We start from the raw sequence: 57,671 nt of genomic DNA, 5'->3' as shown, positions 1-57,671 counted from the left end.
TGGGGCCGGCCCTGGTTCTGGACCTACCCGAAGATCCAGACGGTGGCGCGACCGAAAATAAGATCGAAAATTCCGATAAAGACCATCACGGCGAGAATGAAGAGCACCACCGTGGTGAACAGCTGCCCCAGTTCCTCCCGGGAGGGGCGCTGGACGCGCTTCAATTCACCGAAGATTTCGTGGAAGAACTGCGCGAGCCGAGCAAAAAAGCCCTTCTTCTCCGCAGCGCCCTTGGAGGACTTGGATGCTGCAACTTCCTTCACAGTGCGTCCTTTTCCTCGTCGTAACAATGCCCCGTCAGTATTGGCGGGGCAGGAGCAGGGTAGGAGGGACTCGAACCCCCAACCGCCGGTTTTGGAGACCGATGCGCTACCAATTGCGCCACTACCCTAGGTTGGCAACTCCACCATTATGCCTGAAACCGGAGTGCTCCGCGAGCACCGGCCGCCAGGTGGACGTTGGAGTATCACGACCACAAGGCCGTCATACCCGGAATAGCATAGTCGATAACACCCGAGCCGTCCACTTCCACCCCTATCCTTGGAGAAAGGTCACAACCGTACCCGGGACAGTGTTTAATGGGAGGGTGAGTACTACACCGACGTCGAAGACCCCGCGCCGCGTTTCCGCGCGCCTGCAAGCCCTTGCACCCTCCGCCACCCTCGCGGTGGACGCCCGCCAGCGGGAGCTGCGGGCCGCCGGTCACCCCATTATTTCTTTCGGGGCTGGGGAACCGGATTTCCCCACCCCGGATCACATCGTGGCCGCCGCGGCCGCCGCCACCGGCGATATCCGCAATCACAAATACTCCGATCCCAATGGCCTGCCGGAGCTGCGCGAGGCGATTTGCGCCAAAGTCGCTTTCGATGCCGGGGTACGAATTTCCCCGAGCTGCGTCGTCGTTACGAATGGAGCGAAACAGGCGAACTTTGAAGCTTGGGCGGCACTTATCGACCCGGGCGATAACGTGCTCCTCCCCTCCCCCTACTGGGTCACCTACCCGGAAGTTATTAAACTTTTCGGTGGTACCGTCACCGAGGTATACGCACCCCCGACCCAGGGCTTCAAGGTGAGCGTGGAGCAGCTCGAGGCTGCCCGCACCGATAAGACGAAGGCATTGCTGCTGTGCTCGCCCACTAACCCCACCGGAGCGGTCTACAGCGCCGCGGAGGTGCGTGCCATCGGTGCCTGGGCCCTCGAGCACGGTATTTGGCTGGTGGTTGACGAAATTTACGAGCACCTTACCTACGACGGCGTGCGCACCGCCTACCCGCTGGCCGAAGTCCCTGAACTAGCCGCGCAAACCCTCGTTATCGGCGGGGTTTCGAAGTCCTTCGCCATGACGGGATGGCGGGTTGGTTGGCTCTACGGCCCCGCGGACGTCATGGCCGCGGTCAAGCGGGTACATTCGCATCTGACCGGGAACGTCAATAACGTGGCGCAGCGCGCCACCATCGCCGCGCTCACCGGTCCGCGCGACCGCATCGAGGACATGCGTGAGGGGTTCGCGCGGCGCCGCACGCGTATCGTGAGCGAACTGGCCGGTATCGACGGGGTGAAGGTTGCGCCCCCGGATGGCGCTTTCTATGTTTTTGCCGACGTCGCAGGCCTGCTGGGCGGGACGGGCCCCCGCCGCGCCACGAGCTCCCTGGAATTGGCCGATCAGCTCCTGAGCGATATTAATGTGGCCGCGGTGCCCGGGGAAGCTTTCGGGGTGGGCGGCTTCCTGCGCTTCTCCTATGCGCTCTCCGATGCCGAACTGGCCGAAGGCATGGCGCGCCTGCACGATTACTTCGCTTAGCAACCGGATAACTGCTTAGCCAGCTGGCTGGGCTCCGCATAGCTAATCCGGCAGTTTCCTAACACAGGTGGGCCGCGACGTTTCCGCCGCGGCCCACCGTGTTTTACCCGTTATTCAGGCAGCTGAACGCTGGTATTTAGCGCCGTACCGCCGGGGTATCGGTGCCGTTACCGTCCCAGTCACCAACGAAGAGCTCGTCAGCCACACGCCCGTAATGGAGCGTGAGATCGGCCGGGCCCGCAGTGAGGGAGTTCTTCACGAGCAGCGCATTGCCGCGACGCACCGCGAAGGTATCCGCGCCATTACCGTCGAAATCTCCGGTAAATATCTCGTCCTTAGCCTTGCCGTAGGAGAACTCGGTATCGGCGTTCCCCGAGACAATAGCGTTCTTGACGAAGATGACATTGCCGCGACGCACCGCGAAGGTGTCCTTGCCGTCGCCATCCCAGTCACCGACCAGGGGGGTGTCCCCGTAGCGGCCGTAGCTCATGACCTCGTCTGCGTCCCCGCTCTTGAGTGAGTTCGCTACGTAGAAGGTATTCCCGCGCTGGACCGCGAAGGTGTCCTTGCCATCGCCATCCCAGTCACCCACGAGCACGGTGTCACCGGCCTTACCGTAGGAGAATTCGATAGGTGCCTTGCCGCCCCGGAGAGTATCGGAGACGTAGAAGGTGTTCCCGCGGCGCACCGCGAAGCTATCCTTGCCGTCCCCGTTCCAATCGCCTACCAGGACATCATCTCCGGCGCGCCCGAAGCTGAAGACCGCCTGAGCCACGGTCGCGGTCCAGTTATTGGAGACGTAGAAGGTGTTGCCGTTATCGGAAGGCGTGGCCGGCGTGCTGGGATCCGCGGTGGGATCACCGCTCGGGTCCTTACCCGGTTCCGGAGTCGGATTCACACTCGGATCGGCACTCGGATCCACGCTCGGCTCAACGCTCGGATCCGGCTTGGCACCTTCCTTGACGAACTGGTTGACAACCGGCTGCGATTCTTTATCCAGACCGAGTGCATTCGCTACGGTGTAGTGGAGGTCGGTCTGGTCGGTACGCCCGATCACGTTTTCTGCACCGGGGCCCGAAGCCGCGATACGAAGCTGCGCACCGGTATGGCCCTGGCCACCGCGCGCCACCTCATTGGATGCCGCGGTGTTATAGGACATCTGCATATAGTCGCCATCCACCGTCTTGAGGATGGTGTTGACACCCGAGGTGGTGCTTCCCACGCCCACGATCTGCGAGGTGTGGGCGTGATCGGCAGTCACGAGGATAAGGGTGGGCTCACCATTCTCCTTGGCCCAGCGCTGCGCCACCGCAACGGCCTGATCCAAATCATCCAGCTCGCCAATCTGACCGCAGGCATCCGCCCCGTGATCAGCCTTATCAATCGAGGCGGCTTCCACCTGGAGGAAGAACCCGGCGTCGTTCTTGAGCAGATCCATGGACTTCTGGGTCATGGCCGCCAGGGTGGGAACATCCGCGGTCCGGGCTTCGTTAATCGTGCACGTTTCGTAGGTTGTAGGCTTGCCCGGAGTGGGCACCGACTCGTTGAACATGCGCGGCATATTGCCCGGGGTGAAGAGACCGAGAACCGGTTTATCCTGATTGGCTTCGGTCAGGGCAGCCATCTGCTCCGCCGTCGTCACAATCTGGAAATCGTTATCACGCGCGTTTTCCAGCACGGACTTACCGGCCGTCCACCGCGTCGTCTCACCCCAGGTACCGGACACCTGAACTTCGGCGTCGAAGTACTTCGCGCCACCGCCCATCGTCACGTCCGCGCGGGTGTCCACGAGCTGTTCCGAAATGGAACCCATGCCGCCGTTTTCACGCAGATCGGAGCCCTTGGCCGGCTTCGCGTTCCCGGAGGGTGCGTAATGCGAGCGGCTGGTCACGTGGGCACCCATCACCGCCGGGGTGGCATCCTGCACCTCGGAGGTGGTGATATTACCGGTCTTCAGCCCGGCCCGCTTCGCCTTCTCCAGGAGGTTCTCCTGGGGTTTTTGAGCCAGGTCCACACCGATAGCACCGTTGTAGGTCTTCGTGCCGGTGGCCCAGGCGGTACCCGAAGCAGCTGAATCCGTTACGTAGTTAATAGCGCCGTCGCGGTCAATGGAGAAGTGGGTATAAGAACCGGTGTACTCGAGATTATCGATGCCGGGCAGGCGCCCGTTCGCACCGTAGAGATAGTTGCGGGCGGAAGTGATTTCCGAATCACCCATCCCGTCACCGATGAAGAGCACCACGTTCTTGGCCTTAGCATCCGAACGCTGCTCGCCGTCCTTGCCGTACTGGGCGAAGTCACCGGGGGCCGGCACGGTCACCTTGCCGTTTTCGTCCACGGCGATGGCCATCGTGGACCCTCCGGCTACCGGTTTCGCCAGCTTGGCATCGCTGGCGGCGGTGGAGGCTTCGGCGTTGAGGGACAGTGCATTACCGATGGTGTAGAAAAGATCGGTCTGATCGGTTTGACCCAGCACATTTTCTTCACCGGGGCCGTAGGCGGCCACGCGCAGCTGCGCTCCGGTGTGCTGCTGGGAACCGGCATTGGTGCCGTCCTCAGCGACCTTGGTGGTGCCGTAAAGGATGGACATCGGGGATCCATCAGCGGTGGCCAGGCGAGTCACGGGGCCCACGTGGTCGTCGCCGTCGGACACAATCTGCGCGGTATGCGAGTGGTCCGCCGTCACGACAACGAGGGTCTGCCCGTCCTTCTTCGCGAAGTCCAGGGCAACCTTGGTGGCCTGGTCGAGGCGATCAGTTTCCCCAATCTGTCCGCAGGCGTCCGAGGCGTGATCGCGCTTGTCAATGGAAGCCGATTCGATCTGAAGGAAGAAGCCCTTCTCCGCGCTCGGATCATCGAGAAGCTCAATGGCCTTGCGGGTCATATCCACGAGCTCGGGCTGGGTGCCAATATCCTGCTTTTCGCAGGTGAGCGGATCGGCCTTCCCCCCGCCCACCTTTGCCCGGGAGGATTTGTAGGCGGTGGTCATATTTGAAGGCGCAAACAACCCGAGAACCGGGGAATCTTGATTGGCCTTGGTGATTCCCGCGAGTTCATCAGCGGTGGTTACCACCTGGAAAGCATTCGCGCGGGCGTTCTCCAGCACCGACTTATCGGCTTCCCACCGGGTGTTGTACTTGGCCGCGCCCTCGAGGAAGGGGTTGGTGTTCCCGGAGGCCGTGGTCACCATGGCGTCGAAGTACTTCGCGCCGCCGCCCAGAGTCACATCCGCGCGGGTGTCCACAATCTGCTCCGAAATGGAGCCGAGCCCGCCGTTTTCACGCAGGTCCGCGCCCTTGGCCGGCTTCGACTTCCCGGAGGGAGCATAGTAGCTGCGGCTGGTGGAATGCGAACCCATCACGGCCGGGGTGGCATCCTGAATATCGGAGGTGGTCACGTTGCCGGTACGCAGCCCGGCATTCTTGGCCTGCTCGATAAGGTTCTGCACCGGCTTGCCGGCCAGATCCACGCCGATAGCTCCGTTGTACGTCTTCGTACCGGTGGCCCAGGCGGTACCCGAGGCGGCCGAATCGGTCACGTAATTGAAGGAACCATTCTTATTGACTGAATGGTGTGTGTACATACCTTCGGAGGTGAGTTCGTCAATACCTTCGAAACGCCCCGAGGCGCCTTTGAGGTAATTGCGGGCCGCGGTGATTTCCGACTGGCCCATACCGTCACCAATAATGAGGATGACGTTACGGGCCTTGGCATTGGAACGCCCCTGGCCCGCCTTACCGAATTGCGCGCAATCACCGGGTTTGGGCGGAATAACGTTTCCTTGCGCATCAAAAATAACGCAGTTTTCCGGGCCGTTTGCGGTGCGGTAGGTGGTATTTTCCGCCGAAGCGGCACCTCCCGCGAGCGCTGAGAAGCCGACGGCGGCCACAGCTGCTGCTGCCACCGCGCGCCGGGCAGTGAAATGTGAGGATCCCATTGTCCTTTTATCCCTTCTAACAGAACGTGGGCCCTCTTAGATTCACTTAATTCTTTTACCGGAAGGCAAGCAGAATGTAACGGGCGGGTGAACGATGCGGTTGTACGTGGTGGGTGCGGCATAACAACGGTCCGGAAAATTCGGTGTTTTAACGACGACGACGCCCGCCGACCTTCGGGGAAATCAGGTGCGCATGCTAACCGCGCGAGTACGCATTTCCTCCGTATCCGGCCAGGTAGCGAGCCCGGGAGAGCCAGTGTTCGGCCTCGCGTAGCCGCCCGAGGGCATCGTGTTCCCAGCGGGTGCCGTCGGTGCGCACGGCCCCGGCAACGAGGGAGAGGGTCACTCCGGCAGCGCGCGCGTATACGGGTGCGGCAGGTAAACGCTGTTCAAGTAGCGCGCACCACTGCCCCAGAATGGAACGCAGGTGCGGGTAGGCGGCCGGGGCCAGGTGGGGCAGCACGCTCATATGCCCGAGCAGGCAGGCCCAGTCATCGGCGCGGTAACCCGGGCCGAGCGAATCCACGTCAATAACCCCGGCGATCCACCCCGTGGGGGTAGAGGTGGAGGTAAAGGTGTGCGCGGCTGCGGGCGCGGATGGACCACGCTGCACGAAAATATTGGCTTCGTAGAAGTCTCCGTGCACGGGCACGATGGGTCCGGGATCAAGGCTGGCCATCATCTGCGTCACTCCGCTGGCCACCGCGTGGGCTCGAGCTGCGATACCGGGGAGCGCGACCGCGGCGGCGTGCGCGTAGTGGCCCACCCGATCCGCCCAGGCCGGCCGGTGGGTAAGGTGGACGGCCGCGGCTGGCAGGCTTTCTTGGAGATTCCAGAGGGTATTGAAAAGCGCGACACTGTGCTCCCCCAGCCCGCGCGCCAACCAATTGGCCAGTGGCTCGCCCGGGAGGGTGGAAATAAGAACGAGGCCACTCGGGTCTTCGCGCACCACCCGCGGGGCAAGAACCCCGGATTCCCCTAGCATACGATGGCGTTTAGCCAAGGATTGCGCTGCGGGTGGGCGCAGCACTTTTGCGAAAGCAGTTCCGCCACCCCGGGTAGTAACTTTGACGACGGCGCGCCTGGTGGGCCGGTAGCTCTTGAGTTCGACCGTAACTTTTTCTCCCAAAAATCCAGATATCCGGCTCGGGGTGACGGCCAGCGGCAAGGCGGGAAGCTCCGGGTCATGGGGGTATTCCCACACCCAGACGGCGGTATCCCGGTGGGTCAGACGAACGAGGGTAGGGGTGAAGGCTTGGGAGAGCTGCGCGGTGGAGGCACAAACATATTTTTCTCGCGGACTGCCGGTGGGGCGCCCACCTTCTCCGCGGGCGCGCGCGGTCACGGTGTAGCTCACCGTCACGCCGGCCCCGGGGCGGTGATTGACGCGGTGGACCGCCCAGGATTGGAGCTGCCAAGCTGGAAGTGCGGTGGCGAGCATCGACCCGGCGTCCGGGCCGGTCAGCAGCGCTAAATCAGCGCTTTCCGAAGATGCAGCCATAGAACAATAGTGCCGCATCCACCCCGGTGGCACAATGCGGGCGCGCGGCCCGCCGGCACGCTACCCGCCCGGCGCCACCGATCACGACCAGGCACGACTCGGCACGGCCGGCGCGCGCCACGCTGCGGGTGCCCGCACCTCACGCGTGCCGCCGGCGTGGGAAGATGGAGGGGTGCGTAACCTTGCTGCCCTCCCCAAAGCCCACGTGCATGTGCACTTCACCGGCTCGCTGAGCGTCCCCAGCCTCGTGGATATGGCCCGCTGTGCCGGCGTGCGCCTGCCCGAAAACCTCACCGATAACGTGGCGATGCAGGTGCCCGCGGACCAGCGTGGGTGGTTCCGTTTCCAACGCGCCTACGATGCTGCGCGCGCCGTCGTGCGATCCGAAGAAGCAATGCGGCGTATCGTACGCGAAGCGGCCCGAGCCGACCGTGCCGAAGGCTCCCGCCGCCTGGAAATCCAAATCGACCCGACCTCCTACGCCCCTTACGTTGGTGGTATTACCCCGGCCCTCGAGATTGTTTTAGACGAAGCGAAAGCAGCCACCCGGGAGACCGGTGTTGAGGTGGGGGTCATCGTGGCGGCATCACGCACCCGTCATCCCCTTGATGCCCGCACCCTAGCGCGCCTCGCCGCCCGCTACGCCGGGGACGCTCCCGGTGACGTGGTAGGTTTCGGGCTCTCCAATGATGAGCGGCGCGGGCGCACCGCGGAATTTGAGGCAGCTTTCCGCATCGCCAGGAGGGCCGGCCTGCGTTCCGTCCCCCACGGCGGGGAATTACTCGGCCCTGAGCATCTGCGCGAAGTCATCACGCACCTGAATCCAGACAGACTCGGCCACGGGGTGCGAGCCGCCGAGGATCGCGACCTCGTTGCTGAGATTGTGGAGCGCGGGATCGCGCTGGAGGTCTGCCCCGCCTCGAATGTGTCGCTCGGGGTGTTCCGTGAAAATGAGGACGTTCCCCTGCGCACGCTATTTGATGCTGGGGCGCTCATCGCTCTGGGTGCCGATGACCCGCTACTCTTCCTGGCCCGCCTCAACGACCAGTACGATATCGCGCGCCGCCAGGGTTTTTCCGATTCTGAACTGGCAGAATTGGCCCGCCGCTCCATCCGGGCCTCCTTCGCTTCCGCTTCCTCGAAGCGCGCCTGGCTCGCGGAAGTTGATGCGTGGCTGGAGGCAGACAACTAAGCGTCCAAGCCGCCGAGCACGACCGGTTCGGGATGGAGAACCACCCCGAAAGCTTCTTTCACCCCCGCCTGAATTTCCCGGGCGAGGGCGCGTAGCTGAGCCCCGGTAGCTCCCCCGCCATTGGTGAGCGCCAGGGTGTGCTTGGAGGAGAGCCGAGCCGGACCGTGCCCGTAACCGCGGGTGAACCCGGCATGCTCAATCAACCACGCGGCTGAGGTTTTGACCAGCCCATCAACCACCGGAGCGCCTCCGCTCAGGGTTGCGTGCGCGGCGTCGTGTACCTCGTAACGCGGGGCGTCCTCCGGCAACCGCTGCGCTTGCGCGGTGGTGAGTACCGGGTTGGTGAAGAAAGAACCGCACGAATACGTATCGCGGTCGGCATTATTGAGGACCATGCCTTTGCTACCCCGCAGCTCCAGCACCGCCTCCCGCACCGTTTCTGAGGGCACCCGCGCCCCGAGCTCCACCCCGAGGTGGCGGGCCAGCTGCGCGTAGCCGATGGGATCGGACACATTGGACAGCTTGGTTTGGAAAGTCACCTCAAGGACGATATAACGAGGGCTCGGCCCGTATTCCCCAATGGTTTCCTTGAGGATCGAGGTGCGATACCCCAGGCGCATATCCGCGAGAAACAGGGGGCGGATACGTTCTTCACGCCGGTCATAGACCTTGAGACGCGCGAGGGTCGCGGCAACTTCTTGCCCGTAGGCCCCAATATTTTGCACCGGTGCCGCCCCCACACTCCCAGGAATGCCAGAAAGCGCCTCAAAACCGCCCCAGTCCTGGGAAATCGCGTGGACTACAAGGTCATCCCACGGGGTTCCCGGTAGCACGGAGAAATTCGCGCCTTCGCAACTGCCCAGCGAGTCCAGCACGATTCCGGAGCGCATATCACGCAGCACGATCCCGTCAAAATGACTGTCGGCGGGGAGGATATTTGAGCCGCCCCCAATCATGAGGAGCGGGGTGCCGGCCGCGTCCGCGCGGCGCACGGTATCCACCACTTCGGTTTCGGTGGTGGCTTCCACGAGTTCGGTGAAAGTACCACCCACGCCGATGGTGGTGAGTTCGGCGAGGGTGCTTGCACCGCTGCGAGCCCGGGTGGAGAGGACCGGCGCGCTCACGTGATGCGGTTCGGGAGGTTCGGGAAGAGTACAGCTCATTGTTCTAGCCTACGGCTTTAGCGACGACGGCGCATGCGGTGCGCGCGTTGATGGAACGACGGCGCGACCGGGGCCGCCAGAAAAGCAAAAAGGGAAGCCAGTCAGGCTTCCCTTGAGCTATGCACCCCATCCGGGCTAAACCCGGTGAGATACCACCACGCTACCGCGCTTTAGCGGGTTTCGCGATGGTTCGTGGAGGCGTTGCACCGCGAGCAGTACTTCTTCAGCTGCAGACGATCCGGATCGTTGCGGCGGTTCTTCTTCGTGATGTAATTGCGTTCCTTGCACACCTCGCAGGCGAGGGTGATCTTGGGACGCACGTCAGCAGACTTGCTAGCCATTCCTTTTTCTCCTCAAGGTTGTGCCCTACTGGTAGTCAGTAGCGGGGGCGGGGATTGAACCCGCGACCTCACGATTATGAGTCGTGCGCTCTGACCATCTGAGCTACCCCGCCTCATGTCACCGCATGAGGCGGCAACGGAGCCCCGAAAGAGAATCGAACTCTTGACCTTCTCCTTACCATGGAGACGCTCTGCCGACTGAGCTATCGGGGCGATGCCGATTTCGCAACGAGTACCAAGCTTACTCGATTCACGCTGAAAAACCAAGCGTAAGAGAAATGTGAAACGGATCAACCATTTCGACATTTCGTGGCGGGTGTAGGATTCGAACCTACGAAGCGTAACGCATCTGATTTACAGTCAGGTCCCTTTGGCCGCTCGGGAAACCCGCCAATATGACTTCCGAAGAAGTATTTTTCACCCCGCGGAAGAAAGGCTGAGTCACCGCCCTTCCGTAAGGCACCAGATGAGATTACCCAGGGAGGAAAGTTACTGTCAACTTTTGAGACGGGAACGTGGCCACCACCACTCCTTCGACTGCCCGGCAGGCTCGTGGACCGCTAGCTGCGCCGTCGTACCGGACGTGCACTAGCGCACCACGCACTCGCACTCGCGTGCAGGCACACGCGCCGCAACCGGGCTTTAGGGCAGGCGGTGAATCCATTCGGGCGTTGAGAATTTCGCCTCGTAACGTTCCTGGGCCACGCGCAGGTCTTCCGCGGTGATCTCACCCTGGCTCGCTCCGTACTTCTGGGTGAAAACGTCCTTGAATACCTCGATAATGGCGTCGCGCGCCATCCCGGTCTGGCTCTTCATGGGATCCACGCGTTTGTTCGCGGAGCGGTGCCCGCGATTCTTCTTGCCCGCACTGCCCATATTGAGCACGTCCATCATCTTGTCCGCGTCGATGTCATACGCGAGGGTGACATGGTGCACCATATAGCCGGTAGCGAAGTGTTTCTGGGCCGCTCCGCCGATTTTGCCACGGTCGGAAGCGATGTCGTTGAGAGGCACGTAGTGGGCTTTCACCCCCACCCGCGCGAGGGCCTCGATGACCCAGGCATCGAGGAAAGGATAGGACTCCAGGAAGGACATCCCATCCACGAGCGCGGTGGGCACGACCAGCGAATACGTGATGCAATTACCCGGCTCCATGAACATGGTGCCCCCGCCGGTAATGCGCCGCCCGACCGTGATGCCGTGGCGATCCACCCCGTCCTGGTTGATCTCATTGGAATAGGACTGGTAGGAACCCATAACCACGAGGGGGCGGTCCCATTCCCAGATGCGCAAGAAGGGCTTGTGTTCCCCGCGGGCCACCGCTTCGGGGAGGGTTTCATCCATGGTCATATTGAGAACGGGGTGGATAACCGGGGTGTGGAGAATCTCGAAATCGATATCTTCCCAGGCCAGGGCGTGGCCTACGGCGCGGCGTACCGCCACCGCAACCCCGCGCGGGCTCAGCCCGAAGAGATTATCGGTGGGGAGCACCGCCGCCTCGACCGCCTGGGCAATATCCTCCGCGGAGGCATCGGCCTCCAGCCCTTCAATCGCTTCGGTGATGCGCCACAACGCGCTATCCGGTTCGATGAAGAAATCGCCGGAGAGGCGAACATTCGCGAGTTTGTTATCGACCACATCGAGGTCAACAATCGCCATTTTCTGGCCGAGTTCCTTGTATTCGCCGTGCATGAGCGTTCTTCTTTCTGTCACGGATGGTGAGGGATAAGCGGATGGTTAGAGGAGCGCGCCGTCGTGCGACTCCCCACGCGAAATCGCGGTCATCGTGTCACGATTGACCACCTTGACCCGGGCACGCCCCTGCTGGGCCCCGAGGTTTTCCTCGAAAGCTTCCAGGAGCTCCCACCCTTCCCAGGTGGTCCATTTCACACCACGTTCGGTCAGGAGGTCGAGGAGACCGCGCCCGCCCGAGCCGTCCCCGGTAGCACGCGCGATGCCGGCTTGGGCGTCGGCAACGAGGTGGCGAATGGTTTGGCGCGCATCGGATTTCGTGGAGCCGATCAGGCCGACGGGGCCACGCTTAATCCACCCGGTCACGTAGTAGCCGGGGATAGTCTCCCCCGTGTCGGTGACGATGCGACCTTCCACATTCGGGATAACCCGATGGATAGGATCCCAAGGCAGGCCGTCCAATGGCTCGGAAGCGTAACCGATAGCGCTGTAGACCGCTTCCACCGGGTAATCCACGGTTTCGCCGGTGCCGGTCACGGTACCGTCCCCCTGAAGCTGGGTGCGTTCCATACGGATCCCGGTCACGTGGTCCGTGCCAAGGATTTCTACCGGGGCCTGCATGAGATGGATGTGGATTCGGCGCGGGGCGGTCATCTCATCCGGATCGTTGAAGACCCAGTCAGTGAGGAGATCCACCACCTGACGGGTCATCTTCGAAGAATCAAGAGCCTCTTGGGAGCCGGCATCGTATTGGAAATCTTCGGGATACACCTGGATATCCACCCCGGCGACTTCACTCAGCTCGCGCAGCTCAAGCGGGGTGAACTTCACCTGGGCCGGGCCGCGCCGCCCAAAGATATGCACGTGTTCGACGGGATTGGCGCGCAGCCCGAGCTCCACATTCTCGGGAATATCGGTGTGGGCACGCAGGTCATCCGCGGAGCGCACGAGGATGCGGGAAATATCGAGGGCCACATTCCCCACTCCGATCACCGCGACATTGCGGGCATTGAGGGGCCAGGTGCGCGGTACATCGGGATGGCCGTCGTACCAGGAAACGAAATCCGCGGCCCCGTAGACTTCCGGAAGATCAGCGCCCGGGACGTCCAGCGGTACGGATTGGTCGGCGCCGGTGGCGACGACGACCGCATCGTAAAATTCGTGAATTTCGGACATGTGGACGTCTTCCCCGATTTTCACATTCCCGAGGAAGCGAATATCGCCCCGTTTGAGAATGGCATGGAGGGCTTTGATAATCGAGCCGATGCGCGGGTGGTCAGGCGCAACCCCGTAGCGGACCAAGCCGTAGGGGGTGGGCAGCTTATCGAAAAGGTCAATGCTGACCGGGATATCGGATTTGCTGAGGATATCCGAGGCGTAAATCCCGGCCGGTCCCGCGCCGATGACCGCTACCCGATAGGGGCGTTCCTGGGTGGCTTGCTCGGGTGTGGTTGGCTGTGTGGCCTGCTCGGGCGTGGGTGGCGTGGTTGGCGCCGGCGATTCCTGCTCCGATGCGGACTGCGAGGTGGCGTGCTCCGGGGCGGGGGATGCATGTGTCACGGCTAACTCTCCTTCTGCGTTCACCTCCCCTATCTTAGCGAGCCGTGCGCACGACGGGCAGGGCAGTACCGGAGAACATCTGGCCTTACAGAGTGGTACTGCACGACAGGAAACCGGGCGGTAACTGTAGCTCCAGTACCACTTTGTGATCCGGCCCGGGGCACGTGCCGTGAGTAATCCTCAAGCGTCAAGACTGCAAAACGTGCATTTCCGACTGTTAGGGGCACATAATGTACGCCACGGACATTAAACCGCAGAAAAACTGTCACCCAGGCACATTTTGTTAGCAGGCATGGCCTCTCTGCCCCGAAGTGCACGTTTCGAACCGTGGCCTCCGTCAAGTGCACATTAGAGACACGAATTCGACCCAGAACGGTACTCGCACGCACACTTTGTTTTCGGAGGCAGCTGCGCATGGTCAGTTACGATCCGGGAAATAAGGCGAGGGAGCGGGCATAGGGCGAGGGACCGGGCATGGTGCTCGGTCCCTCGCCTTGGTGTGTATTCGTGGCTTTGGCCCGTTTGATAGTCCGCTACTATGCCACTACTCAGTGCGGGAAGCGCGGCACGGGCCACACCGGGGTGCAGGATTTACTGCACCGTGGTGTCGAGACGAATAATCCCGTAGGTCCAGCCGTGGCGCAGGTAGACCGCGCACGGTTGCTTCGTTTCTTCGTCGATGAAGAGGTAGAAGGGGTGGCCCACCATTTCCATTTCGTAGAGAGCTTGGTCCACGGACATGGGATTGGCTTCGTAGAGCTTATCGCGCACCACAACCGGGGAATCCCCCAGCTGGGTTTCTACCGCTTCCCCGGTAGTTTCGGGGCGGGTGGGATGCGCTGCTTCCACTTCTACTTCGGGCATTGACTCCGCCTGGGCTTCTGCCGCAAGGTCCTCCGCGGTGAGCGTGAGCGGTTCTCCTACCTTCTCAACCACGCGCCGATGGGACTTGCGGCGATCACGCGAGCGGCGCAGCCGCTCAAAAAGCTTTCCGGATGCTAGATCGAGGGCGCTGTACTGATCAGCAGCTGAGGCCTCAGCCCGAATAACCGGGCCCTTATCAATAACCGTGATTTCGATAACTTTCGAGTTATCCGCTTGGGCGGGGTTCTTTTCCTTCGACACCTCTACCTCAACGCGCTGAGCGCGCGGAGCGAACTGTTCCACCTTCGCAATTTTTTCTTCGATGTGATTGCGGAAACGGTCCGAAACTTCAGTGTTCCTACCCTTGACGATAATCTCCACGGTGTCCTCCTTGGGATGTAGTGGCGGGCGCGCGGCCCGCTGAAAAAAAGCCCGCTTCTCACGCGGATAAGAGAGGCACCACCCCCTATCCTGGGTCACCCGGCACGCGGCTGGTACAACGTTCACCATTGCTCGTTTTACCAGCTAGCACTACCGGCACCGTTATTTCTTGGCATTAAGTGTAGTTCAGTTCACAACATTCGGAAAGGGTTGGAGCAGCGATAACGCTGTGTGCGAGTTCGCTGGACGCGGATCCGGAGCCAGGGCTAGGACCAAGGCCGCGACCACCTTCCCACCCGCCTGCCCGATGGCGCGGGCACAACCAGCCAGCGTAGAACCGGTGGTCAGGACATCATCGATGAGGAGAACCCGCCTGGGAATGGTGATACCAGGACGTATCCGGATTCCACGGCCTTTAGCGGCACGTTCACGCTGCCCGGCAAGGTGGCGTTTTCCAGCCCGGGCACGTTTTTCTTCCGCCGCGTATATCACTCGCGCCAGGAGCTGCGCCGGTAGCGTGCCGAGCAGCCCACCGCCCCGATTTTCTCCGCTGAGAAGGACGGGCGCGGAGTGGGCATCTACACCCCCGGCACCTAGCCCCCGCGCCGCGGCCTGCGCCAGGTGCCCGGCGATGAAACGCCCGGCCCGGTGGCGCGCCGCTCCCGAGGGCGCGGGAATAACACTGAGCGCCGTGCCTTCCCAGAGCGGGGCGAGCTGCCGGCAGCGCTGCGCAAAAAGAGTGGCGAAGCGGGCGGTGAGTGCGGCGTCGTTCCCATGTTTCCAGGTGAGGAGTGCTTGCCGGCGCACTCCGACGTATTCCCCCAGGGCGAAAACCGGGAAGAGGGCTTCTTCACGACCATCGGGGAGGATCTGCATGAGGGCCGGGGCGCGGCCTTCCCCACCGCGCCACCTGCCGGCTACCTCCCGGGTGCAGGCCGGGCACAGGGTGGCATCCCAGGCCCCGCATCCGGCACACCAGCGCGGAAAGATGAGGTCACCCAGGGCACCGGCCCAGGAGCGCAACGCACCGGCACCGGCTCCGCCACCGCGGGCAAACAAGCCGCCACCGGTGTGAGCTGCGCCTAGAGAAGCGCCTCCGTGATGTGCGGAGAGGACGCGCGGGCGCAGCTGCGGCGTCGTACCAACAAACATGGTTTCAGCGTGCCGCACCTTTCCCGGGAACGCATCCACTCGCAAGCAGCCTGTGGATAAGCACGGCGTTTGGGAAACTTGTGGACAGCTCCCCGAACGGCGCAGCTACCCCGGCTACCCCGGCTACCCCGGCAGCACGATATCCGTAACGCCGGTCGCGACCGGCCGCCACGCCCCGCCATCGCGAGTAGCAACAACCTGCTGGTCGGTAAGGACCACGATCGATTGCTCCCCGCGCCCGGCAGTCAGCCGCACCGAACCGGGATAGGGCGTGACGTTGAGGCGTTCCATGGGTCCGCCCACCCGCACCGCGAAAATCAGCGGATCTGTACCGGCGGTAGCGCGCCCGAGCACCGCGATATCCGTACTGGAAATCCAGGCCACCGAGCTCACATCCGCCAGGCGCTGCCCCACCTCTAGCGGATCTCCGAGAGCTGTCGGCTCGTGGCGGGCATCGCGCTGGATGGGAGCAATGAGCATCTGCACGGTATCCCCCACCTGCGCCACAATCAGCAGACGCGCGCCTTCGCGTGAAGCCCGAACTTCCCGGATCCGCGCGCCCTTGAGGAAAGGCGCGGTCAATTCGCGCACCCGGCCGTCATCAGCGGCGGCCAGCACCACACCCTTATTATCAGTTTCGGACGTCCACACCCAGCCCCAGTAGTCGTAGGAGGGCTCCACCAGGCGCTCCCCGCGGACCATCGTGAAGGGCTGGAAACCATCGCTTCCCACCCGCACCAGGGCATCGCGCTGCGCGGTGAGCAGTGCGTAGGAGGCCACCGAATCGGAATAGTTCCCGGCCATGCGCGCCACGTGAATATCGTCGAAGACCCCGCTGGTGAAGACCGGGCGGGTCTTGCCTTCTTCCACCTTGTAGGGCCGGTTGTTCTCCAACACGGTGAGGTCATAAGCCCCGTACGGATACGTGGGCAGATCCGCGATGGCGATGGGATCCAGTGGCTCGCCCGACACCGTAATATTCACCGAATGCACCGGTACCACGCTCTGGCCGGTAAAGGAACGCTGGATCTGCTGCACGGCACGCGCCTGGGATTCTCGGCTGAGGGTGGAGATTTCCGCTGTGACATCCAGAGTCAGCACCCCGCTTTCCAGCTTCGGGCTGGAGGCCATACGCAAAGTAGTGGGAATTTCCGAATGGACCGCATCGGCAAGCCAGGGCGAGGGCCCGGCCAGCAGCCCGGCAATCGTGGAAGAAATAAAGGTCATCCGCGGGTAGAAACGCAGATCGGGAACCATGGTATCCGAGCCGGGCCCGATGAAATACAGCGGGGTACGCACGTACATGGAGGCGAAGAGGCTATCGGTCATCATGACGCCGTCTTCCAATTCGGCGATGCGCCATTCGCCGCTGGCATTACGATCCAGTTTGAAAGTGGTGGAGTGAATGGCGTCCGTGGAGGCCTCGGTGTAGCGCCCACCGGTATCCACGGTCCCTTGCGCGGTCACCGAAATAACATAGGTGCCGTCCTCTCGTTGGGTGGGGGAAATGTTTTGGGAATTCGGGTACACGCGCACCTGGGAGCGCGGATTCCAGGTGCGGCCGGCTTCTTTGGTGAGGAATTGGCGGGCGGTGGCGTAATCATCGCCCGCCCCGCTGCTCCCGGCCAGCAGGAAACCGCGGATCACTTCTTCGGGTGAAGCACCGGTAGCCGGGCCGGCCGGGGTGAGGCCGAAAACAGCTTCTTCGGTGGGTGGCACGCTCGCCTCATTGACCGGCCCGGAACGCGGCAGCCGCCCGCATCCGGCCAGCGCCAGGATCATTACGCTGAGCAGCACCGCGAGGGCACGCCCCCGCCCCGCTTTCTTCAGCACGTGCGCGTTCATGCGTCCTCCTTCCCCGCAGTGCCGGTAGGCGCCGCCGAACCGGTGGGCGCCATTGTTCCGGTAGGCGCGTTCGGGGTGTGCGTCGTCGTACCGGAAACGGCAGTACCCTGCGCCGCAGGTTTGGGCGACGCCGCCGCAGCGGCCCCGCTGCTTGCGTCCGCGGGCACTACCGCCATTGCGCGAATAGCTGGAATCGTGCCGGTGGTACCCACCGCGGGCAGGGACCCGGTGGTATCCGCGCGCACGATCTCAATGGGAATATCCTCGCTGTCGTCCCAATCTTCCGCGGCAGCCACCCGCAGGGGCAGCGGCGGGGTGAAGGCCGCTTTCTGGGTACGGGGCACGGTGAGGAGGAAGGTGGATCCCACCCCCAATTCGCCGGTAGCTTGCAGGCGACCTTCGTGGAGCAGGGCGTCTTCGCGGGCGATAGTCAGGCCCAGGCCGGTTCCTCCCGATTTTCGCACCCGGGAAGTATCGGCACGCCAGAAACGATCAAAAACGTGGGAGGCCTGCTCGGGGCTCAGGCCGATACCGCGATCGGATACTTCCACCGCCACCGCGGTATCCGAACCAACCACCCGCACTTTAACGGGCCCGCCTTCGGCATGTTCCACCGCGTTCACCACGAGGTTGCGCACGATACGTTCGATACGGCGCGAGTCCACGCTGGCCACGGTTTCCCCGCGCGCGGAGAGCGTGACGGGCACCCTGTTCGCTTCGATAAGGGGCGCCTGGGAGATAATCACGCGCCGCACAATTTCTACGACGTCGATTTTGCTGGTTTCCAGCACCATCGACCCCGCATCGAAGCGAGAAATCTCCAAAAGATCGGAGAGCATGGTGTCCAGAGAAATAAGTTGGGAATGCTGGAGTTCGGCCGAACGCCGCAGGCTGGAGGGAAGTTCGGAACGCTTATCGTAGATGAGCTGGCCGGCCATCCTGATGGTGGTGACCGGGGTGCGCAATTCATGAGACACCGCGGATACGAAATTCTGCTGCACCTGGGAGAGCCGTTCAAGGCGGGTGAATTGATCCTGGAGGGATTCTGCCATCTGGTTAAAAGCGGAGCCAAGCTGGGCTAATTCGTCTTCCCCGCGATCATCCATCCGCACATCAAAAGCGCCCCCGGCCAGCTGGCGGGCGTTTTCCGCCGCGGCTCGCACCGGCTTCAAGACCACGTTAACGAGCACACCAGTAGCTACCGCCACGATGGTAAGAAGGGCGACAGTGGCGAGCATAAGCACCCGGGAAACCTGCGCCACCGTCACCTCTTCGTTTTCCAGAGAATAGAGCGTGTAAAACTCATACATGCCGGCATTGGGAAGGCGCACGGTCGCACCGATAAGAATCCCGGGGAGGGTGTATTCCTCCCCCTTGGCAATCGCCACTGCCTGCCATTGCGGGCTGGAGGATTCTTGCACGGCCTCCCGCAATTCGGGGGTAAGCACATCCATGACGGTTGCGGGAGTGGGTGCCCCCACATCAGCTACCAGGTAATTACCGGTATTCTGCCCTGGCGAGCGGATGAGGGCCGTGCCCACCACCCCGCGGATCGGTTCAAATTGGGAGCGCACCTGCGCGTTCGCAATTTCCTGAACCGCGCCGGAGGTTTGGGCATTGGCCGAGTCAAAAACATATTGGGCTTGGGAGCGGGCGCCGTAAAATTGCTCGGTGGCAGCGCTGACGGCGCGGTCATAAAGTTGCGAACGCGTTTGGTTAGCAACAATAACCGCGGTCACGATACTCGTGAGCACCCCGATAGCCACAATCGCGGAAACCACTCGCGCGTTGAGAGAGGTGCGCCAGGATTGCGAAAATGAGGTGAGCGCGCCGCGCCCCATGCTCCCGAGGCTGCGATGAATATAGCCGCGCCGCGAAAATTGACTCACTCCTGGGTTGCCCCCGCCCGGTATCCCACCCCGCGCACGGTAATAACCACCTCGGGATTATCCGGGTCCTTTTCCACCTTGGAGCGCAGGCGCTGAATATGCACGTTAACGAGGCGGGTATCGGTGGAATCGTGGCGGTAGCCCCATACCTGCTCGAGGAGTTCTTCGCGGGAGAATACCTGGTAGGGCTTGCGCGCCAGGGTGGTGAGCAGCTCAAATTCGAGGGGGGTCAGGTGAAGATCTTCCCCGTTACGCGTGACCTGGTGGGCGCGCGGGTCGATCACCAGATCGGCAACCCGCAGCGTTTCCACTTCCGGTTCGGTGCGCCGCAGTCGCGCCTTAATGCGGGCGAGGAGCACCGAGTTCTCAAAAGGCTTGGTGACGTAATCATCCGCCCCGGCTTCCAGGCCGGCCACCACGTCCACCGAATCGGTAAGGGCACTCATCATAATGATGGGGACATCGCTTTCTTCACGCAGCTGGCGGGCCACCTCTACTCCGCTCATTCCGGGCAGCATGACATCCAAGAGCACAATATCCGGTGTTTCCGCCCGGAAAATAGGCAGAGCATTGGTGCCGGTGGCACATACCGTCACGGCGTATCCTTCCGATTCCAGCAGGATCGCCACCATTTCAGAGATACCGGGATCGTCATCGACCACAAGAACGCGCATAGTCATAGCGCCATTTTCTCACGTTCGTGCCAATCGTGCAGAAAAATGCGCGAATAGCGTGCGCGGTGAGCGCGGCGGCCACGAAGCGCAAGGCGCACGGGGCGGGCATAACGTGTGCGGACTGGGCGCGGAGCCGAAGAGGCGTCGTCGTACCTCTAGTTATCTTCCGGCGTTTCCGTTTCCTCGCTACGCACCACGCTCAGGCGCGGGCGCACCGCCACATCGGAGGGGCGGCTCACCTTCCGAGTAGCGCGGGAAGGTTCTGGTGGCTGGCGGGTGGCGGTTTCTCGGATGGCATCCGCGAGCGCCATGAGATCGGTATCCGAGGGCGGGGCCGGTTCAAATTCGGTGCGCAGGCGGATCATCTGCCAGCCGCGCGGGACGGTCACCGATTCGGCGTGCGCTTCGCACAGGTCGAAGGTGCCCGGGGAGGCCACCGGTGAGAGCGGCCCGATCACGGCGGTTGCTTCCGCGTACTGGTAGGTCAACGTGGCAACGGCCGGCTGCTGGCACGTGGTGCGGGAACACTTTCTCAACGGACTCACGCCTTAGACGTTAGCACGCCCGTGTAACCTTGGGGTATGGACACTTTTCCTTCCACGCCTCGCCCCCGCCGCCGTGATCGGCACGGACGGGGAATTCAAGGACCGGTGCTCCCCTATACCCTGCCGGCCTGGCGCACCCGGGCAGATAAATTCGACGATATTATCGCCTCCGAACTAGCCACCTACCGCGCCCATTTCGGGGAAGAAATGCGCGATCTTGATTTCGCGGTCATGGATGTTCCGGCCTCCGATCCTTCGCCTTGGGAGGACGGGGTTCCCCTGGCGCGCCTGCTGCCTTTCGAGCGCGGGGGCGCGGTGCGGGCCCGGCTGCTGTTTTACCGGATGCCGATGATGCGTACCGCGATGGCCAGCCCTTTCCCGCGTATTGTCATTCACGATATCGTCACCGAACAACTCGCGGCTGCGATTTCCCGCCACCCCGAGGACATCGATTTTTTGCGGCGCGGTTTTTAGTTTTTCTGGTACGACGCCGCAGCTGCGGCCCGCGTGCCTGCGTTCCTGCGCGCCGCGGCGGCCGCGGTGGTGCGTTTTTGTTGATCGTGCACGCCTAGGTGGCTCGCACCGCGGTTTCTAGTTCTGGCGCACCGCGACACGGGCAGAGAGCGCCTCGCGCTGGTCGGCAACCGCGCCCACCCAGTCAATTCCGCTCGCTCCGCCAGCTTCCCCGTTCGGGGCACGAACAAGCGCGGCGGCACTCACCGGGTTTTCCGCCTCGATGCGGTATCCGCGAGCAGCTTCGGGTAGGTCCACCGTGGTATATCCCGAAACTTGGGCGTTCACGGGGTCAAGATCCACACCGTCGGCTCCCACCGGGGTAATCTCAGCGTGGCCGCGCCCGGCCAGCGCCAGGCGGGCCGGTCCGGGCCCGAAGCTTCCCGCGGTGCGGGCGGCCGGGGCAACCGGACTGGCCCAGGCGGTATCTCCCCCGCCGCCCAGTGACGCACCCGCGGCGAGGGGCTGCGGCCCACGCACCTGCACCGCGTAGGTACCCGGGTCGATACCGGCCAGAGTGAGATCCATAACGGAATTTGCGGCGATGGCCACGTCCTCCCCGCCGGGAAGGGTGCGGGTGGTGCCGTCTTCTGCGGTGAGCTGCACCGTGAAGGTGGTAGCCTCCCCCGGATTGGCGATGCGCAGGGTGGAGCCCTCCGGGATCCCCGGGATAGTGAGATCCGTGGCGGCCGGGGCACCGGTGGTGAAATCAACCCCGGCGCCGCTGGTACCGGAAATATGCTGATTTTGCAGGGTCGCTCCGAAAGTGCCGGCCGGGGTGCTCAGGTGGAGGGCGAGGCGGGAGTCTTCGGCGAGCAGCCCGTCCAGGGTGTGACGTACGGTGGAACGCCCGGGAACGGCCACCCGTACCGTGCCGAGCGGCCCGGCACCGCCCAGGGCATCGACCCGGACGGTAATGGGCGCGGCTCCCGGATTGGTGAGAAGAAGCTGGTTGGAGTACCCCACGGTGGTGGCCGAGGCGGTGATCCACAGCTCCCCCGCCCCGCTCACGCAAGGATTCGTGGCCAGGCCGCGCCCGTTACCGCCCTGGGCACTGTAGGACACCGCACCGGAGAGAACCTCCCCAGGATCGGCGCTCAGTATGGTTCCGGCGGGTAGCGCAGCGCGCGCCTCCTTATCCGCGGTACCGAAGAGTAGCACCTGGGTAGCGATATTATCCGCGTTTCCCCCGGGGGTGCCCTCCACGGTCATACCCGCGGAAATGGTTTGTTCGAATCCGCCGCCGCACAGCAGCTGGGTGGGGGCTTCTCCCGCGCTCGCCACCTCGGCTTCTACCGCGCGGGGAGCCCCGGTGGGAAGAACGACGGCGGCCGCCGCTGCCGCGGCGGCGATTCCCAGCACCGCGAGCGCGCTCCCGGCCCGCACCGTGAGGCGGCGCCAACGCGCCCCGCGCCCGCTGGCGCGCCCCACTTCGGTTTCCTCGCGAACCTGCTCCATTACTCGACCACCTTCCGGCGCACCGGGATGGCGACCACGAGCGCCGCGGCCACGGCGAGGATCCGCGCGCCGGCCACCAGAGCATCCCCGGTGCGGTTATAGGAAATTGTCAGGCGCCCGGAGCTCCCGGCCGAAATCTCAAAAGCTTGGGCCCATCCCGCGCTATAGGTGGGAAGAAGCTGGCCGTCCAGGCGGGCCTCCCAGAGCGGGTCCTGGCGTTCGGCCAGTCGCACAATCCCGCCGTTACGTCCCGCCCGTGCGGGTAGCTCGGTGTCCACACCGTAGCGCCCGGCGGGCAGTGCGCTGCCGTCCAGGGTGAGGCGCGCGGCATCCACGGCGCTCGCCTCGCTGCGGGTGAGTCGCCAAGAAAGCATCTGCTCATTGGCGCTGATCATATCGAAACGGCCGGTTGCGCCCAGGGCGCGGGCCAGTTCCCCGGCGCGCGGAGCTTGCGCGGGAATAACCACGTAGGAGATAGCGTGTTCGGCTAAGGTTTCCGCGGCGCGCGGGTTTCCGGCGTTCATATCGGCGACGGCGCTAGCCACGTCCGCCGCGGCGGCATCATCCGCGGAGGTTCCTTCCAGGGCCGCGAGCGCACCGACCATGGTGCTATCGGTGAGTTGGCGGCCCGGCCCGCGCCAGATTTCGGCTCGAATACCGTTCTCGGCCGGATAGAGGGCGAGGACCCGCACCCGGTCCGGGGAGGATGCTTCGAGGGTGGCAGCGGCCGGCACCGAACGGCCGGTTTCTGGGTGCAGCTCGGTGGTGCCGGTGAGGGCGCGGCTGAGGTAGAGACCCGATCCGGCTAGGGCACTGAGGATCAGGACCGCGACCGATCCGAGACCCAGGAGCTGGAAAAACCCGAAGGAGCGTCCGCTCATATCGGTACGCAGGCCATCCCCGGCGCTCACCAGCGCGATCCACAGCCCGCCGAGTGCCACGCTCAAGCCGATGCCGCTCCAGGCAGGCGCGCTGAGTGCGGTAGCGCCGTCGTACACCTGGGCCACCGAAACATGAGTGGAGGCGACCGCCCAGGCGAAACCAGCCGCGGCAATCAGCCAGCCGGCGCGGATGCGCTGCCAATTGCGGGCGCGCCCCAGGGCCAGTACCGCGATGACCACGAGGCACACCGCGCAGATCATGGCAATCTCCCCGAGCCACGGGAGGGACTCCGGCTGGGTGAGCGGGAAGAAGGAAAGGAGATCGAGCGGGCCCGGGCGGGCCGCGAAAGGCTCTCCCGGGGTGGCGAAAAGCAAGCGCCAGGATGCTTCAAGCCCGGGAATGACCACCGCGGCTGCGGGGATCGCGACCCACAGCCAGCGCAGGCGCCGCCAGCGCAGTGCCCCCACCAGGGCAACGAGAAGAAGAACGGCGAGCATCACCGGGGCAGCCGCCGCCAGGTAGATACCAGCTAGGGCCGCGGTGCCCAGACCCGCGGTGGATTCGATACGGTCGCGGGTGCGGGGCAGGCGCCATACGGAGAGCACCGAGGCGGCCAGCACCGGTAGGAGAATATGGACAAGAGCTCCGGCCACGTGACCCGCGCTCAGCGCCCCCACCAGGGGCCCGGCCCCGGCCCAGACCAGGCCGGCCACCGCGCGTACGTGCGGGGAGAAGGTAAGGGTGCGGGCCGCCCAGAAAGCCGTCATACCGGCCAGCACGGGCGCGCTGAGGAGTAAGAGCACCGCGGCGTCCCCCAGGGTGCCCCCGAAGGGTTGCAGTACCAGCGCCACCGGGGAGAGTAAGGTCCACAGCGCGTCGATGCGCCCGGGGCTGCCATCGCCCACCGCGAGCCAGCCGGGCAGGCTAGCGCGCAGCAGTTCCGTGCCGGTCAGGGCATCGGGGCGCAGTGCCCCGCCGCTCAGGTACCCGCCGCGCAGCAGCGGGAAAGCAGCCACACCCGCCACGAGCGTGGTCAGCAGGAGGACGGTGCGCCGGGCACGTGCGGTGGACCGATGCCAGCGCCGTCGTTCTGCTTCTTCGAGCGGATTCGGGCGCGCCACCAAACGGATTTTCTCCCGTTCGCTGCGTGTCATTTCGCGCCGCGCCGCACGCACATCACGCCCGCGCGCTTCGAGGGCCGCGAGTCCGGCGCGGCTTTTTTCGGTGCGCCGGCGCCGCCGCCGGGCCCGCATCAGTGCTGGAAGGCTCCCCAGCAGCCGAGCGGCCCCGCGTATTTCACCGTCCGCAAGCCGTGCCTCTTTGCCCAGCAGCCGCACCAGCGCCCGCACCGGGGCGAGCAGCACGTACCCGAGGAACAGGAAGGGCGCGAGCAGCGCGGGGGCGGCGAGCACCGCGTTGTAGAGTTGCGCGCCGCGGCGCGCCGCGAAGGAATCACGGCCGTCGTTGCCGAGGGAGACGCGCGCGTGGCGCACGGTAGCAGTAGGTTCAACGACGACGCGCCAGCCCGCTCCGCGCAAGCGCCGCGAGAGTTCAAGCCCGTCCCCGAAAGGCCCCAGCCAGGTATCGAAACCGCCGACTTCACGCAGGGCGCTAGCGCGCACGAGTATGCCGGCGCTTCCCACCGCGAGGACATCGGAGCGCCCGTCCAGCTGCCCACCGTCGCGGTCATTGATGGCGACTTCCGGAACCCGCCGCGCGCTGCGGGTGGCCCGGATTCCAACTTCCAGAAGCGCACCAGGATCGGACCAATCCACCTGTTTGCAACCGACCGCACCAATATTGGCGGCGTTTTCCAGGGTGCGGGCGAGGTTCGCGAGGGCTTCCGGAGCGGGGGCGCTATCGTCGTGCAGGATCCAGTAGGCGTCGTAGCCGGTGGTGGATTGTGCGGCAGTCGATTCAGCGGTGGTGGACTCGCCGGTGCCGTGTGGTTCACCGCTTGATTCACGGGAGTCCGCGGCAACCGCGTTATTGACAGCTACCCCGAGTTTTCCGGTGAGCACGCTGATGGCATCGGGTTTCCGGGTGGAGTATTCCAGCGCGGCGAGGGTCTCCTCCAGATAGGCGGAGCCCGGCCGGGTGATAACGAGAGCGCGAATTCTGAACTGCATTGCTGTTGATGCTACGCCAGCGCGGGCGCTGGGCGGTTATGCCTCGCCGACGCGGCGGCGTTGCCGACTCAGGCGCCGGCGGTCATTATCCGACATGCCACCCCAGATACCGTGACGAATATCATGCTGGAGGGCGTATTCGAGGCATTCCTCCCGCACCGGGCATTCGTGGCAGATCGAGGTGGCGGGGGCGGTGGAGCCGCCTTTTTCAGGAAAGAAAATATCGGGATCGGTTTGGGCACACAGCGCGGATTCACGCCAGTGCAGGGATGCCGAATCAGCTTTCTCATAACCGAGGTCGAAGATGTCGAGCATGGCGTCCTGGGCGTCCTGCGGCGTCAATCCGCCGTTCCCCGCGACGCGCAAGCCGGGGTTAATCCTCCGCACATGTCCTCCTCTAACCAAGGTGTCTTTATAAATTACAAGCGTGTCATACCCCAAAAGTCAAGCGAAAGCGGTATATTGCCCACCCGAACTTCCGTTCGAGTTCGGCGTGTTGCCGCGGCCGGGTGCGCCTTGTGCCGCGTGGGCGATTTGCTCACAATCACCGCGGGCGTAACCGGCCCGCCAGGACCCGAAACCTGCCTGGCCGGTGGCGCCCGGCCTGCAAATAGGCAAAAATGACCCTATGCGTGGAATCATTCTGGCCGGAGGCTCCGGCACTCGACTTCATCCCGTTACGCTGGGCACCTCCAAGCAGCTGGTACCCGTGTATGACAAACCGATGATCTACTATCCCCTGAGCACGCTGATGCTCGCCGGAATCCGTGACGTCATGGTTATTACCACACCCGAAGATGCCCCGGCTTTCCACCGGCTCCTCGGGGACGGCAGCCAATTCGGCATCAGTATTTCCTTCGCGGTGCAGGAAGTGCCCAATGGGCTGGCTACCGCTTTCACCATCGCCGCCGATTTCATTGGTAACGAACCGGCCGGGCTGGTGCTCGGCGATAATATTTTCTACGGCCCCACGATGGGACGCCGCTTGGAACGTAATACCAATCCGGATGGTGGCGCTATCTTTGCGTACCATGTTTCGGATGCGCGCGCCTACGGCGTCGTCGAATTTGACGAAAACTTCAAGGCGATCTCCATTGAGGAAAAGCCTGCCCACCCGAAGTCCAATTTCGCGGTGCCGGGCCTGTACTTCTACGACAATGACGTTATTGAAATCGCCCGCAACCTCGAGCCTTCCGCGCGCGGGGAATACGAAATCACGGATGTCAACCGCAAGTACCTGGAGGCGGGCAAACTCAAGGTTGAGGTGCTCGACCGCGGTACCGCGTGGCTGGATACCGGCACCTTCGATTCCCTCGCGGATGCCACCAGCTTCGTGCGCACCATCCAGGCACGCCAGGGCCTCTCGGTGGGCTGCCCTGAGGAAGTGGCGTGGCGGCGCGGCTTCCTCAGCGATGAAGAATTGCGGGAACGCGGGGAAAAGCTGCGCAAGTCCGGCTACGGGGACTACCTGCTCGGGATCTTGGAAGCCCAGCACGATATTCCTTCGGCAAGCTACTAAAACGAGCTTGGCGGGCGCGTAACTCTAGTCCGTAACACGTGATTCGGGCCCGCCATTCGGGCCCACTCACATAAAGCGGGGCGGCTGACATGGTGTCGGCCGCCCCGTTCGTGTGCCGTGCTAGTCCACTGCTATTCCGCTAGCCCCGGCACCCAGCTAACCCAGGTACTCGGCTAGCCCAGGTACTCCGCGAGCACGCTCGGGGCAGCGGCTTCCCAGCGTTCCTTCCAATCCCCGATAGGCTCGATACCGGCCCGGCGCAGGGCGCCGTGCGAGAGCACCGAGAAATGCGGGCGCGGTGCGGGCCGGTTGAAGGCAGCCGCCGTCGTCTCCCCCACCATCGCCGGGTCTTTACCCAGCGTCGATACAATCTCACGGGTGAAATTCCACCAATTCGTCCTCCCCGAGGACGTGCCGTGGTAGGTCCCGGAGGGAATATTCGCTTCGACCATGCGGTAGATAAGATCGGCGAGGTCCACCGTCCAGGTGGGTTGGCCCACCTCATCGGTCACCACGGAGAGCGCATCGCGTTCACAGGCCAGGCGCGCCATGGTTTTCGGGAAGCAATTGCCCTGAGCGCCGTACAGCCACGCGGTCCGCACGATATAGTAGTCGTCCGTTTCGGCGCGTACCGCCCACTCCCCGGCCGCTTTGGTGCGCCCGTAGGCGCCCTTGGGGTTCATGACGTCATTTTCTTCGTACGGGTCCACGGCGTCGCCGGAAAATACGTAATCGGTGGAGACCTGCACCAGTTTCGCGCCGATCTGCGCGGTGCGCCGGGCTAGGATTTGCGGGCCGGTTGCGTTAATGGTGAAAGCTGCCGCCTCCTCACTTTCGGCTTTATCCACGGCCGTATGCGCAGCAACATTAACGACGACGTCGACCTTATCGACCAGGTGCGCTACCGCGGCCGGATCGGTAATATCCAGCTCGCTCTTATCCACGGCGAGCACGTTCTGCCCCCGCTGTGCGAGCAAAGCAACGAGATCCTGGCCGAGCATTCCCCGACTTCCGGTAACCATCCAGCGCATGGGTGTCCTTTCCTTGTCTATACCCGCGTTATTGTACTCATTGGACCAAAGCTGCGGCAGCGTGGGATGAGCCCGCGGTGCGGTGTGCCGGCCTCACGGGGCGAAACTGGGGCAGCAGCTGGGCGCGAACAAGCCGGTAGTACACCACACTCCCACCGAGGAACGCGACGTATCCGAGCGTGACTGCCGCCCCGAGTACCGGTGCCGGCAGCCCCGCCGCGAGCGCCCAGCGCTCTATGCCTCTTCCAAAGAAAGCTCCCGGGTAGCATGAGCGCAACCACAGTAGCATCGCGTACGCGGAGAGCAGCATGCTTGCGGCCACCACTGCGGGCAGGAGGAAACTGCGCCACCCGGCTTCTTCGCGGTAACGGGGGCGGCTCGTGGTTCCGGGCAGCGGCGGATCCCAATGGTGCCCGGCTGCCCCCATCGTAATAACCACGAGCAAGCCAACGGCACCGGCGAAAAGATAGCGGCCCTGCACCCCGCCGATAATTCCCAATCCGCGGTACTGGTTATAGGCCTGCACGATGAGCATGCCGAGGACCAGCACAATATTCGAGGCGAAGATGAGGAAACGCCACCGCTTAGCCGGGTGGGTGCGAAGGGCACGAGCAAGAAAAATAGCCACGAGAAGAGTAAGGAGAATGAGAAGCGGCGGCGCAAAAGTGACATCGAGCCACCCGAAGTCCGACCAGAAAGAGTCTACAAAGGACGTGGTCACCCGCTCGGCGAAGAAACCGATATTTGTGCCCGGCTCCGTGGCTTGGGCCTGGAAACCATCGGGTTGGATCACCCCGTAGCGCACGATATTACGCAGCCACCAGTAGCCGCCGGCGAGAACACCGATGAGTCCCGCGCTCAGGCCCTGGGCGAGGCGCCGCCCCCACGTTCCCACGTGCGGATTGGCAAGGAAGGAAAGAAAGACCACCAACCCCATGGGAATGAAAATCCCCTTACTCCACAAGCCGAGTCCTAAGGCAAGCCCAGCCCCCAGTACGGTGCGCCACCGCCCAACTCCGAACATGGCTGCGCTCACCGCTGCCATGTTGAGGGCACCAGCACCGATGAAGAGCGCGTCATTGGTAACCGAAGCGGAGATAAATGCGAGCATGGGAATCGCGTACACGGTACCGGAGGCCAGGAGTGCACCGCGTCGGCTCAATCCGGCGCGGCGAGCCGCGAAAATAAGGCAGGGCACCAGAGGTGAGGTCAGCACAATGGAGTAGAGCCGCAGGATAAGAATCTGGCGGTCCCAGGGGGCATCCGTCATTCCGGTAGCTCGCAACACCAGTGCCCCGCCGGCGTAATAGAGCGGGGGATGCTGAGTCATCTGATCCAAAATAGGAACTGTCTCCTCGGCCCGTGGGGAACGGCGCTGCTCGTGCGGGAGAATTCTCTGGCTGGCATAGGAATCCGGATCCGCACCGATCCAGGCATCTCGTCCGAGGCGAGTACGGTAATGCAGGGAGTAGCTGGGGGCGTCCTCCACCAGCAGGCCGCTGGCCTGTGACGCCTCAAAAACATCACGGTAAAGCCGACTTGTTCCCGGATCGGGCCACTGCCCCGTCTGCTCGAGTCGAATAATGGAATTGAGGTGATGGGGCTCATCCGGGGTGCGCAGTGGCGGGCTGGCAAGTGCCCAGAGCATCTGCCAGATAAGGAAAAGAACCGTGAGGAGCCCCGCGCACGTATAGAAACGGCGTGAGCTCATGGTGGTATCACTGGTTCGCATACGGTCCTTCGGGGAATTCACGGGGCACCCGGCGATCCCCTCCGCACCGGATGGTATAGGTAGGGCCGCGGGAAGCGCGTTGGTTATTCCAGTCTAGCTTCCGCATCACCGGCGCGGAGAAGGTATCGTAGTTCCCATACATCGAGTAGCCGAGTGAGGGAACATTATGGAGATTCGGGAATTAGCGATTTCGGGCGCATGGGAAATCACCACCAAGCATTTCCCCGATGAACGCGGTATTTTCTTGGAAGCCTACAAATCCTCCGTTTTTGAAGAAACAATCGGTCACCGCTTGGATGTGCGCCAGGTGAACACCTCGGTATCGAAAGCCGGCACCGTCCGCGGCATCCATTTTGCCGATGTGCCGCCCAGCCAGGCGAAATACGTTATGTGCCCGCGCGGTGCAGTTCTCGATTTCGTTATTGATATTCGGGTGGGCTCCCCCACCTACGGCAAGTGGGATTCCGTTCTTCTCGATGATGACACCCGGAAAGCCATTTATATTTCCGAGGGCCTGGGCCACTGCTTCGTAGCACTGGAAGATGATTCCACCGTTGTCTACCTGTGCTCCGCGCAATACGCACCCGGCCGCGAACACGGGGTTAATCCGCTGTGCTCGCAGGTGGGCTTGGTATTCCCGGAAACTGATCGCCAGGGTAAGAAGCTTGAGCTGCTGCTCTCCCCCAAGGATACCGATGCCCCCGGCCTGGATGAGGCCGAACGCAGCGGGCTCCTCCCTCGTTATGAGGATGTCCAGGCTTTCCTCGCCACCTTGCGGAGTTAAATATGAAGCGGGCTGAACTGTCCGCCCTCGCTAACCAGGTCACCGCGGTCGTTATCACCTATAACCCAGACGGGAATTGCACCACCCGTCTCACCGCGCTAGCCTTGCAGGTCGGGCACGTGGTGGTTATTGATAACGATTCGGAAGAATCGCGCCGGGCAGCCATAGCGGAAAGTGCGCGCGCGGTGGGTGCCCAGTTCATTCCGCTGAACCAGAATCTCGGTATTGCGGCGGCCACGAATATCGGGATTGAGCAAGCCCGCGCCCGCGGCGCTCGTTTCGTGCTGCTCATGGATCAGGATTCCCTGGTGGGTTCGGATATGGTGGCCCATCTACTTGAGGTGTTGGCCGGTGATCCACAGATTGGTGCTGCCGGCCCCCTCCCCAGCGAAGAGCGTGAAGGGGAGGATCAGCTGGTCTACGTCGCTCGCGAGTGGGCCCCCAAGCGTGCCACCGCGGCCGAACTGGAGCGCCCGGTCCTTGACGTTGCTTTCCTCATTGCCTCCGGGTGCCTTATCCGGATGGAAACGCTCGATGACGTGGGCGGAATGGGCACCGCCCTCTTTATTGACCACGTGGACCTGGAGTGGGGCGTGCGCGCCCGGAGCCAAGGGTGGCGCCTGGTGTGCGTCACGGCCGCCCGGCTCTACCATTCTTTGGGGGACGCCGTCGTTCTTCTTCCCGGACGTACGCAACCGGTGCACGTACACGCGCCGATCCGCAACTACTATCTGGTACGCAATACTGCCCGGGTTATCGGCAGTTCACTATTCCCGGGCAAGTGGCGGATGCGTTACGCCTGGTGGCTGGCCAAATATCTCGCTTTTAACGGACTGCTCCTCGACCGCGGGGCCGAGCGGCGCCAGCTCATGCGCCAGGGCTTACGCGACGCGCGGCGGCGGCGTGGCGGACGCATCGGTGACGCGAAAATATGACATCACACGCGCCTCTTCCAGCTGAACCGCACGTTCCCCCCGCGCGCGGCCTGTGGTCCCCCCGAGTCTTCCTTTTTTCTTTCCTCGCTTTTCTTTGCTACACCACAGGCCTGAGTCTACTCACCCCGCTGCAGGGGTCCCCGGATGAACCCGTGCATGAAATCTACGGATACCAGGTGGTCACGGGTAATATTCCGCTCGAATCGGAACGGGTACTCGCCCCGCGCTACCTGCGCTCGGGTGCCCCCGATTGCTGGCGCACCACTCGCGCCCAAACGGCGTGGTGTTCACCCCCGCTCAGTTCCGATGCCACCCTGCGGGAAATGGGCACAAGCGCGGTTAATTACCCACCGCTCTACTACGCCCTCACCCACCAGCCCCTGCGGTTCCTCAGCGGTGCGGCGGCGTTGTGGGCCGTGCGGATATGTTCGGCGCTGCTCTTTTCGCTGCTGGCAGCTTTCGGGGTTTCCGCTTTCGCGACCGGTCTGCCCCACCGTCTTGAATCTTTTATTGCCCTTACCGTTCTCACCCCGGCTTTCTTCATTTTCGCGGGTTTTTCCAATCCGCAAAGTCTGGAAATCGGGGCGGCCCTCGCCATGGCCGGGTGTCTCATCCCGCTCATCCGCACTCTCCCCCCACGGGAAACGGCACAACGGTGGGTCGCGGGGGGCTGCGCGGCACTGCTGCTCATCCTGGCGCGCCCGGTGGGCCCGTACTGGGCTATTGCCATGTGTCTGCTTCTCGCCGGGGTATTTGGACGCGAACGGGTACGCACCTACCTGCGCACCCGCGCTTTCGGGGTATTCCTGGCGCTGTGCGCCGCCGGATGCGTGGGCTGGCTGGCGTGGACCCGTATCTCAACAATCTACGGCCCCGCACCGACCGAAGTCACCAATGACGGCTGGACTGCTCTCACGCTGCGCCTGCTCGGGAACTTCCGCTACTACATGCACGAAACCATCGGAACTGCCGGCTGGCGCTCCGTCACCACTTCGGTTCCGGTCACGGTGCTCTACTGGGTGGTCCTCTTCGCCGTGGTGGCGGCCGCGTGGCGCTGGGGGCAGCGGCGGCACCGGGTATCCATCGCGCTGGCTTTTATTTCCCTCCCACTTAGCGCCGTCCTCATGAACACCCTGGTGTTGAGCCGTACCACCTTCCCTATCTGGCAGGGCCGCTACGCTTTCCCCTTCCTCTTCCCGCTCTTCTGGGTGTGCGTGGCTGTTATAGCAACCTCCGGGCGCCGTCGTACCAATATAAGCGGGGCCCTGGCGCGGGCAACCTCCACCCTCTTTTTCCTGGCGACCGTTGATATCACGGTGCGGATGGCCTGGCGTTTTTACGCGGGTATCACCACGGCGCCGCTGTGGCGGGTCCTCACCGATACCCCGCCGCACGCACTCATCGGTGCCGCCCTCGCTATCGCGGTAGCGGGCACGTACCTGGTGCGCACGTGGCGTTACACCCGCAGATGTGCCGATTCTTGCCTGCCCGTCATATAATTCCAGGGGCTTATTTGTTATGAGATGTACGTCAATCAATAACTCATCGAGGTGATCATGGGCGGCAATGCTGCTGAGGCGCGTTCCATCGATTTTTCGCAGGACCGCCGGCGGGTAGTGCACGGGAAAATGTTCCTCCTCGCATTCCTCGGGTTCTTTATCTATGCGATGGGGCTCAGTTTGCTCACCCCGCTCAATGGCGGCCCCGATGAAACCCAGCACGAGATTTACGGCTACGCGGTGGTCACGGGGCAAATCCCTCAAAAAAGTATTCGCGTGGAGGCCCCCGCGTTTTTGCGGCGCGGCGCCCCGGATTGCTGGCGCCACGACCCGGCCGCCACCGCCTTCTGCTCGCGTATTTTCACCACGAACGACGAACTTATCTCCCAGGGCACCTCGGCGGTTAATTACCCGCCGCTCTACTACTACCTCACCCACTGGCCCCTACTGCTCGCCTCCGGGAAATACGTGCTGTGGGGTATCCGGGTGCTTTCCGCCGGGCTTTTCGCCGGGCTGGCAGCGCTCGGCTTTTCTTCTCTGTACGCGGGGTTGCGCAGCGCCGCGCTCCCCTATCTCACCATCGGTCTGCTGGCCCCGGGTTTCTATTCCCTCAGTGGTTTTTCTAATCCGCAGTCGATGGAAATCGGGGCGGCCCTGGCCCTCACCGGTTTCCTCCTCCCCCTCCTCAACCGGGTTCCCGCCCGCGAAGAATTGTGGCGGTGGATTGGCGGGGGGCTGGCCGCCATCCCCCTCATTTGCGCGCGCCCGGTAGGCCCCTACTGGGCGATCCTGCTCTGTTTACTTTTCGCTATTATTTTTGGGCGCGTAGCGGTGCGGCATTACCTGCGCACCCCCGGATTCTGGATTTTCCTCGGGCTGTGCGCCCTGGGATGCCTGGCCTGGTTCGGCTGGAATTACCTGGCCTCCACCTACGGGAAAGCACCCGATCCGGTGGCCAATAAGGGCGCTTTCCGCATGGGCCTGCAAATCCTGGGGACCATGCCCTATTACATACACGAAACAATCGGAACCGCGGGCTGGCGCAACGTGGAGCCGAGCAGCCCGGTTTCCCTGTGCTACGTGATTTTCTTCGCCTGCCTGCTCATTGCGGTCTACCGGGCCGGGGCGCGCCACCACCGCCGCGCGGTTATTTTCGGGGTGGTGGTGCTGCCCTTCAGCGCCCTGCTCCTCAATACCGCGGTGGCGGATCGCATCCCGCTCGTCATGTGGCAGGGCCGCTACTGGTTCCCCTTCTTCTTCCCCTTCTTGGTGACCTGCGCGGCGGCTCTTCTCCAGCACCACGAGCTGCGTGAACGTACCGATTCTGCCCGCGATTCGCGCCTGATTCCGGTGCTTTCGTTGGCCGGGGCGCTGCTTTTCGCCGTGACGACCATTGATTTCACGGTGCGGATGGCCTGGCGTTTTTATGTGGGCTTGCGTACCCCCGTCTTCGCGGTTTTATGGACGACGCCGCCCCGCGCGCTGCTGGGTCTCCTTTTGTGCGTGGGACTTTCCTGCGTGGTTGCTTATCTTGTGGTGCGCCGCTACCGCCCGCACCTGAGTGCGCTACGCTGCGCCTGGCGTGAGTATCTGCATCCGCAGACCTTAGCGGCGGGCCGCGCGGCGCGCGGCGATTCCGGCGAGGAGTCCGAGGCTCACGTCCGCGAGGGTCGTGAAAACACGCGAAAGTAGTACGACGACGACAACCGGCCCGCTCCCTACCGCGGTAGAAAGTACTGCGGCAAGAGCCAATTCCCGCACTCCCACCCCGGCCGGAACGAAGAACACCAGGAAGCCAACGGTCCAGCCGAGCGCGTAACCGCCGGTGGCGAGCAGGAAGGTGGGCAGCGAAGCGGCCATGCCCTGGTAGATGAGCATGAGCCAGAGTTGGGCGCCCATAAGGAGCCAGCCGGCCGCGGCCCACAGTGCCGCCAGGCCGGTACCCCGCCAGCTCAGCTGGGCTTCCAGCGCCCCGCGCCCCAGAATTTTCAAGCCCAGGCTAATGATCCTATTGAGGACCGGTGGGATAAGAGCTACCACGCCCACGGGAATGGCCAGGGCGAGCCAGCCGTAATCTTCCATGAGGCCGGCCGGGCCCAGGAGCAGTGCGAGGACCGCCAGTACCAGGCCGGTCACGATAGAGACCACCATGGAGAGGAGCAGCGCCACGAAGGAGCGCCGCCGGGCGATGGAATGTGCCGCACCCATTTCCGCGGCCGCCACGAAATTCCACACTCCGCCAGGCAAGTATTTCGCCACCTGCGAGGTGTAAAAAATACGCCGGGCCACCCGGGCGGGCACGGGCTGGCCCACGTCATTGAGAAGATAGCGCCAGGAAACCATCGTGCAGGCCACGTAGAGCAGGGAAAGCGCGATACCGGCCAGGCTCACCCACCAGGGCAGCGCCGCGAGCGCCTCCCCCACCGCTTCCCGGTTGGCCACGATTGCCCAGATCGCGGCAATAACCGCGAGGAGCATAAAGCCGGCCCGCACGGCTGGTGCTTGCAGGACGCTGAGGATTTTTTTCACCGAGGGCTCTTTTCACCGGTGCGGTCGGAGGCCCCGCTGGGATTGAGTGCGGCACCGGGTGCCGCACCTTGTCTCGTGCCGCACCGACCCGGCACTCGGTCAAGGGCGACGAGGAGGGGACGTACCACGTAAGCGGGGCGGAAAGCTACATCAGCCCGCTCACCGCAACGGTTGCGGGCCGCGGCGATGGCTTCGGGATCCGAGGCGAGGCGCTCAAGCATATCGGCAAGGGCGCTCGCATCCCCGACCGGAACATAGCGGGCGGCATCCCCAAGGATCTCGCGCTGCGGGGCGGTATCCGAGGTGATGAGGGCCAGGCCGGCGGCCATGCCCTGGTAGGCCTTATTGGGAACCACGCGTTGGGCCTTATCCGACGTCCCGAAGATGCCCAGGCAGAGGTCATGGGAGGCGACTTCGCGCGGTAGCGCGACGGCGTCGACCCAATCGCGCCACATTACCCGCACGTGGGTTCCCTCGCCCGCGAGAATCGCGCGCACATCGGCGTAATCTTGACCGGTGCCGATGAGGGTAACCTCAAGATCCACGCCGCGCTCCTCGAGGAGGAGCAGGGCGCGCGCAATCGTGACGGCACCCTGCAAGGGTGTGAAAAGTCCGTAAAAGACCACGCGGGGCGGGGTGTGGACCGGATGCGTGCTGCGGGCGGCGAAGAAACTTTCGGGCGAGCCCACGGGCACGACGACGCCACGAGCACGCAGGGAGTCGGGCATGTGCGCCAGGTGCGCGGGGGTATCCAGGACCGTGATGGTGGAGGCGCGGATGGCGGCGCTATCCAGGGTGCGCAGCAGGCGGTCTTTGATGCCGTTGTTCAGGCCGCGGTCGGTGGCGGTAGTGGAGGCGAAAATGAGGTGGTCGAGCACAATGGGTGTGCGAGGGAAGAGCAGGCGGGCAAGGAGAACATCGAAATGGCCCAGGTATCCCACCACAATAACGTCCGGGGCGTGCGGGCCGCGGAAACGCCGGGCCCCGCGCACCAGCCGCCACCAGTGCCGGGCAATATCCGCCCCGAAAGAAAGCGCCCCGCGGGCACTGGCGAGGGCTGCTACCCGCCCGGCGGTGCCGGTATCGAGGGGAATATTGAGTTCGCGGACCGTGTGGCCGTGTTCGGCCAGCCCGCGTAGCAGCACCCCTACCCGGGGGTGGTTCGCGGTGTTGTAGGTGCCAAAGCCGAGGATTTTCACCGGGCGGCTCCCCCGTTCGCGGCGGCAGCCGGACCATGTGGGTGATCTGGGTCATCCATTTCGGGAGCGTCGAGGGCATTGGGGGCTTGGTCGGTGCTCGCCGCGGCTCCGAGCGGGCGCGGCGGACCGAAACGCAGGGCTTTGATGCCTTCTAGCTGTTGTTCGAGGAGGACGCGGTTGGTTTTGAGGAGGTCGGCGATAATGAGGATGGTGATGGAGATAATCGAGGCCACGATCATGGCCGAACCGAAAATAAGGGATTGGATATGGCCGGCGCCCTGCCCCATGAAGTAGAAGATGAGGAAGCGAATAAAGGGGATGGCACCCAGGATCCCGGTGATCGCGGCCGTCCAGCCCAGGGGCACATGGGGCTTGAACATGAGGTAGGAGCGCACAATCGCGGTCCCAGATTTGAACATGTGCTGGAAAATATTGGAGAACAGGCGCGATTCGCGGGTTTTCGGGTTGGTGGTGATGGGCACGGAGTCGATACGCAGCCGCTTATTTCCGGCTTGGATAATGGTCTCCATGCAGTAGGAGAATTGGGTGACCACATTGAGGCGGTAGAGCGCGCCCTTGGAGTAGGCTCGGAAGCCGGAGGCGGCGTCTGGAAGTTTGGTGCCGGCCGCCCTGTTGACCACCCGGGAACCCACATTCTGCATAAGCTTCTTGAAGCGGGAGAAGTGCGCAATTTTTGAGGTTTGGCGGTCAGCAATAACGATATCGGCACGCCCGGCCACGATAGGAGCCACCAGTTCCGGGATGGCTTCCTGGGGGTACTGGTTATCACCGTCGGTATTCACCACGATATCCGCGCCGTTCGCGAGCGCGTATTCCACTCCGTCCCGGAAGGAGCGGGCCAGGCCCTGGTTGCGGGCGTGGCGCACGAAGTGTTTCACCCCGTAGGATTTGGCGACTTCAACGGTGGCGTCGGTAGAGCCGTCGTCGATAATAAGGATCTCTACGCTATCGATGCCCGGAATTTCCTTAGGGATCGATTCCAGTACCAGGGGCAAGGTCTTTTCCTCGTTCAAACACGGAACCTGCACAAATAGCTTCATATCCCTCTCCGCCGCACTCGCGATTATCCAGCACCTAGCCTAACAAGCTCCGCGGGCTCTCATGGGGAGATACGCTGTTGCACACTAGAAGTACGGCGGCACCGCAACAATATTTCCCGCGCCGCGGGGTCGGCGCTTCCCGCGCCACGGCACGCCGCTACAGTACAATTCAAGAACAGAAAGCCGATGCCGCCTCTTCAACCAAAGGATTTCGCCGTGACGAATATTTCTTCTTCCTCGGCCAAGGCCGCCCTCCGTTCCGTGCTCCGCCACGTTCCGGGAGCGGAAGCTGCCGGTCGCAAGGTACTTCAGAAGGTGCTCTACCGGGTGCCTTGCTCGGAGCGGCCGCTGGTATCCATCATTATTCCGGTCTACGGGCACTGGAAGGAAACCTTTGCCTGCTTGAAAGCGCTGGCGGCAACGGCCGGGAATATTCCTTATGAAATCATCGCGGTAGATGATTGCTCCCCAGATTCCACCGGCAAGAAACTGGATCGTATTATCGGCTTGCGCGTTGTTCATATGCCAAAAAACGGCGGCTTTATTCGGGCTTGTAATACCGGGCTCCAGCATGCCCGCGGTGAGATCATTGTCTATCTCAATAACGACACCGAAGTGCATCCCGGTTGGCTCCTACCTATCGTGGAACGCATGGACGATCCTTCCATCGGGCTGGTGGGAGCGCGCTTGGTATACGCGGACGGGACCTTACAGGAAGCCGGTGGCGTCGTTTTTGCCGACGGCGTCACGGAAAACTATGGGAACGGCAATAATCCGGAAAATCACTCCTATACGTATTTCCGAGATGTCGACTACTGTTCCGGAGCATGCTTGGCGGTACGCAAGTCCATTCTTGATGAGCTAGGCGGCTTCGATGAGCGATATATCCCCGCCTATTACGAGGATACCGATCTGGCTTTTGAAGTACGGCGCCTGGGCTACCGCACCGTTTATGAACCGCGCTCCCTTGTTGTTCACCACGAGGGCGTCTCGAATGGGACAGATACCTCGCAAGGTACGAAGCGCTATCAGGTCGTTAATAAGGCGAAATTCGCTCAGAAATGGGCAAAAGAATTAGCATCACAGCCGCTGAGCCGCTACCAGGACCCGGACTTTGAAATGGAGCGTGCTGTTCATACGAAAAATGTCGTTATTGTATGCGACGGCGCAGTCATCACCCCTGATTTGGACTCTGGCTCAGTACGAATGGAACAGATCCTGCTGGAGCTGCTTCGGCTCGGATATCAACCGATCTTCATTCCGCAAAATAAGGAGCGTCCCGAGCCCTATGTTGGAAACCTGACGAAACGTGGAATCCAAGTAGTTTACGACTCTTTCAGTGAACACGGCCAAACTAATATCAGCGCCTACGCTCTCACTATTTTGCTTCGCGGAAATGTACGCGGAGTGATCCTGTCCCGGGTCGGGGTGGCGGCAGCTGGCCTCTTCCCGGTGACCCACGCCCTTCCGGGCGTCCCCGTTATTTTTGACACGGTAGACCTGCACGGCACCCGAGAACTACGCGAAGCGAAACTTGCCGGTGATGATGCTCTTATCACCGCTGCGCATCAAACCAAGGAATTGGAGCTCGGAGTTATGAGGGCCAGCACCGCTACTCTGGTTGTTTCCTCCGAAGAAGCGAAGATGCTGCATGCGGACCATCCCGAACTTCCGGTCTTTGTGGTGGGGAATGTGCACGTCCCGGTGCAGCACCCCGCGGGATTGACGGGCCGGCGCAGCATTAGTTTTATCGGTTCCTTCGCCCATCCTCCGAACGCGGATGGCCTGCACTGGTATTTCACCGAGGTACACCCGTTGGTGCGTGACGAGCTCGGAGATGTTGAGGTGAATGTGTATGGGAAAAACCCGCCGGAATCCCTGCGGGTTTTCGAGGGCAACGGTGTGAAGCTATGCGGCTACGCCGCTGATTTAGCTGATGTTTATAATCCGGCTCGGCTCTCCATCGCGCCGCTACGCTACGGTGCCGGAGTGAAGGGCAAGGTTGGGGAATCTCTCTCCTGGGGCGTTCCTATCGTGACCACCGATATCGGAGCTGAAGGCATGGGTTTGGAAGACCGCCACACCGCGCTGATCGCCAATAGCCCGGAGGAATTTGCCCGGGCTATCGTGGACGGTATGCGTGATGATGAGCTGTGGGAGCGTCTCTCTACCGCGGGTGAGCGCCATATCCAGGAGATTATGGGCGTGCCTCGCCTCCACCAGGACCTCGCGGCTGCCTTTGATTTCGCGGGGATCACGCGCGCCTGATCGTGCCGCTGGTTCAACTGGCACACCGGCCTGCTGCTGGTGCGCCAGTGAGCTATTCCGCCAGCGTGACGATGGTGAAGTCCGCGTGAGGCTCTATCCGCAGGCGCGGGTCGGAAGCAATCTGCTCACGCAGCGCCTGCGCTTCCGCGGCGAAAGCATCCGTGGATCCCTGTTCGATTCCCCAGCGGAAATCAAAATTCGGGATGACCACCGCTTGCACCTGCCCGGTATAGAGCACCTGCCACACCGAATGCCCAAAGTTCGCGTGTGAGCCGATCACGTCCTGCATTTCCGGGGTCCAGTTTTCCCGAGCCCGGGCCACGTCTTTATCACCGAAAGTGTTGTAGAGGACCAAGTCAGATTCGCTCGCGATCACCCCGGCCAGAAAATCATTACCGCCCGAGACCGGGGAACTGAAAGCCACCACGGCATCGTCCGGCAAGGCAGCATCAAGTTTTTCTGGAATCTCACCGATAAGTGCCTCAAGATGGGCGGCCCGGTCGCTGGAGCCTACCGCCAAGCCCGCGAGGTTCGGGGCGGAAGCCAGCACCGCCAGCGCAGCCACGATTCCGCAGGCCACCCGCCGCCAGCTGCCTCGCGCTTCCCGGCGCACCAGCGCGCTGATGCCGCTCGCGAGCGCCGCGAGCAGGGCCAGGCGAACCACCAGCATCCAGCGGTAGATAGCCCGCATAAGATCAAGGCCGGGAAGCTCCTCGTAGAGCGATGCCCACGGGAAGGTCCACAAGGCCTCCGAGCGGGGCATAAGATAATCAGTCACCTGAATCGGCGGCGTCAAGGGACCGCGGATTTCCCACCATTTCAGCGAGGGCCCCAAGGCAATAACAAAGGCCACCAGTGCCACAAAGGTCCAGAGCAGCACGTAGCGGCGTGACCCGCGCGCCCATACCAGCACGCAAACGAGCAGCACCAAAGCCGTAATACCGATGTAATTCCAGCGTACATTCGTGCCGTCTCCCCATAGCAGATCGGCATCCAGCCCGACTCCGAGGAGATCGGCCCACCACACGCTCGAGGTGGGGATAATCGTGGTAGCTACATCCACGCCCATGGAACGGAAGAAATCTTCGCCGGTGCCCATACCGGCCAGCGCACCGCCCGCACTGCGGTAATAAAGCAGCAAAGCCACAACACTCGCCACCGCCATATAAGCAAAGCCCAAACCGGCATCCCGCAGGCCGCTGCGCCCCCGCAGCAGCGGTAACACAATAACCACCACCCCGGCGGTGAAACCGAGCATGACGAAAGAATAACCATCAAGGAAAACAGCCCAGGTGAGAACCCCGCACCAGCCAGCCAAAGCGAGAAGCCGGCGCCACCAGGGTGGCCGCAGCCAGAACCGCAGCAGCACCACGCCCACGTAGATAGTGGCGGGTAGGAGTAGCGCACCCCAGAAAGTCGTACCAAAATTACCCATGCCAATAACGGAAGGGTTGATCATCCACACCGCAGCCGCAATCCCGGCAATCAGGCGGTGCGAGGTGAGCCAGTAGAACAGTCCGTACGCGCCCACAAGTGCCAGGACGATCCAGATGAAATACCACGCAGAGAGCGCTGCTGCGGCGTCGCCAGGAAATATTAATGCAAAGAAAGTAGCCGCGCGGCTAAAAACACCGCCGTTGACCGTGGCGGTCCCCTCCGGGAAACCGATGATCGGACAGCGGCCTTCTTGCAGGTACAGGCGCGGAAACTCAGTTCCGCATTGCAGCCGCCCGAGGTCGGCCACCCAGGCATGCACCGGACCGATGGCCCACGCGTTCACGCCGTAAATAAAGGACAGTGCGATGGAGTAGAGGAGGGAGCCCAGGGCCGCTAAGCCGCGGGTACGCCACCGGAGCGGAGCTCTGCGTGGGTGGGCATCGATAACTGGCACGTGGTTCCCCTCTATCCGCGGGAGCGGTGGTGGCCGCGAACGGTATTATTGCTGGGTTCCGCTCCCCGCCTCGATCTTAACATTATGAACATAGACTTCGGGGAAGGTCTTGACGAATCCCGTGGTCATCCCATCGGATTTGGTGGTAAAGAGCGCGACGCTATTACGCCGCTCAATTTCAATATCCGCGCTGTTGAGAATCGCGAGATTGACGATGTAGTCTCCCTCGCCAATATGCAGGTCGGGGAGAACCACCATGATCGTGGCGTGGCCGCTATCCACCGCGGGGAGGGGAAGTTGGAGGCGACGGCTGGACATCCCGAAAACCGGGGTACCCTCATTCATGGTGGTGATTTCCACCACCACGCCGTAATCGCGCATGGGCTCGTGGGCCACCAGATCGAAGGCAATACGCATGGTATCCCCGGAAATATGCACGAAAAGCCCGTCGTCCGAGGTACGCACCCCGTCCACAATCGCGGCGTTGTCAATACTGCACGGGTGGCTATCCACCGCGGTGAGGACCCCACCGTTCTTTTCCGCGAGTTCGGCGAGCATTTGTTCCTGGTAGCCCTGGTGGAGGCGGGACATCGCATCGCGCACATCCCCCACCATGACCATGGCACCTTTATCCAGAACGACGGCGCGATCACACACCTCGATCACCTGCGCCGCGGAATGCGACACCAGAATAATAGAGCGCCCTTCGCGCTGGAATTGGCGAATTTTCTCCATGCATTTCTTTTGGAAAGGTTCGTCACCCACCGCGAGGACTTCGTCCACGAGGAGGATATCCGGGTCGGAATGCACCGCCACCGCGAAAGCCAAACGTACGTACATCCCGGAGGAATAGAACTTCACCTGGGTGTGGATGAAATCCCGGATGCCGGAAAACTCAATAATGGAATCGAGTTGAGCGTCGATTTCCGCTTCGGATAGGCCCAGGATAGAAGCGTTGAGATAAATATTTTCCATACCGGTGAGGTCCGGGTGGAAACCGGCCCCCAATTCGAGGAGAGCCGCCATGCGCCCGCGGGTGCGGACCTGCCCGGCATCGGGGGTAAGGATCCCACCGATCACCTTGAGGAGGGTGGATTTACCCGAACCGTTCGCACCCACCAGACCCACTGATTCCCCAGCGGCCACACTGAAGGAAACATTCTTGAGCGCCCAGTATTCTTCCGCGTGGGTACGCGAACGCGCCGCATTGACCAGGCGTTCCTTGAGGGATTTATCTTTGTGGACGATGAATTTCTTCGAAACTCCGTCAACTTGAATGACGTCGGGACGCGACATGAGAATCCTTGACCCGCCTTTCCTTTAGAGTTCCTGCGCGAAATTGCGTTGCATGCGGGCGAAGTAGCGCTGTGCGAGCCAGAGCAACACCAGCCCAATGATAAGGAAAATTCCTAGGCGGGTGAGGAGATGGGAGGGCAACAGGGCATCCTGCCCGGCCGCCCAGAAGGAATGCTGGAAGCCCATAACCGCCACCGAGGTGGGGTTGAGGAGATAAAGGTTAATCATCCAGCTGGGGGCGGCTCCGGCAATCATCGCGAAAGAATAGACAGAGGGGGTGAGCCAGAAACCGATGAGGAGAATAACTTCCACGAGGTATTGCACATCCCGCAGGTACACATTCGCTGCGGAGAGAAACAGCCCGAAGGCCACCGCCCACACCACCACCACGGCCAGGGAGAGCGGGAAGTAGATGATGGCACTCCCCCACGGCACCCCGCGAATAATGAGGGCTCCGCATACCAAAATGGCCAGCTGGGAGAGGAAGTCCACAAAGGCAGCGCCAGCCGCAGAGAGTGGGAAGATTTCGCGCGGCAGATACACCTTTTTGACAATCCCGGAATTACTTACGATCGCGCCGGTGGAAGCCGCCACGATCTGGGAAAAAAGCCCCCAGGCGGTCAGGCCCGCGAAAACGTAAATAGCAAAATCAGGAATGGCACGTTCCGCTCCGAGAACCTTGCCGATAGCGAAGTAGTAGATGAGCAGATTAATTAGGGGCCGGACCAGGGTCCAGACGTACCCGAGCACCGAATCCTTGTAGCGTGCCTTGAGTTCACGCCGGGTGAGCAGGCCCAAGAGGTGGCGATGGTCGAAAATATCGCGGACGGACGCCCGCCATCCGCTGAAGAACCCGGTGTCAATAGCCACGCGCGTGAGATCCTGGCCGACGAGTTTCTCGAAGCGTGCTTCTGCTTCGGGGCTCACCTCGCGTTCGCGCTCTGCTGCCATACCCGACCTTTCCTGCCGGCATTCGCGCCCTTCACTACCCACCCGGGTGAGCCGCGCGTATGCACCTATCTGTCTCATATTACCCAGCTGCGGGCCGAGCCGCGCGCAGCCCCGTGATGTCAGCGCCACCTCGCGTCGCCTTGTACGATAGAGAAAGTAAGTTTCACCCGGGAGCCGCCGCGGCTACGCGAGCCGCGCTTGCCGCCCCGCGGAGGATGATAGGCAGTCATGAGTGTTTGTGTTCTTGTTCCCGCCGGAGCCGGGCCGGCTTTAGCGCGCGCCCTCCCCTACCGTGTTGCGGAGCTCATTGCGGGCCAGCCCGCCCCGCGCGCGGATCTCACCGCGGGAGAAACGGTGACTGCAGTGGTCACCACTCCCGGTGCTGTTACAAAAACAGCTCTCGCTCAGCTCCTTGCCACCCCGGGGCGCAATACCGCGTGGTGTGCCTCGCTTGCTGACAAACCGAACACATCCGAATCTCGCGGTGTCCTCGCCGCCCCCGCCCCGGTCTACACTTTTGATTCGCGGGCGCTCCACCTGTGCGGCGGCCTCGATACCGCCTTCTCGCTTCCGGCCCTGGCCGTCGATGCCCAGTGGCGCCTGAGTGCCGCCGGAGTACCCGGTGAGCTGCGCACTACCGCGCTCCTCGAAGCCGGAACCCCCGATCTCGATACCGTGGAGTACCTGCGTATCCTCACGAAGAATCTTTCCCCGGCCTACCAGCTGGAATTCCTCACCCCGCTTGTCACCGCCCTTATCGATCACCCGCTCCGCAGCTCCGGGGTGGATACCGCCGCCCTGGATCTTGCCCGCCGCCCCGGGAACGATGCCGAGCCCTTACTTCACGTCCCCTCCACCACCTTCAGCGGCGCCCAGGTAGTACGCGACTGGAGCGCCTCCCTGGCCGGCTTAGAAAGCCGGAATGAAGCGGCTCTTGCCGCTGCCCGTATCCCGGATCGCCGCCTGCCCCATATGGCCGAGTTCCTTGACCGGGTCTGGGCTAGCGCCGGGATCCCCACCTCCGAACGGGATTTCCTGGAAACGGCTTTCGCGGATATCCGCCGCGATCATGAGCCGAGTATCGCTTTCGCGGTGGCCGGTTCCGATACCGCGGCCCGTGCCCGTTTCTCCCGGATCGCCGCTGACATTCCCGAACCGCTCTACCTGTGGGATCCGGAAAGCAAAGAGCTGAGCGAGCGCAGCGCCGATCCCACCGCGCCCTTCCAAGCGGCCCGTCGCACTCTTGCCAGCGCCGTCGAAACAATCGCGGTGACCTATATTCTCAATCTTCCGGCCCGTGCCGTTCCGTGGAGCGGGAACCACGGGGTGGTCATTGCCGATGTCGCCACCGCGAATCTCACCGCGATGGTCCGCACCGATTGGGTGGGGGTCACCGGTACGGAAAGCGTGGGCGCGAACGCTAGCGTCCTCAACGAAACGCTCAGTGTTGCGGACCGCGTTATTACCGCGGATACCGCCCAGCGTGATTTTGTGCTCGGGGCTCTGTCCGGGAACTATCGCTTGGATCAGAATACGTACGACGACGATCACTCTCTCACCAGCCTCGTCGCTCAGGAAAACGGCGGTATTGCAGCGGCTCTCGCCGCGCTGCGCTCCCCCATCCACGCCTATGAACGGGTGGAAACCACCCAATTGTACGAGGAGCCCGGCAAGCCCGGTGCCCGCAAGCATCCCCACCTACGCCGCGCGTTGCGCGGCCTGGCCAGCACTCTCAAGGGAGAACGCAAGTGACCTCTGTTTCCGTTATTCTTGTCAATTTCCGCGGGGCGGAGGATACGATTGCCGCCGCGCACTACCTGCGTGAATGTGATTGGCCGGCGCAGGATCTGGAGATCGTCGTCGTCGATAATAATTCCGGGGATGGTTCTTTCGAGCGCCTGCGCGCCGAGCTGCCTGACTGCCAGGTCCTGCAATCGGGTGCCAACCTGGGCTTCACCGGGGGCTGTAATTTTGGGGTGGAGCATTCCCGCGGGGATATCGTAGCTTTCCTCAATAATGATGCCCGGCCCGGTAAGAAGTGGATTCGTGCCGCGGTGGAGGCGATTGCGGCGGACCCGAAGGTGGGCTGCGTGGCCTCCAAGGTGCTCACCTGGGAGGGCGACAGAATCGATTTCGTCGATTCCTCGATGACGTGGTTCGGGATGGGCTACAAGCGCGAGGCAGAGCGTGAAGATACCGGCGCCTGGGATACCCCGAAGAATGTGCTCTTCCCCACCGGGGCCGCGATGTTTGTGCCGCGCCGCGTTTTTGAGGAACTGGGCGGTTTCGATGACCGCTACTTCATGTTCTACGAGGATGCCGATTTCGGCTGGCGCGCCAACCTCGCCGGATACGATGTGCGCTACGTGCCCGAGTCGGTGGCCTACCACCGCCACCACGTCACCATGAAGAAGTTCGGGAATTTCCGGGAAACGTACTTCCTGGAACGCAATGCGCTGGCTTGCCTGTACAAGAATCTCGGCGATGATCTGCTCCGCACTGTTTTCGCTCCCGCCCTTGCTTTCGCCCTGGAGCGCAGCGCGGAACGCAGCGAGGTGGAGGAGCGCCGCGGCCCCGATTCTTACCGCGCAGCTGAGGGCACCATTACGAAAATGGCGGCCACCGCGCCCTACGCGGTCTCGTATTTCCGCGATATTTTGCCTTCCCTCGTGGAATCGCGCCGGGAAATCCAGGCCGGGCGCCAGAAGTCCGATGCGGAGATTATTACCCTCATGCGTAATGCCATGGAGCCGGCCTATCCGCTGCCGCGTTACCTGGACCTCCACGAGGTGCTGGCGCGTTTCTTCGGGATCGCGAAGCGTTTTTCCGGGCAGGCGAAGGTGCTGGTGGTAACCGGTGAACCCATCGGGGAGAAAATGGCCGGGCCGGCCATCCGCGCCTGGGAAATGTGCACTCGCCTGGCACTCGAGCACCCGGTGCGGTTGTGTTCCACGGCCGGCGTGGGAAAGGTCGCACCCCAAGCTTTCGAGATCCACAATGGCGATACCGATACCCTGCGCGCCTGCACCGACTGGGCGGATGTCATTATCTTCCAGGGTTTCCTACTGGAAAGCGCCCCGTGGCTCATGAGCTCGGAAAAGATCATCGTGGCCGATATCTACGATCCCATGCACCTCGAGCAGCTCGAACAGGCCCGCGACCAGGGCCCGGAGGGCCGCGAACGCTCCATTACCGGGGTAACCGGCGTACTCAACCGGCAGCTGGCCCGCGCCGATAAATTCCTGTGTGCCTCGGATAAACAGCGCAACTTCTGGCTCGGGCAACTGGCGAGCATGGGCCGCATCAACCGTAATGTTTTGCCCGACGACGCGGATGTGCGCAGTCTCGTCGATATTGCGCCTTTCGGTCTGGGTGAAGAAGCACCCCGGCAAACCGAACACGCCATCCGCGGGAAGGTTCCCGGTATCGGCATGGATGACAAGGTCATCCTGTGGGGCGGCGGGGTCTACAACTGGTTCGACCCGCTCTCCCTCATCCGCGCGGTCGCCCAGCTTTCCCGCACCCACCCGGATGTGCGGCTCTATTTCTTAGGTATGAAACACCCCAATCCCGGGGTGCCGGCCATGCGAGTGGCCTCCGAAGCGGTGGCGTTGGCCGATGAGCTAGGCCTGATGAATACCCACGTTTTCTTCAACCACGACTGGGTTCCCTACCACGAACGCCAGAACTACCTGCTGGACGCAAACGTGGGGGTCTCCACCCATTTCGAGCACGTGGAAACCCAATTCTCTTTCCGCACCCGTATCCTCGATTACCTATGGGCGGGACTGCCGATCGTGGCGACCAGCGGGGATTCTTTCGGGAATGCCCTCGATAGCGAAGGTATCGGCATTGCGGTGCCCCCGCGCGATGTGGAGGCCCTGGCCGCAGCGCTTGAAACACTGCTATACGACGACGCCGCAGCGGCCCGCGCGCGTGCGAATATTGCCGGTTTCGCCCAGCAATTCCACTGGGATCGGGCGCTCGCCCCGCTGCTGGAGTTCTGCCGGCAGCCGCGCCGGGCCGCTGATCTGGCTTTCCGCACCGGCGACGATGTACCCGGAACGATGCTTGGCTTTATCGACCCGGGTTTCAACCCGGTGCGTGATCTCAAACTCGTGGTGGATTACCTGCGCACCGGCGGCCCGAAGGTGCTGGCCTCCAAGGTGAAGTCCCGGCTGCGCAAGTACATCTAGTACACCGCCCACCTGCGGCAGGTGCACGGATGCCCGCGGACGCTCTTGGCGTTCCGCGGGCATCACCGTACCGGCAGCATTGTGAGCAAGCTGCTACGTTTCCACGACGCGCTGCGGCGCCGCACTACGTTGCCGAGGGAATAATGAGGGCGTAGCCGTACATGCACGCGGTCAGCAGCGCCAGGCCCCAGGCCACGGAGTGGCGCAGCTTGATCCAGGCCGCCGCCGCGCAGAAGAGCGGGATAAGGACCATCCCGTAGCGGTGCTGCATAAGGGTGAGGGAGCCAGAAAGGATATTGAAACCGAGCACCACCCCCGGAGCGATACCAAGGAAGGAAACCGCGGCTGCCTGGCTAAAACGCTGTTCCAGGGTGGAGTGACGTTCCAGGATCCACGCCACGCACACGATGGCGGTAATTCCCAGCCAGAGCGCCAGGCTCGCGAAAGGAGATTTCGGGTATTGCTGGGCCGTCCCACCAATACCAGCGAAAATAATTTGAAGCGCATCATCGGTCATATAGGGAAGCTGACGCACATCGAGCACCCCGGTAGGATCCACCACAATATCCGGGCGCGCCACCGTAATGAAAGGGCGAATAACTAGCCAGGCCCCACCGGCCACCGCGGAAACCGACCCGAGAGCACCAATTTCCCACCAGCGTGGCAAGCTAGCAGGATCAGCAGCAGCCTTCTTCCCCCAACCGTGCCCGGGCCGTATCCGGTACCACACCAGGAAGATCAGGACAGCCACCACCGCGAAAATATTTTGCATTTTCACCACGCAGGCCACCGCGGCAATAAGGAGCAGCCAACCGAGAGACCATTGCCGGCGCGCGTAGAAAATACTTCCGAAAATAATGAGGGTGCCCACCAGGAGATTGAGCGCATCCGGGGTGATATAGCAATTCGTGGTTCGGAAAGTCGGCATCGAGGTGATGAGGAGCGGTACCGTAAGTGCCATCGCCCAGGTGGCACCAATACGGCGCATCCCCCAGGCAAGGACCGTCATCCCCAGCACCAACCAGAGCACGCTGGTGAGGCGAGCGCTGCCCAGCAAGCCCATCCCGAGCATCATAAACGGCTTAGCCAGCCACGCGGTCAGGAAGTAGTAGACCGGGGAATGCACCCCGGCGGTGGTGTAGCCGGCGAAGGGGAGCTTATCCTCGGGGAAATCTCCCCCGCACACCCCGATGGTTGCCGAGCTGACCGGGTTGGAACCGAAACCGAGGCAGGCCAGCACCTCACGGGCATAGGAATCCGTGGTCATCCCATCGCGTACTACAATCCCGCGCCCGGCTTTATCCACCGCGTCGAGGTAGACGTATTCATCGAAAGGAGAAAGGTGTGGATTGGTGGTGATGAAATGAAGATTGAGTGCCCCTCCCAGAATCCCGAAGAACACCAGGACGGCTAACCACACCACCCAGGGGCGCCCGGCGCTGATTCTGCGCAGCCGCGATACCAGAGCCGCCCGATGCTTAGAGTGCTGAGAAGACGAATCGGCCTGGGGCGTCCGAACATCTACGTGCGTGGCTGCAACCATGAATTTCCTTGAGATGGACAACGTTTCACTTGCCGCGTTATCTTATCGCGAAGTACCACCCCTCATATAGGGCACACAGCACGAGCGCTCGTTCAAGCCCGGGCTTAAATGGCCTAAAATCAAAGAATGACTTCTGAGCAAGACAGGCCCCCACGTCTCGTCGTCCTCATTCCGGCGTGGAATGAAGAAGAGGCGCTGCCGGCGGTTCTCACCGAATTACGCCAGGCAGCTCCGCACGCATCCCTCGTGGTCATCAACGATTGTTCCCGGGATGCTACCGCGCAGGTGGCCGCGGCCGGTGGCGCAACTGTCCTCAATTTGCCCATTAACCTCGGGGTGGGCGGGGCCATGCGCACTGGCTACCTGTATGCCTGGCGCCACGGTTTTGACCGTGCCGTGCAGGTAGATGCCGATGGCCAGCACCGCCCCGAAGATATCGCCCGCCTCCTCGAACAGATGGATACCACCGGTGCCGATATCGTTATCGGGGCGCGTTTTGCAGAACGTGGCTCCTATCGGGTGCGCGGACCACGCGCCTGGGCCATGCGATTCCTCTCCAAGGTGCTCTCCCGCGTGCACCACACCCGGCTTACAGATACCACCTCCGGCTTCAAGCTCACGAACCGGAAAGCCATCGGGGTACTCGCCGACGAACTCCCGGCCGAATACCTGGGCGATACCATCGAAGCGCTTATTATCGCCAGCAAAGCTGGGCTGCGTGTCACCCAGGTGGGAGTGGAGATGCGCGAGCGGCAGGGCGGCACTCCCTCCCATAACCCACTCAAGGCCGCACGCCTGCTGCTGCGCGGTATTATCGCCATGGCGGTAGCCTCTACCCGCCCCGCCCAAAAAGATCTTGACGGAACCGAAGGAAGGCAATAACGTGCTCTACCGCCTCTTGCCGATCGCCGCGAGCATCATCTTCCTCGTCTACCTGTTTATCTTGCTGCGTTCCCGGCGGATGAAACAAACCTACGTGTATATCTGGTTCCTTATTGGCATCGGCCTGCTCGTGATTTCGATCTGGCCCCAGGTTGTTTTCCTCGTTTCCCAAGCCCTCGGTTTCAAACGCGCCTCCAATATGATTCTGGTGATCGCGTGCGTCGTGCTGCTCATGGTGACGATCCAGCTCTCTACCGCCGTCTCCCGGTTAGAAGAAGACCGGCGGCGTTTGGCTGAAGAAATAGCTTTGCTACGCGCGGAACGCGCGGCGCCCCCAGCCGAGGCGTAAACTTCATGTGCATCAAATAAAGGAAGGACTTCCATGCGCATTCTTGTCACCGGTGGTGCCGGTTTTATTGGGGCGGCGATGTCAACGTACCTCGCCGACCATCACGAGCAGGTTATCGCTTTCGATAATCTGCATCCGCAGATCCACCCGGATCATCAGCCCACGGCCGGCTTCGATAAGCGCGTGGAGCTCTACGAGGCCGATGTGACCGATCCGGCCGCCTGGGATGCCCTGCTGGAGCGCTTCACCCCGGATGTTGTTGTCCATCTGGCGGCAGAAACCGGGACCGGGCAGTCCCTGACCGAATCCACCCGGCACGCCTCCGTGAACGTGGTGGGCACCACCACGATGCTTGATGCGTTCGCGCGCCACCAGGTTATCCCGCAGCGCATTGTTCTTGCCTCCTCGCGCGCGGTCTACGGCGAAGGTGCCTGGCGGCACACGTCCGGGGAGCACGCCGGTGAGCTGTTCTACCCCGGTTCACGTACCGTGGCCATGTTTGAACAAGAAGAATGGGATTTCCCGGAGGCCGAGCCGGTGGCCATGAATGCCGCCCTGGTGGAGCCCCATCCTTCCTCGGTGTATGCGGTTACCAAGATTGCCCAGGAACAGCTCCTGCGCATGTGGGGCGATGCTTTCGGCTGTGAGATCGGGATTGTGCGCCTGCAAAACGTGTACGGCCCGGGCCAAACGCCCTCCAATCCCTACACCGGAATCATGTCCCTCTTCTGCCGGGTTGCCTACAATAAACAGCAAATTTCCGTGTATGAAGACGGCCTTATCCGCCGCGATTTCATCATTATTGATGATGTGGCCCGCGCCCTCATTAAGATGATTGAAATTGAGAAATGCCCGGGTGTTTCCGTAGATATCGGAGCGGGCCACTACACCACTATCCTCGAAGCCGCCCAGATTATCGCGAAGATTTACGGGGCTCCCGAACCGAAGATCACCGGCCAGTGGCGCCACGGCGACGTACGCCACGCCTGGGCAGATCCGGAGCCAGCCCGCGAGCTCCTCGGATTCGAGGCCGAAGTGGACGTGGAGGAAGGCTTCACGCGCCTTGCTTCCTGGATTAACACCCAGACCCAGTATCTCTAAACCCGATAACCGCAGCGCGGCGTGCGGCGACGACCCGGCAACTGCGGCGTCGTCGCTCCGCCGCGATGGGACCACGCGAAGGAACGTATGCGCACATGGCTTGACCCCCGCAATAACTCGCTGAATCTGATTCGGCTGGTCTTTGCGCTGATGGTACTTTTCCACCACGTGGGGCCGGTAACCCAGCTCGTCGGGGAGTTCGAGATCACACCCGGTGAATCTGTGGGCGCCTGGGCTGTTTTCGGTTTCTTTATGATTTCCGGGTATCTCATTACCGCTGCGCGCCTGCGTTCGGATGTGGGGCGCTACCTCAAGAACCGCGTGGTCCGGATTTTCCCGGCTTTTCTGTTTATCAATGTGGTGACAGCTTTCCTCCTCGCGCCGTTTGTCTATCTGCTCGATCATGGCACCCTGGACGGCTACCTCACCACCGGCCCCACTCCCATCAGCTATATCCTGGGCAATTTCTTCCTCTACATGAACCAGTGGGGCATCGCGGATACCCTCCACAATGTTCCCTATCCCATCGCCTGGAACGGCTCGCTGTGGTCGCTCTACTACGAGTTCGTGTGCTACCTCATCGTGGGCGCGCTGCTCACCATCCCCTTCTTCAAGCGGCATATCTGGCCCACGGCCGTGATTTTCCTGGGCACCTGCGCACTGCGGGTCTTCCTCCCCACTGCCACCGTGTACCTGGGCACGATGAACGGCACCCTCGACCAGCTCTCGCGCTTGCTACCGTTCTTCTTCGGTGGCTCCCTGCTCTTCCTGGCCAAAGACCGCCTCAGCCTCACCACCTGGGGTGCGCTGGGTGCAACGGTTGCGGCCGTGGCGATCATGGTGGTGGCCCCGCATTCCGGGCCGCAGATTTCCGCGCCGCTGCTCACCTACCTGCTGCTGTGGATCGGGCAGACACTCCCCTCCCCGCGGCTCTTCCAAGTCCACGATTTCAGCTACGGCATCTACATTTGGGGATTCCCACTCACCCAGCTACTCACCCGCCTCGGGCTGGCAGCCGCAGCCCCCTACCTCGTTTTCTGCGCGGTTCTTTTCGTGCTCACCGCCCTGGGCGCGGCATTCTCCTGGTTCCTGGTGGAACGGCCGGCCATGCGGGCTTCGCGCGGCAAAAAGAATCCCTTCGGGGAGTTGCGCGCGCCGGCGCGCTAGTGGGCGCGAATACGCGCGCTGCGGGGCGTGCGTCGTCGTACCAAGAACGACGACGCCGGGCCTACTTGCCTACCAGGTGCCGCAGCAGGGTACGTACCCCGGTAGCGCTGCGTTCCTTGAGGGCCCGCGGCAGCAAAGTGGCGGCGTAAAGGCGCGAGGTGGCGTGCAGCTGGGCCGCCCGCTGGGCCTTCGTCCAGCCGCGCTTTTTCATGTCCGCGGCCGCGAGCGCAAAATAGCGCCGTTCCCCGGCGAAGCGGGTACCGTCCAGAAGCTTGGAGGCGGAGGCGGAAGAATCGTGGCGGCGGTATCGGAAGCACACCGTCGGCTCTACCAGCAGGGAGGCGCCGGCAGCCAGCATATCGACAACGATGGCGAGATCCTGGATGAGGGGGAAGCCGGGGCGGAAGGGAGTGGCGCGAATAGTCTCGGTACGGAAAACGAGCGAGGGCCAATAGAGCCAGTCCCCGGTGAGGAGTACCGCGGCCGCACCTTCCCCGGAAATAACGTTACCCATACGTGTGGAGCGCTTGCGCAGGGAGGTTTTGATACGGTCCCCGAGGGGCGAAATAACGGTGCCCTGCGCGTCAATGGGGCGCACCCCGGGCTGAATAATATCGATGGTGGGATGGGCGGCAATAGCGGCCTGGATGGTGGACACAAAATTCGGTTCCATCATGTCATCGCAGCCCATGAACATCATGTATTCCGCGGTGGCGAGCTTCAGGCAGGTCTCGTAGTTTTCGGTAATGCCCCGGTTCGTTTCGTTACGAATATAGGTGACGCGCTCATCATGTAGCTTGGCAAAATACTCCGGCACGCTCTCATCGGGATAGCAATCATCCACCACGGTGAGCTTCCACTCATCACTATCCTGGGCCAGGACCGATTCCACTGTTTGGAAGAGGTAGTCCGGGTTCCCCCAGAAGGGCAGCATGATATCGAGGCGCATCGGGCATGATCCTTTCTATGGCGAAGCCGCTTTCTGTTTCGCCGCCATCTGTACTAGCGCCTATTATGGCACGGGCGCACCCTATACTTAAGAAATCCTGCGAAGAGAAAGGCCATCCGTGATGTCCACCGCCGCTGGCCAGAACTCAGAAACTGCCGGGGCTGCCCTGCCGGTTGCCCTCGGCGGTGCTTCCGGAGCACTCTCCGGTTTCTTTATTACGGTGGTGAGTGCGCGTTCGCTCTCCCCTACCGATAACACCCTATTTTTGACGTTCTGGGCTGCCCTGTTCGCCATTATTGCGATTGTGGCGGGTCTCCAAAATGAGGTGACACGGGCGGTGCGCCGGGACCGGGTTGAGAGCTGTGAACGTGCCGAAAATCGTGACCGCGTAGAAAGCCGCACGGGCGTGGATTCCACGGCCGCAGCTTCGTGCTACCGCACCTCGCCGGTTCTTATCTGCGCGGGGGTAGGTGTATGTGCCGCACTCCTGGTGCTCGTCGTGACTCCGCTGTGGCTGCGGGTATTTCACGGGTTTTCCGGGCGCGCGCTCCTTATCGCTTTTATTGCACTAGGGGTAGTCCTCAATAGCGTGCATTTAGGGCTCCTCGGAGTTTTCGCGGGGCGCGGGAAGTGGAAAATTTTCGGTACTCTCACCTCGCTGGAGCCGGCCCTGCGTTTCCTCTTTATTGCGGTAGCCGGATATCTCAGTCTCACCCTCCACTTCTACGCCCTCGCCTGCGTGCTGGCCTGCGGTACCTGGTTGCTGCTCAGCGCTGCGCCGGGCGTGCGAGCTTTGGCACGCACCCGCATTAATATCGCGCCGCGGGGCTTGGTGCGCCGCCTCCTACTGGCCATGATCGCCACCGGGGCAAGCGCGCTCCTCATTAACGGTTTTCCGCTCCTTATGAGCCTGACCACCGAACCTGCGGTGTTCTCTCAGGCCGCTCCGCTGATCCAAGCGGTCTCCGTGACCCGCGCGCCCCTCATGCTTCCCCTCGTAGCTTTCCAGTCCATGGTGATCACGGTTTTCGTCCAGCACCCCGAGCGCACTCGCGGCTATTTACTGCGCCTGGCCTTTATTGTGGGAGGAATTGGCGGGATTGGTGCCCTGGCCGCTGCCGCGTGCGGCCCATGGCTCATGGCGGTTATCTTCGGGCCGGCTTATGCAAATACTCCCCTTACTTTGGGATTACTGGTTCTTGCCGCAGCCTGCCTGGCTCTTCTTACCTTGACCGGAGCGGTGGCACTAGCCGCCGATCACCACCGCCTCAATATTCTGGGATGGTGCGCGGCCCTGCTGGTCTCCGTCGCCCTGATGCTCCTCCCGCTCTCCCTGGAAACACGCACAGTTGCCTCCCTGGTGGTGGGCCCGCTGCTAGGGAGCATCTGCCATATCCTCGGCCTGGTACATCACACTCGATAACACCGTATCGCACCCGATAGCGCCCGAGATACGTGGGGACCTTCGGGGCCGTGGGGGATGCACCGGGACTGCGCGCGGGTACCATGGAGACTACGTGAGCTGACCTAGGAGGAATCATGGCACGGGTATCCGTTATCACTCCCGCCTACCGCGGTGAGGACACTATTCGGCGCGCGGTTGTATCGGTCCTGGGCCAAACCATGCCCGATGTGGAGCTCATCGTTGTGGATGATCACTCCCCCGATAACACTGCCGGCGTGCTGCGCGACCTGGAAAAAGAACTTGCCGATGCCCGTCTCACCGTGATCTACCACGAGAACAATACCGGGGTATCCGGGGCCCGGAATTCCGCCCTTGAGCGCGCGTCCGGGGACTATATCGCTTTCCTTGACGGGGACGATTACTGGGAACCCACCTATCTGGAACGGATGCTGCATGAAGTGGAGAACGCGCCCGGTACCGATGTGGTGTGCTGCGGACGCACCATCCACCTCTCCAATGGCCAGACGCGCACCGAACACTCCCGTTTCCTCGGCACCCTGGCAGGCCCGGATGCGGTACGTGCCTTCCTCACCGATAACCTCACCCCGTTCCTCTGGGATAAACTTTTCGCCGCCGCCACGTTCCAGAACTTGCGTTTCCCGGAGCATATTCACCGCGGGGAGGATCAGGTTGTTGCCGCGATAGCGCTTTCCCGGGCCCGGCAGGTCACCTCGATTCCCGATGCCCTGGCCAATTACGTGGTGGGCACCCAATCCCTCACCTGGGGTCGCGTTCCCGATCCGCAGGAATATGAGGATGCCGCACGTTTCCTTGCCGAACAGCTCGGGCCGGAATGGATGGCAGAACCGGAGAATCTTTCCGCTTTTTTGGTGTACCGCACCCTCGCCATGATGATTTTGGCGCAATCGGCCATGCGTTCGGAGAAGGACACCGCGGATATTGTGCGCGCGGCACGGCATGCTATTAGCTTGCCCATGCTGCGCGCTACCGCGCAGGCCCGCCCGCAGCTGGCAGCCGGAGCCGCCCTGCTGCGCACCTGCCCGGCGCTCTACCGCAAGATCTACCTGCGCTACGTGCGCAGCACCTACGCCATCGCGGATTAGGAACGGATGAAAAGCGGTTTGCAACGGACTAGCAGCGGCGCTTAGAAAGCCCAGCGCCACCCCGATCCCGGCACTCCCCAGGGGTTGTAGACCAGGTAGCCGTGCTCCAAGGAGGTTTCCAGGACCACCTTACCGGCCGCGCTTTCCCCCGGGTTGATAAAGGGGGTGACCCGCTCCGCGGTGGAATAACACCCGTAAGATGGCACCGTGTGGCTATCTTCCTGGATATTTCCCTCCAAGTCCGTGAGATAAAAAGCATCCCGATCCAGGGTGAGGAAGGGAGCATCCGGGTCGTAGGCGTCATAATCAGCTGCCATCTGCGCGCTGAGATCAACCACGAGGAACGTGCCGTTCTTGGGAGTGAAAACAGCTGGCTCCGCGATGCGCGAGGGGCACTCCTGTGCCCGGGTAATATCCGTGACTGTCAGAGTGAATGCCGCCCGAGTGGCGCCGTCGACCGAAAGACCTACCGGCACTCCAAGCTCAGCTTCCACATCCCCGCTGGGCGCAACCGTAACCGGGCGGCCGCCTTCCGAACCGGCCGTGACCGCGGCACGTTCCTGCATGGTCCCGGTGCCGTTCCCGCTGGCTGCTCCGCCGCCGGGAGCCGCGCTCGCCACCGGAATCGGGGTGACCGGATCTGGATCACCCACCGCGGTGCTCGCGCAGCCACCTAGTGCCATAATCCCGGCTAGGCTCAGCCCCGCGAGTACGCTTCCCACGGTCCACCGACTCACGCGG

The 57,671-nt window shown here is 62.6% G+C and carries 44 protein-coding genes and 4 tRNA genes; 17 read left to right on the top strand and 31 right to left on the bottom strand.

The window, feature by feature from the left end; all coding sequences use genetic code 11:
- Positions 1-23: 23 nt before the first annotated feature.
- Positions 24-263, bottom strand: coding sequence for a preprotein translocase subunit SecE (gene secE, locus AC5RK6_RS01730; RefSeq protein WP_016443121.1), 240 nt, complete (start codon positions 261-263; stop codon positions 24-26).
- Between the two features lie 55 nt (positions 264-318).
- Positions 319-391: transfer RNA gene (locus AC5RK6_RS01725), tRNA-Trp, on the bottom strand.
- Between the two features lie 195 nt (positions 392-586).
- Here AC5RK6_RS01725 and AC5RK6_RS01720 point away from each other — a divergent pair.
- The gene (locus tag AC5RK6_RS01720) at positions 587-1,801 is read left to right on the top strand and encodes a pyridoxal phosphate-dependent aminotransferase (RefSeq protein ID WP_435730664.1); all 1,215 of its coding nucleotides are present in this window, start codon (positions 587-589) and stop codon (positions 1,799-1,801) included.
- Positions 1,802-1,937: 136 nt separating this feature from the next.
- Here AC5RK6_RS01720 and phoA read toward each other — a convergent pair whose 3' ends face one another.
- Both phoA and AC5RK6_RS01710 read right to left on the bottom strand, forming a co-directional pair.
- Positions 1,938-5,738, bottom strand: a complete 3,801-nt coding sequence (phoA, locus tag AC5RK6_RS01715) for an alkaline phosphatase (RefSeq protein ID WP_320757508.1) — start codon at positions 5,736-5,738, stop codon at positions 1,938-1,940.
- A gap of 196 nt (positions 5,739-5,934) precedes the next feature.
- Entirely contained in the window at positions 5,935-7,239 is a 1,305-nt protein-coding gene (locus tag AC5RK6_RS01710) for a phosphotransferase (RefSeq protein ID WP_320755970.1), read from the bottom strand.
- A 172-nt stretch (positions 7,240-7,411) separates the two neighbouring features.
- On the opposite strand from AC5RK6_RS01710, the gene AC5RK6_RS01705 reads away from it, so the two are divergent.
- A complete protein-coding gene (locus tag AC5RK6_RS01705) occupies positions 7,412-8,431 on the top strand; it encodes an adenosine deaminase (protein ID WP_284883271.1) in 1,020 nt (339 codons plus the stop codon).
- Here AC5RK6_RS01705 and AC5RK6_RS01700 read toward each other — a convergent pair.
- The 13 genes from AC5RK6_RS01700 to AC5RK6_RS01640 form a co-directional block, all read right to left on the bottom strand.
- Positions 8,428-9,594, bottom strand: coding sequence for a UDP-N-acetylmuramate dehydrogenase (locus AC5RK6_RS01700; RefSeq protein ID WP_435730663.1), 1,167 nt, complete (start codon positions 9,592-9,594; stop codon positions 8,428-8,430). The genes AC5RK6_RS01705 and AC5RK6_RS01700 overlap by 4 nt on opposite strands.
- Positions 9,595-9,764: 170 nt before the next feature.
- Entirely contained in the window at positions 9,765-9,935 is a 171-nt protein-coding gene (rpmG, locus tag AC5RK6_RS01695; RefSeq protein WP_016443127.1) for a 50S ribosomal protein L33, read from the bottom strand.
- 39 nt (positions 9,936-9,974) lie between these two features.
- A tRNA-Met gene (locus AC5RK6_RS01690) sits at positions 9,975-10,048 on the bottom strand.
- Positions 10,049-10,075: 27 nt separating this feature from the next.
- A tRNA-Thr gene (locus tag AC5RK6_RS01685) sits at positions 10,076-10,148 on the bottom strand.
- Between the two features lie 97 nt (positions 10,149-10,245).
- Positions 10,246-10,327, bottom strand: a tRNA-Tyr gene (locus tag AC5RK6_RS01680).
- Positions 10,328-10,577: 250 nt separating this feature from the next.
- A complete protein-coding gene (gene lplB / locus AC5RK6_RS01675; RefSeq protein WP_284883678.1) occupies positions 10,578-11,627 on the bottom strand; it encodes a lipoate-protein ligase small subunit in 1,050 nt (349 codons plus the stop codon).
- Positions 11,628-11,672: 45 nt separating this feature from the next.
- Entirely contained in the window at positions 11,673-13,187 is a 1,515-nt protein-coding gene (locus tag AC5RK6_RS01670) for an FAD-dependent oxidoreductase (protein WP_320757507.1), read from the bottom strand.
- A gap of 591 nt (positions 13,188-13,778) precedes the next feature.
- Positions 13,779-14,432, bottom strand: coding sequence for a ribosome hibernation-promoting factor, HPF/YfiA family (gene hpf, locus AC5RK6_RS01665; RefSeq protein ID WP_320757506.1), 654 nt, complete (start codon positions 14,430-14,432; stop codon positions 13,779-13,781).
- A gap of 186 nt (positions 14,433-14,618) precedes the next feature.
- Entirely contained in the window at positions 14,619-15,584 is a 966-nt protein-coding gene (locus AC5RK6_RS01660) for a ComF family protein (protein ID WP_320757505.1), read from the bottom strand.
- Positions 15,585-15,707: 123 nt separating this feature from the next.
- Entirely contained in the window at positions 15,708-17,429 is a 1,722-nt protein-coding gene (locus AC5RK6_RS01655) for an LpqB family beta-propeller domain-containing protein (RefSeq protein WP_320757504.1), read from the bottom strand.
- A complete protein-coding gene (mtrB, locus tag AC5RK6_RS01650; protein WP_435730660.1) occupies positions 17,426-19,318 on the bottom strand; it encodes an MtrAB system histidine kinase MtrB in 1,893 nt (630 codons plus the stop codon). Before mtrB ends, AC5RK6_RS01655 begins: the two co-directional genes overlap by 4 nt.
- Positions 19,315-19,998, bottom strand: a complete 684-nt coding sequence (gene mtrA / locus AC5RK6_RS01645) for an MtrAB system response regulator MtrA (RefSeq protein WP_016443134.1) — start codon at positions 19,996-19,998, stop codon at positions 19,315-19,317. Before mtrA ends, mtrB begins: the two co-directional genes overlap by 4 nt.
- A 149-nt stretch (positions 19,999-20,147) precedes the next feature.
- Complete coding sequence (locus tag AC5RK6_RS01640) at positions 20,148-20,537, bottom strand: DUF3499 domain-containing protein (protein WP_320757502.1); 390 nt, start codon at positions 20,535-20,537, stop codon at positions 20,148-20,150.
- 36 nt (positions 20,538-20,573) lie between these two features.
- Here AC5RK6_RS01640 and AC5RK6_RS01635 point away from each other — a divergent pair, with 36 nt between their 5' ends.
- Entirely contained in the window at positions 20,574-21,011 is a 438-nt protein-coding gene (locus AC5RK6_RS01635) for a metallopeptidase family protein (protein ID WP_039898916.1), read from the top strand.
- Between the two features lie 117 nt (positions 21,012-21,128).
- On the opposite strand, the gene AC5RK6_RS01630 is transcribed toward AC5RK6_RS01635, so the two are convergent.
- Genes AC5RK6_RS01630 through AC5RK6_RS01620 form a run of 3 tightly spaced genes read right to left on the bottom strand, consistent with a single transcriptional unit; the run spans position 21,129 to position 25,906 of the window.
- Positions 21,129-22,508, bottom strand: coding sequence for a DUF5719 family protein (locus AC5RK6_RS01630; protein WP_435732828.1), 1,380 nt, complete (start codon positions 22,506-22,508; stop codon positions 21,129-21,131).
- Positions 22,508-25,519, bottom strand: a complete 3,012-nt coding sequence (locus AC5RK6_RS01625) for a glycosyltransferase (protein ID WP_435730653.1) — start codon at positions 25,517-25,519, stop codon at positions 22,508-22,510. The genes AC5RK6_RS01630 and AC5RK6_RS01625 overlap by 1 nt, the downstream gene beginning before the upstream one ends.
- Before the next feature lie 36 nt (positions 25,520-25,555).
- On the bottom strand, positions 25,556-25,906 hold the full coding sequence (locus AC5RK6_RS01620) for a WhiB family transcriptional regulator (protein WP_016443139.1): 351 nt from the start codon (positions 25,904-25,906) through the stop codon (positions 25,556-25,558).
- Positions 25,907-26,147: 241 nt separating this feature from the next.
- On the opposite strand from AC5RK6_RS01620, the gene rfbA reads away from it, so the two are divergent.
- Positions 26,148-27,038, top strand: a complete 891-nt coding sequence (gene rfbA, locus AC5RK6_RS01615) for a glucose-1-phosphate thymidylyltransferase RfbA (RefSeq protein WP_016443140.1) — start codon at positions 26,148-26,150, stop codon at positions 27,036-27,038.
- Between the two features lie 173 nt (positions 27,039-27,211).
- Here the strand turns inward: rfbA and rfbD are convergent, their stop codons facing one another.
- Both rfbD and AC5RK6_RS01605 read right to left on the bottom strand, forming a co-directional pair.
- Positions 27,212-28,069, bottom strand: coding sequence for a dTDP-4-dehydrorhamnose reductase (rfbD, locus tag AC5RK6_RS01610; protein WP_320757790.1), 858 nt, complete (start codon positions 28,067-28,069; stop codon positions 27,212-27,214).
- A gap of 37 nt (positions 28,070-28,106) precedes the next feature.
- The gene (locus AC5RK6_RS01605; RefSeq protein ID WP_320757789.1) at positions 28,107-29,801 is read right to left on the bottom strand and encodes a DUF2142 domain-containing protein; all 1,695 of its coding nucleotides are present in this window, start codon (positions 29,799-29,801) and stop codon (positions 28,107-28,109) included.
- Positions 29,802-29,967: 166 nt separating this feature from the next.
- Between AC5RK6_RS01605 and AC5RK6_RS01600 the strand changes: the two genes are divergently transcribed.
- From AC5RK6_RS01600 to AC5RK6_RS01585, 4 genes are read left to right on the top strand one after another with little or no spacing between them, the layout of a single operon-like run.
- Entirely contained in the window at positions 29,968-30,585 is a 618-nt protein-coding gene (locus AC5RK6_RS01600; protein ID WP_016443143.1) for a dTDP-4-dehydrorhamnose 3,5-epimerase family protein, read from the top strand.
- Positions 30,586-30,587: 2 nt separating this feature from the next.
- A complete protein-coding gene (locus tag AC5RK6_RS01595; RefSeq protein ID WP_320757788.1) occupies positions 30,588-31,520 on the top strand; it encodes a glycosyltransferase family 2 protein in 933 nt (310 codons plus the stop codon).
- Positions 31,517-33,019, top strand: a complete 1,503-nt coding sequence (locus tag AC5RK6_RS01590) for a DUF2142 domain-containing protein (RefSeq protein WP_435730649.1) — start codon at positions 31,517-31,519, stop codon at positions 33,017-33,019. Before AC5RK6_RS01595 ends, AC5RK6_RS01590 begins: the two co-directional genes overlap by 4 nt.
- A 57-nt stretch (positions 33,020-33,076) precedes the next feature.
- On the top strand, positions 33,077-34,711 hold the full coding sequence (locus tag AC5RK6_RS01585; RefSeq protein WP_087070510.1) for a glycosyltransferase family protein: 1,635 nt from the start codon (positions 33,077-33,079) through the stop codon (positions 34,709-34,711).
- On the opposite strand, the gene AC5RK6_RS01580 is transcribed toward AC5RK6_RS01585, so the two are convergent.
- From AC5RK6_RS01580 to AC5RK6_RS01570, 3 genes are read right to left on the bottom strand one after another with little or no spacing between them, the layout of a single operon-like run.
- Entirely contained in the window at positions 34,625-35,548 is a 924-nt protein-coding gene (locus AC5RK6_RS01580; RefSeq protein ID WP_087070509.1) for a lysylphosphatidylglycerol synthase domain-containing protein, read from the bottom strand. The two genes, AC5RK6_RS01585 and AC5RK6_RS01580, sit on opposite strands and share 87 nt — an antisense overlap.
- Positions 35,545-36,747 carry a glycosyltransferase family 4 protein gene (locus tag AC5RK6_RS01575; protein ID WP_320757784.1) on the bottom strand — a complete coding sequence of 401 codons (1,203 nt, stop codon included), beginning with the start codon at positions 36,745-36,747 and terminating at the stop codon, positions 35,545-35,547. The genes AC5RK6_RS01580 and AC5RK6_RS01575 overlap by 4 nt, the downstream gene beginning before the upstream one ends.
- Positions 36,744-37,808, bottom strand: coding sequence for a glycosyltransferase family 2 protein (locus AC5RK6_RS01570; RefSeq protein ID WP_320757783.1), 1,065 nt, complete (start codon positions 37,806-37,808; stop codon positions 36,744-36,746). Before AC5RK6_RS01570 ends, AC5RK6_RS01575 begins: the two co-directional genes overlap by 4 nt.
- 216 nt (positions 37,809-38,024) lie before the next feature.
- Between AC5RK6_RS01570 and AC5RK6_RS01565 the strand changes: the two genes are divergently transcribed.
- Positions 38,025-40,076, top strand: a complete 2,052-nt coding sequence (locus AC5RK6_RS01565) for a glycosyltransferase (RefSeq protein WP_320757782.1) — start codon at positions 38,025-38,027, stop codon at positions 40,074-40,076.
- A 52-nt stretch (positions 40,077-40,128) separates the two neighbouring features.
- Here the strand turns inward: AC5RK6_RS01565 and AC5RK6_RS01560 are convergent, their stop codons facing one another.
- Genes AC5RK6_RS01560 through AC5RK6_RS01550 form a run of 3 tightly spaced genes read right to left on the bottom strand, consistent with a single transcriptional unit; the run spans position 40,129 to position 44,214 of the window.
- Complete coding sequence (locus AC5RK6_RS01560) at positions 40,129-41,967, bottom strand: glycosyltransferase family protein (RefSeq protein ID WP_320757781.1); 1,839 nt, start codon at positions 41,965-41,967, stop codon at positions 40,129-40,131.
- A gap of 45 nt (positions 41,968-42,012) precedes the next feature.
- Positions 42,013-43,263 (bottom strand): ABC transporter ATP-binding protein, encoded by a 1,251-nt coding sequence (locus AC5RK6_RS01555; protein WP_320757780.1) that lies wholly within the window; start codon positions 43,261-43,263, stop codon positions 42,013-42,015.
- Positions 43,264-43,287: 24 nt separating this feature from the next.
- The gene (locus AC5RK6_RS01550; protein WP_320757779.1) at positions 43,288-44,214 is read right to left on the bottom strand and encodes an ABC transporter permease; all 927 of its coding nucleotides are present in this window, start codon (positions 44,212-44,214) and stop codon (positions 43,288-43,290) included.
- 228 nt (positions 44,215-44,442) lie between these two features.
- Here AC5RK6_RS01550 and AC5RK6_RS01545 point away from each other — a divergent pair, with 228 nt between their 5' ends.
- A complete protein-coding gene (locus tag AC5RK6_RS01545) occupies positions 44,443-45,966 on the top strand; it encodes a hypothetical protein (protein ID WP_320757778.1) in 1,524 nt (507 codons plus the stop codon).
- Positions 45,963-48,410 (top strand): glycosyltransferase, encoded by a 2,448-nt coding sequence (locus tag AC5RK6_RS01540; RefSeq protein WP_320757777.1) that lies wholly within the window; start codon positions 45,963-45,965, stop codon positions 48,408-48,410. The genes AC5RK6_RS01545 and AC5RK6_RS01540 overlap by 4 nt, the downstream gene beginning before the upstream one ends.
- A 124-nt stretch (positions 48,411-48,534) precedes the next feature.
- Here the strand turns inward: AC5RK6_RS01540 and AC5RK6_RS01535 are convergent, their stop codons facing one another.
- Positions 48,535-49,953, bottom strand: a complete 1,419-nt coding sequence (locus AC5RK6_RS01535) for a glycosyltransferase family 39 protein (RefSeq protein WP_320757776.1) — start codon at positions 49,951-49,953, stop codon at positions 48,535-48,537.
- Between the two features lie 126 nt (positions 49,954-50,079).
- Between AC5RK6_RS01535 and AC5RK6_RS01530 the strand changes: the two genes are divergently transcribed.
- From AC5RK6_RS01530 to AC5RK6_RS01515, 4 genes are all read left to right on the top strand, one after another.
- Positions 50,080-50,835 (top strand): glycosyltransferase family 2 protein, encoded by a 756-nt coding sequence (locus AC5RK6_RS01530; protein WP_320757775.1) that lies wholly within the window; start codon positions 50,080-50,082, stop codon positions 50,833-50,835.
- A complete protein-coding gene (locus AC5RK6_RS01525) occupies positions 50,810-51,184 on the top strand; it encodes a DUF2304 domain-containing protein (protein ID WP_231366720.1) in 375 nt (124 codons plus the stop codon). Before AC5RK6_RS01530 ends, AC5RK6_RS01525 begins: the two co-directional genes overlap by 26 nt.
- A gap of 33 nt (positions 51,185-51,217) precedes the next feature.
- Positions 51,218-52,285, top strand: coding sequence for an NAD-dependent epimerase/dehydratase family protein (locus AC5RK6_RS01520; RefSeq protein ID WP_016443159.1), 1,068 nt, complete (start codon positions 51,218-51,220; stop codon positions 52,283-52,285).
- Between the two features lie 87 nt (positions 52,286-52,372).
- On the top strand, positions 52,373-53,452 hold the full coding sequence (locus AC5RK6_RS01515) for an acyltransferase family protein (RefSeq protein WP_320757774.1): 1,080 nt from the start codon (positions 52,373-52,375) through the stop codon (positions 53,450-53,452).
- Positions 53,453-53,513: 61 nt separating this feature from the next.
- On the opposite strand, the gene AC5RK6_RS01510 is transcribed toward AC5RK6_RS01515, so the two are convergent.
- Complete coding sequence (locus AC5RK6_RS01510; RefSeq protein WP_320757773.1) at positions 53,514-54,401, bottom strand: glycosyltransferase family 2 protein; 888 nt, start codon at positions 54,399-54,401, stop codon at positions 53,514-53,516.
- A 121-nt stretch (positions 54,402-54,522) separates the two neighbouring features.
- On the opposite strand from AC5RK6_RS01510, the gene AC5RK6_RS01505 reads away from it, so the two are divergent.
- Positions 54,523-55,824 carry an MATE family efflux transporter gene (locus tag AC5RK6_RS01505; RefSeq protein WP_320757772.1) on the top strand — a complete coding sequence of 434 codons (1,302 nt, stop codon included), beginning with the start codon at positions 54,523-54,525 and terminating at the stop codon, positions 55,822-55,824.
- A gap of 116 nt (positions 55,825-55,940) precedes the next feature.
- Positions 55,941-56,930, top strand: coding sequence for a glycosyltransferase family 2 protein (locus AC5RK6_RS01500; protein WP_320757771.1), 990 nt, complete (start codon positions 55,941-55,943; stop codon positions 56,928-56,930).
- Between the two features lie 41 nt (positions 56,931-56,971).
- On the opposite strand, the gene AC5RK6_RS01495 is transcribed toward AC5RK6_RS01500, so the two are convergent.
- Positions 56,972-57,671 (bottom strand): hypothetical protein (locus AC5RK6_RS01495; protein WP_493926320.1); only part of this gene is annotated, 700 nt, incomplete at its 5' end.

The organism is Actinotignum sp. usb-actsch-213, assembly GCF_059085665.1.
This window is presented reverse-complemented; position numbering and strand designations above follow the sequence as displayed.

Coding starts and splice junctions, on each gene's coding strand:
- rfbA (WP_016443140.1), top strand. CDS start 26,148: ATGCGTGGAATCATTCTGGCCGGAGGCTCCGGCACTCGACTTCATCCC.
- lplB (WP_284883678.1), bottom strand. CDS start 11,627: ATGCACGGCGAATACAAGGAACTCGGCCAGAAAATGGCGATTGTTGAC.
- AC5RK6_RS01550 (WP_320757779.1), bottom strand. CDS start 44,214: ATGGCAGCAGAGCGCGAACGCGAGGTGAGCCCCGAAGCAGAAGCACGC.
- AC5RK6_RS01630 (WP_435732828.1), bottom strand. CDS start 22,508: ATGGAGCAGGTTCGCGAGGAAACCGAAGTGGGGCGCGCCAGCGGGCGC.
- AC5RK6_RS01590 (WP_435730649.1), top strand. CDS start 31,517: ATGACATCACACGCGCCTCTTCCAGCTGAACCGCACGTTCCCCCCGCG.
- AC5RK6_RS01515 (WP_320757774.1), top strand. CDS start 52,373: ATGCGCACATGGCTTGACCCCCGCAATAACTCGCTGAATCTGATTCGG.
- mtrA (WP_016443134.1), bottom strand. CDS start 19,998: ATGACTATGCGCGTTCTTGTGGTCGATGACGATCCCGGTATCTCTGAA.
- AC5RK6_RS01505 (WP_320757772.1), top strand. CDS start 54,523: ATGTCCACCGCCGCTGGCCAGAACTCAGAAACTGCCGGGGCTGCCCTG.
- AC5RK6_RS01535 (WP_320757776.1), bottom strand. CDS start 49,953: ATGGTTGCAGCCACGCACGTAGATGTTCGGACGCCCCAGGCCGATTCG.
- AC5RK6_RS01625 (WP_435730653.1), bottom strand. CDS start 25,519: ATGCAGTTCAGAATTCGCGCTCTCGTTATCACCCGGCCGGGCTCCGCC.
- AC5RK6_RS01545 (WP_320757778.1), top strand. CDS start 44,443: ATGAGTGTTTGTGTTCTTGTTCCCGCCGGAGCCGGGCCGGCTTTAGCG.
- AC5RK6_RS01555 (WP_320757780.1), bottom strand. CDS start 43,263: ATGTCGCGTCCCGACGTCATTCAAGTTGACGGAGTTTCGAAGAAATTC.
- rpmG (WP_016443127.1), bottom strand. CDS start 9,935: ATGGCTAGCAAGTCTGCTGACGTGCGTCCCAAGATCACCCTCGCCTGC.
- AC5RK6_RS01605 (WP_320757789.1), bottom strand. CDS start 29,801: ATGCGAACCAGTGATACCACCATGAGCTCACGCCGTTTCTATACGTGC.
- AC5RK6_RS01635 (WP_039898916.1), top strand. CDS start 20,574: ATGGACACTTTTCCTTCCACGCCTCGCCCCCGCCGCCGTGATCGGCAC.
- AC5RK6_RS01585 (WP_087070510.1), top strand. CDS start 33,077: ATGGGCGGCAATGCTGCTGAGGCGCGTTCCATCGATTTTTCGCAGGAC.
- AC5RK6_RS01510 (WP_320757773.1), bottom strand. CDS start 54,401: ATGCGCCTCGATATCATGCTGCCCTTCTGGGGGAACCCGGACTACCTC.
- AC5RK6_RS01660 (WP_320757505.1), bottom strand. CDS start 15,584: ATGTTTGTTGGTACGACGCCGCAGCTGCGCCCGCGCGTCCTCTCCGCA.
- AC5RK6_RS01595 (WP_320757788.1), top strand. CDS start 30,588: ATGAAGCGGGCTGAACTGTCCGCCCTCGCTAACCAGGTCACCGCGGTC.
- rfbD (WP_320757790.1), bottom strand. CDS start 28,069: ATGCGCTGGATGGTTACCGGAAGTCGGGGAATGCTCGGCCAGGATCTC.
- AC5RK6_RS01520 (WP_016443159.1), top strand. CDS start 51,218: ATGCGCATTCTTGTCACCGGTGGTGCCGGTTTTATTGGGGCGGCGATG.
- AC5RK6_RS01570 (WP_320757783.1), bottom strand. CDS start 37,808: ATGAAGCTATTTGTGCAGGTTCCGTGTTTGAACGAGGAAAAGACCTTG.
- AC5RK6_RS01500 (WP_320757771.1), top strand. CDS start 55,941: ATGGCACGGGTATCCGTTATCACTCCCGCCTACCGCGGTGAGGACACT.
- phoA (WP_320757508.1), bottom strand. CDS start 5,738: ATGGGATCCTCACATTTCACTGCCCGGCGCGCGGTGGCAGCAGCAGCT.
- AC5RK6_RS01530 (WP_320757775.1), top strand. CDS start 50,080: ATGACTTCTGAGCAAGACAGGCCCCCACGTCTCGTCGTCCTCATTCCG.
- AC5RK6_RS01700 (WP_435730663.1), bottom strand. CDS start 9,594: ATGAGCTGTACTCTTCCCGAACCTCCCGAACCGCATCACGTGAGCGCG.
- AC5RK6_RS01600 (WP_016443143.1), top strand. CDS start 29,968: ATGGAGATTCGGGAATTAGCGATTTCGGGCGCATGGGAAATCACCACC.
- AC5RK6_RS01710 (WP_320755970.1), bottom strand. CDS start 7,239: ATGGCTGCATCTTCGGAAAGCGCTGATTTAGCGCTGCTGACCGGCCCG.
- AC5RK6_RS01655 (WP_320757504.1), bottom strand. CDS start 17,429: ATGAACGCGCACGTGCTGAAGAAAGCGGGGCGGGGGCGTGCCCTCGCG.